The organism is Streptomyces sp. NPDC031445 (assembly GCF_055581365.1).
Map to the genome: position 1 here is coordinate 266,159 of NZ_JBVIJO010000004.1, position 56,204 is coordinate 322,362.

Genomic DNA, 56,204 nt, shown 5'->3' on the forward strand with positions numbered 1-56,204 from the left:
CGGCGGGCCCGGCGGCCGGACCCGCCTCGGCCCGCGCCCGTCCGCTCCCGGCACGTCCGCGCCGGTCCGCGAGCCACTGCCCGGCCCACTCCGGCGGCCGCGCGGCGGCCGGCACCGCGCCGTCGTCACCCGCCCACAGCAGGAGCAGCCCGAGCGCGTGCTTGCACGGGAACTTACGGCTCGGACAACTGCACTTGTACGCCGGCCCGGCCGCGCCGGCCAGGTCCACCACCGTCTGGTACGGCCTGCTGCCGCTGCCCTTGCACAGCCCCCACACCGTCCCCTCTCCGCTCCCCGTCCCGGACCACGGCCCGGCCACGGTGAGTTTGCTCCCGGCCTTGCGTGACGCGGCGTCAGGCGCCAGTGCCAGCACCTGGTCCGCGGTCCAGCGCACCCCCTGCTCAGTCATGTCACCGACGGTAGGTCCCGCCACTGACAATCGGTCCGGCAAGCGCGTATCCGCTGGTCAGAGCGATTGTCAGTGGCGTGGTGCACGGTTGATGCCAGATCCGAACCGGCCGAGCTGGAGGGGGCCTCAGCCATGTCTGTGTCCGTGGAACCGACGACCGCCGCACCCGACCGCGACGAGACCGCACAGGCGTTGCGACCGCACGCCGAGCACGCCTTCGCGGCCGAACTCGCCGCGCTCGCCGCCCAGGACGACCGCCCGCGCCCGGCCCGCTGGAAGCTGTCGCCGTGGGCGGTGGCGACGTACCTGCTCGGCGGCACGCTGCCGGACGGCACGGTGATCACCCCCAAGTACGTGGGCCCGCGCCGCATCGTCGAGGTCGCCGTCACCACGCTCGCCACCGACCGCGCCCTGCTCCTGCTCGGCGTGCCCGGCACCGCGAAGACCTGGGTGTCGGAACACCTGGCAGCCGCCGTGAGCGGTGACTCCACGCTGCTGGTGCAGGGCACGGCCGGCACCCCGGAGGAGGCGATCCGGTACGGCTGGAACTACGCGCAGCTCCTCGCGCACGGCCCGAGCCGCGACGCGCTCGTGCCCAGCCCCGTCATGCGCGCCATGGCCGAGGGCATGACCGCCCGGGTGGAGGAGCTGACCCGCATCCCGGCCGACGTGCAGGACACGCTGATCACGATCCTGTCCGAGAAGACCCTGCCCATTCCCGAACTGGGCGAAGAGGTCCAGGCGGTCCGCGGCTTCAACCTCATCGCCACCGCCAACGACCGCGACCGCGGGGTCAACGACCTCTCCAGCGCCCTGCGCCGCCGGTTCAACACCGTGGTGCTGCCGCTGCCGGAGAGCGCCGACGCCGAGGTCGACATCGTCACCCGGCGGGTCGAGCAGCTCGGCCGCTCCCTCGACCTGCCGGCCGCGCCCGACGGCATCGAGGAGATCCGGCGGGTCGTCACCGTCTTCCGCGAGCTGCGCGACGGCGTCACCGCCGACGGCCGCACGAAGCTGAAGTCGCCCAGCGGCACGCTGTCCACGGCGGAGGCCATCTCCGTCGTCGCGAACGGCCTCGCGCTCGCCACCCACTTCGGCGACGGCGTGCTGCGGCCGGGAGACGTCGCCGCGGGCATCCTCGGCGCCGTCGTCCGGGACCCGGCGGCCGACCGGGTCGTGTGGCAGGAGTACCTGGAGACGGTCGTGCGCGAGCGCGAGGGCTGGACCGACTTCTACCGCGCCTGCCGGGAGGTGAGCGCGTGACCGGCACCGGCGGGAGCACGGCGTACGCCGCCGGGCCGCTGCTGCTCGGGGTGCGGCACCACGGGCCCGGGTCCGCGCGCGCGGTGCGGGCCGCGCTGGACGCCGCCCGGCCGGCCGCCGTGCTGATCGAGGGCCCGCCCGAGGCCGACGCGCTGGTCCCGCTGGCCGCCGACCCGGGCCTGCGGCCCCCGGTCGCCCTGCTCGCCCACGCCGTGGACGAGCCCGGATGCTCGGCGTTCTGGCCGTTCGCCGAGTTCAGCCCCGAGTGGGTGGCCCTGCGGTGGGCCCTCGACCAGGGCGTCCCGGCCCGCTTCATCGACCTGCCGGCCACGCACACGCTGGCGTGGCAGAAGGAAGCGGACGAGTCCGGCGACGGCGATGACGGCGTCGACGCCGAAGAGCCCGGGCCCGGGCTCGATCCGGTTCCCGATCCCCGTCCCGGTGACCAGGTCCGCGTCGACCCGCTCGCCGTGCTCGCCGAGGCGGCCGGGTACGACGATCCCGAGCGCTGGTGGGAGGACGTCGTCGAGCACCGGGGGCCGGGCGCCCGTGACCCCTTCGCGCCGTTCGCGGCCGTGGCCGAGGCCATGGAAGCGCTGCGCGAGCGGTACGGCGCCGGCGGGCGTCCCCGGGACCTCGTCCGCGAGGCGCACATGCGGCTCAGGCTGCGGGACGCGCGCAAGGAGTTCGGGGACGCGGTGGCCGTGGTCTGCGGGGCCTGGCACGTGCCCGCGCTGCGCGAGAGGACCACCGTCACCGCCGACCGGGCGCTGCTCAAGGGGCTGCCCAGGACCAGGGCCGACCTGACCTGGGTGCCGTGGACGCACCGCAGGCTGGCCCGGTCCGGCGGCTACGGCGCCGGCATCGACTCGCCCGGCTGGTACGGGCACCTGTTCCACGCCCCCGACCGGCCGGTCGAGCGGTGGCTGACGAAGGTGGCCCGGCTGCTGCGCGAGGAGGACCGGATCGTGTCCTCCGCGCACGTCATCGAGGCCGTACGGCTCGCGGAGACCCTGGCCGCGCTGCGCGGCCGTCCGCTGCCCGGGCTGGGCGAGACCACGGACGCGGTGCGGGCGGTGCTGTGCGACGGCTCGGACGTGCCGCTGGCGCTGGTGCACGACCGGCTGGTGGTCGGGGACGTCCTGGGCGAGGTCCCGGAGTCGGCGCCCGCGGTGCCGTTGCAGCGTGACCTGGCCCGCCGGCAGCGGTCGCTGCGGCTGAAGCCCGAGGCGCTGGAGCGCGAGCTGGAGCTGGATCTGCGCGGGGACACCGACGCCGGCCGCAGCAGGCTGCTGCACCGGCTGCGGCTGCTCGGCGTGGGCTGGGGCGAGCCGGTGCGGTCCCGGGGGAGCACGGGCACGTTCCGGGAGACCTGGCGGCTGCGGTGGGAGCCCGAGCTGTCGGTACGGGTGGCCGAGGCGGGCGTGTGGGGGACGACCGTCCACGCGGCGGCACGGGCCAAGGCGGAGGCGGACGCGACGGGGGCGCGAGCACTCGCCGACGTGACCGCGCTCGCCGAGCAGTGCCTGCTGGCGGGACTGACGGACGCGCTGCCCGTGGTCATGCGGGTGCTCGCCGACCGGGCGGCCCTGGACACCGACGTCGGCCACCTCGCCCAGGCCCTGCCCGCCCTGGTCCGCTCGCTGCGCTACGGCGACGTGCGCGGCACCGACACCGGCGCGCTGGCCGAGGTCGCGGCGGGCCTCGCCGAACGCGTCTTCGTCGGCCTGCCCCCGGCCTGCGTCGCACTCGACACGGACGCGGCGGAGGAAATGCGCGGCCACGTCGACGCCGTGCACACGGCGGTGGGACTGCTGACGGAGAGCCTGGCCGGGGCGGCGGGCGGGGGCGCCGATGTGCGTGCCGGTGCGGGCGGGAACGGTGCCGGTGCGGCTGCGGGGGCGGCTGGTGAGGGCGCTCGCGGCTCCGGGGAGGCCGTGGCCGTGGAGGGCGCCGATGGGGCCGCGGCGCGGGGTGAGGATGCCGCTGACCCCGCGGGAGACGGTGGGGGAGGGACCGGTGTGCCCGCGGGTGCGGTCGGTGGGGGCGCCGATGCGTCTGCCGGTGCGGCTGCGAGAGGGACAGGCGGGGGCACCGGTGTGCCTGCGGGGGCGGCCGGTGACGGCGCCCATGCGCCTGCGGGCGTGGGCGGTGATGACGCCGGTACGGGTGCCGGTGCGGGTGCGGGTGCGGGTGCGGCGGTCGGCGGAGCCGGGGGCGGGCTGCGGGGGCGTTGGCGGGCCGTGTTGCGGGTGCTGGCCCTGCGGGACACCGTGCCCGGGGTCATCCGGGGCCGCGCCGTGCGGCTGTTGCTGGACGACGGGGCGCTGGCGTCCGGGGAGGCGGCCCGGCTGATGGGGCTCGCGCTGTCGCCGGGCACCCCTCCCGCCGTGGCCGCCGCCTGGGTGGAGGGCTTCGCCGGTGGTGGGGGCGGCCTGCTGCTCGTGCACGACGAGCGGCTGCTCGCCCTGCTGGACACCTGGCTGACGGGGGTTCCGGCGGACGCCTTCACGGACGTACTGCCGCTGCTGCGGCGCACCTTCGCGGCGTACGAGCCGGGCGTGCGCCGAACCCTCGGCGAACTGGTCCGGCGCGGTCCCGCGGGCAGACCCGGCGGGACCCCGGCCCAGGGCGCCGGCATCCCCGGCTTCGCCGTCGAACCGGACACCGGGCGTGCCGACGCCGTCCTCCCGGTACTGCGGCTGCTCCTCGGCCTGGACGCGCACCTCGACACGGTGCCCGTCCCCGCGCACACCCCTCCACCCGGCGCGCACCGCGAGGCGATACGCACCGCGGCACCCGATTCCACGTACGACGACTGCCTCACGGGGGTGGGCACATGACGGACAGGACAGACGGGACGGACAGGACGGACAGGGCCGTGGCATCCGCGGACGTGGGCGACCCCTCGCGGGAGCGGCTGCGGCGGTGGCGGCTCGTGCTCGGCGGGGAGCAGGCCGACGGCACCGGGTACGCGCTGTCCGGGCGGGACGCGGCGATGGACGGCACGCTGGCCGCCCTCTACGGCAGGGGCGACAAGCCGCAGACGGGCCGGGACCGGTCGGCGGGGCTCGGTGCCTCGGCGCCGTCCGTGGCGCGCTGGCTCGGGGACATCCGCCGCTACTTCCCGTCCTCCGTCGTCCAGGTCATGCAGCGCGACGCCATCGACCGCCTCGGCCTCGCCTCCCTGCTGCTGGAGCCGGAGATGCTGGAGGCGGTGGAGGCGGACGTGCACCTGGTCGGCACGCTGCTCTCGCTGCACAAGGCGATGCCGGAGACGACCCGGGAGACGGCCCGCGCGGTCGTGCGCAAGGTGGTGGAGGACCTGGAGAAGCGGCTCGCCACCCGTACCCGGGCCACCCTCACCGGCGCCCTGGACCGCAGTGCCCGCGTCACCCGCCCGCGCCACCACGACATCGACTGGAACCGCACCGTCGCGGCCAACCTGAAGCACTATCTGCCCGAGTACCGCACGGTCGTGCCGCAGCGGCTCGTCGGCTACGGGCGGGCAGCGCGGTCGGTGAAGAAGGAGGTCGTGCTCTGCATCGACCAGTCCGGGTCGATGGCGTCGTCCGTGGTGTACGCGTCGGTGTTCGGCGCGGTCCTCGCCTCGACGCGGTCGATCAGCACCCGGCTGGTCGTCTTCGACACGGCGGTCGTCGATCTCACCGACCAGCTGGACGACCCCGTCGACGTGCTGTTCGGCACGCAGCTCGGCGGCGGTACCGACATCAACCGGGCGCTCGCCTACTGCCAGGCGCGGATCACCCGGCCGGCCGAGACCGTCGTCGTGCTGATCAGCGATCTCTTCGAGGGCGGTATCCGCCAGGAGATGCTGAAGCGGGTCGCGGCGATGAAGGCGTCGGGGACGCAGTTCGTGGCGCTGCTCGCGCTGTCGGACGAGGGGGCGCCCGCCTACGACCGCGAGCACGCGGCGGCGCTCGCCGCACTCGGCGCACCGGCCTTCGCCTGTACGCCCGACCTGTTCCCCGAGGTGATGGCCGCCGCGCTGGAGAAGCGGCCCCTGCCGATACCGGAGACGGCGTGACACCGGGCGGGAAGGGGCACCCGGTAAGCGGAGTGGGTGGCGCGCACAGCTCCGCGGGGTGTCCCGCCCGGGTGGTCGAAAGCCGTCGGCTCGTCCGGGCGGAGCCCCGCGGACCGGGTGCGTGGTCCCCATTGGGGTGGGGATCAAGCGCCCCGGCCCCGGGTCGCCCCCGGGGCCGCCAGGGGGTCTCACCGGGTCAACCCCAGCCCGGTGAGGCCTCGCGGAACGCCCGTACCGCACCCGGAGGCGGCACGCCGTGCCAGGTAAACCGGCATCATGTGACAGGTATCACCGCTCAGGTGTGACCCGCGATTTAGAGGGCCCCCGCAAGCAGCGATAACCTGCGAGACGGACATGCCGCGCGCTCGGACACCGTGTGCGCTTCCCTAGTGACAGCGGACGTCACGTTGCCCTTCGCGGCACGCCCACGCATCCAACGAACCGCGAGATCACTGATAGGGACGGAAGCGCGTGGACCTGTTCGAGTACCAGGCGAGGGACCTCTTCGCCAAGCACGATGTACCGGTGCTGGCCGGTGAAGTCATCGACACGCCTGAGGCGGCGCGCGAGATCACCGAGCGGCTCGGCGGCAAGTCCGTCGTCAAGGCGCAGGTGAAGGTCGGTGGTCGCGGCAAGGCCGGCGGCGTCAAGCTGGCCGCCTCCCCGGACGAGGCCGTCGCCCGTGCGACGGACATCCTCGGCATGGACATCAAGGGCCACACGGTCCACAAGGTCATGATCGCCGAGACCGCTCCGGAGATCGTCGAGGAGTACTACGTCTCCTTCCTCCTCGACCGTGCCAACCGCACCTTCCTGTCCATCGCCTCCGTCGAGGGCGGCATGGAGATCGAGGAGGTGGCGGCCACCCGCCCGGAGGCCGTCGCCAAGACCCCGATCGACCCGATCGACGGTGTGGACGAGGCCAAGGCCCGCGAGATCGTGGAGGCCGCCAAGTTCCCGGCCGAGGTCGCGGACAAGGTCGTCAACGTCCTGGTCAAGCTGTGGGACACCTTCATCAAGTCGGACGCCCTCCTCGTCGAGGTCAACCCGCTCGCGAAGGTCGCCTCCGGTGAGGTCCTCGCGCTCGACGGCAAGGTGTCGCTCGACGACAACGCCGAGTTCCGTCACCCCGAGTACGAGGCGCTCCACGACAAGGCCGCGGCCAACCCGCTCGAGGCCGCCGCCAAGGAGAAGAACCTCAACTACGTCAAGCTCGACGGCGAGGTCGGCATCATCGGCAACGGCGCCGGTCTCGTCATGAGCACCCTGGACGTCGTCGCGTACGCCGGTGAGAAGCACGGTGGCGTCAAGCCCGCCAACTTCCTGGACATCGGCGGTGGCGCCTCCGCCCAGGTGATGGCGAACGGCCTGGAGATCATCCTGGGCGACCCGGACGTCAAGTCCGTCTTCGTGAACGTCTTCGGTGGCATCACCGCCTGCGACGAGGTCGCCAACGGCATCGTGCAGGCCCTGAAGCTCCTGGAGGACCGCGGCGAGAAGGTCGAGAAGCCGCTCGTCGTCCGCCTCGACGGCAACAACGCCGAGCTGGGCCGGAAGATCCTCACGGACGCCAACCACCCGCTGGTGCAGCGCGTCGACACCATGGACGGCGCGGCCGACAAGGCCGCCGAGCTGGCCGCCGCCAAGTAAGCACGAGGACGAGGACTCAAACCACCATGGCTATCTGGCTCAACAAGGACAGCAAGGTCATCGTCCAGGGCATGACCGGCGCCACCGGCATGAAGCACACCAAGCTCATGCTCGGTGACGGCACGAACGTCGTGGGCGGCGTGAACCCGCGCAAGGCGGGTCAGACCGTGGACTTCGACGGCACCGAGGTACCCGTCTTCGGCACCGTCAAGGAGGCCGTCGAGAAGACCGGCGCCAACGTCTCCGTCATCTTCGTGCCGGAGAAGTTCACCAAGGACGCGGTCGTCGAGGCCATCGACGCCGAGATCCCGCTGGCCGTCGTGATCACCGAGGGCATCGCCGTGCACGACACGGCCGCCTTCTGGGCGTACGCCGGCAAGAAGGGCAACAAGACCCGCATCATCGGCCCGAACTGCCCCGGCATCATCACCCCGGGCCAGTCGAACGTCGGCATCATCCCGGGCGACATCACGAAGCCGGGCCGCATCGGCCTGGTGTCGAAGTCCGGCACGCTGACGTACCAGATGATGTACGAGCTGCGGGACATCGGCTTCTCCACCGCCGTCGGCATCGGTGGCGACCCGATCATCGGCACCACGCACATCGACGCCCTGGCCGCGTTCCAGGACGACCCCGACACCGACCTGATCGTGATGATCGGTGAGATCGGCGGCGACGCCGAGGAGCGCGCGGCCGCGTTCATCAAGGAGAACGTGACCAAGCCGGTCGTCGGCTACGTCGCGGGCTTCACCGCGCCCGAGGGCAAGACCATGGGCCACGCCGGCGCCATCGTCTCCGGTTCGTCCGGCACCGCCCAGGCGAAGAAGGAGGCCCTGGAGGCCGCGGGCGTCAAGGTCGGCAAGACCCCGACCGAGACGGCGAAGCTGGCCCGGGAGATCCTGAGCGCCTGAGCTTCCCCTTCGCGCAGACCGGCAGGCCCGTTCCCCCGCCCGGGGCGGGCCTGCCGGCGTTTGCCGGAGCGTCACCGCTCACTTCGGCTCCGGTGCCAGTCTCTCCGGCCCGCTCGCCTGCGACCGGCGGAGCTTCGTGCGCAGTTGCTGCTCCTGCCGGGAGAGCGGGCCCAGCCCGGCCGGTGGGGGCACGCCCTGCACCGCCTGGGCGGGTGCGACCGGGGCCTCGTAGCGCGTCGGTGCGGTGCGCAGCGTGAGCGTGGTCGCGCCGATGATCGTCACGGTGAAGGCGATGGCCGCGCGGGTCCAGAAGACGTTCCGCCGTTCGGAGCCGGTGCGTACCGTCGTCGGCCTCTCCGCGCGCAGCCGCTCCCTGGAGGCCAGTTCGAGCATGCGGCGGTGCAGCTTCTCCGGATCGGCCAGTTCCGGCAGCAGTGCGGCCACCGCCTCCCGGGCGTGGAGCAGCCGGTTGGCGGCGGCCGGTGTGCTGGCCTCCGTCTCCGCCGCCGTCTCGGGAAGGTCGAGGCCCACACCGTCGTACAGCACGAGCGTGCGCCGGTACGACGCCGGCAGCCGGAGCAGGGCGTTCAGCAGTGCTTGGTCGGCCGGGTCGGCGGGCGGGGGTTCCGGTGAGCGGTAGCGGGGGCGGAAGCGGTGCCAGGGGGAGAGCGCGCAGTCGTACGCGACCGCCCGTACCCAGCCGGCCGGGTCGCGGTCCCGGGCCACCTCGGGCCAGCGCTGCCAGGCCAGCTGGAAGGCCCGTTCCACGGCTTCGCGGGCCAGCTCCCGGCGCCCGGTGAGCAGATAGGTCTGGCGCACGAGGGCGGGGGCGCAGAAGGCGTACAGCGCGTCGAAGGCCTGAGCGGGAGTCAGCGAGGGCGCCTGTCCGGCCGTCAGACGCGTGTCAGCCGCCCGGTTCTGAGGGTCTGTCGGCTCGGGACTCTGTGTCGTCACGATGCACCCTTCTGTACGAAAAAGAACATAAACGTATATTGAGCGACACTTCGGAGGTTCGCCTGTTACGACGGGAAAGCGCGTGTCGTTGGGAGCATGGCGAGCGTGATCCCGATGACCGTTCGCCGCACCTCGACGTCGCCCCTGGCCAACCGGATGCGCGACCGCTCACCCGGACTCGGCGCGAGCCTGCTGGGCGGTGCCGTCGCGGCCGGGCTGGGCCTCGCCTCGTTCGCCGTGCTCGTGATGATGCTGTGGGTCAGCTCGCCCTATCCGGACGACGGACCGGACGGCGCGCTGCGCATCGCCGCCGCCCTGTGGCTGCTGGCGCACGGAGTGGAACTGACCCGCACCGGCACCCTCTCCGGCGCGCCCATGCCCGTCGGCGTCACCCCGCTGCTGCTGCTCGCCCTGCCGCTGTGGCTGCTGTTCCGGGCGGCGCGGGACGCCACCGACGCGTCCGCCGAACCCGACGGCCCGCCGCCGGTGCGGGCGCGTACGGCGTGGACGGGCGTGGTCCTCGGCTATCTGGGTGTCGGCACCGCCGCGGCCTTGTACAGCTGTCGGGGTGAACTGCGCCCGGAGTGGATCTGGGTGACGGTGTGTCTGCCGCTGGTCGCGGCGGGCGCGGCCGGTGCCGGGGTGTGGTCGGCGTACGGCCGCCCGCACGAGCCGGTGCTGCGCGCCCTGGTGGTGGTGCCGGGACCGGTGCGGCGGCTGGTGTTCGGCACGGACGAGTGGGCGCGGCTGAGCGCGGCCGTGCGCGCCGCCGGTGCCGCGACGACGGTGCTGTTCGGGGGTGGCGCGCTGCTGGTCGGGGTGTCACTGGTGTGGCACGGCGAGCTCGCGCGGGCCTCCTTCGTCCAGCTGACGGGGGGCTGGACGGGACGGTTCGCCGTGCTGCTGCTCGGTATGGCGCTGATCCCCAACGCGGCCGTCTGGGCCGCCTCCTACGCGCTCGGCCCCGGCTTCCTCCTCGGCGCCGGACACCTGGTCCACCCCCTCGCCTCCGACCCGGCCCCGCTCCTGCCGCCGTTCCCGCTGCTGGCAGCGGTCCCGGACCCGGGCGCCGGTACGCCGGGGAACTGGGCGGCGGGGATGGTGCCGGCGGTGGCCGGGATGACGGCGGGGTGGTTCGTGGCGCGGGCGGCCGTGCGCCGGCCGGAGGCCGGGGGACCGGCGCGGGCCCGCTGGTCGGCCGGCCGTACCGCCGGGGTGGTGCTGCTGACGGCACTGGTCTGCGCGGCGGCCCTCGCCCTGCTCGCCGCGCTGGCGGGCGGTTCCCTGGGCGTCGCCGCGCTGTCCCGCCTCGGCCCGCCGTGGTGGCGGACCGGGGGAGCGGCCGGGGCCTGGACGCTGGTGTTCGCGCTGCCGGTGGCCCTGACCGCCCGGGCCTGGCGGCTGCGCACCTGGCCGCGGCGCCACGACGGCGCCCCGGGCCCGGAGGCGGGGGCCGCGGCCCCGAAGGGGGCGCAGGGCGGCAAGGGTGCGGTGGCGCCGGCGGTCGCGGCGAAGGGCGGCGTGGGAGCCGTGGTGCCGACGGGGGAGGGGGCGGAGACGCGGGCCGCGGGAGACGCCGGGGTGGCGGCGACCACGGGCCGGGGCGCGGGCGGGGCGGCCGGTGGAGCCGGGCACGGCGAGGTTCGGCCCGCCCCGGCCGACGGCGGTGCCGGGAGCGGGGACACGGCGGGCTTGCTCAAGGCGCGGGGCCGGGGCGAGGACGGCAGGGCGGGTACGGCGGCTCGGGCGGGGGCGGTGACCGCTGCGGCCGGGGCGGAGGAGGACCGGTACGAGGTGCTTCCCGCCGCCGACGCGTTCCCGACCTCGTACCCGGCTCCGGCTCCCGCGCCGGCCCGGAGTCCGCTTCCGGGCCCCGCGCCGGTCCCGCATCCGGTCGCCGAGCCGTTCGCCGGGGGCCGGTACGACGACGGTGCCCGTGCCTCCCGCCGGGCGGCCCCGGAGCAGGCGGCGGGAACCCCGGAGAAAGCGCGCGAGACCGCGCGCGAGGCGATGCGTGAGAACGCCCCCGGGGGCGCCGTCCCCGACGCCGCGCCCCGGCCGCGCACGGAGTCACACGCCGGGGCGCGCCCCGGGACACACCCTGGCGCGCACGCCGGGCCCCGGCCGGAACCGGACGCCGGCCGGCGCCCCGGGCCCCGACCCGAAGCGAGCCCCGGCCCCGGCCCGGACCCAGGCCCCACCCCTCGGCCGGGCTCCTCCGGGTGAGCGGCTCAGCTGTTCTGCGTGCCCAGCACGCCCCGCAGCTCACGGGGCAGCAGGGTGTCGCAGGACTGCTTGGCCTCGTGGGTGAGGGCGTCGCTGACGCAGGTGTAGTAGTCGCGGTAGACGAGCTGGACGGTGAAGGTGGAGGCCACCAGGACCAGCGCCAGGCCCGCCGTGACCAGGCCGCTGACGGCCGCCGTCGTCTGCGGCCGGCCGGCCGGGGCGGCGGGCCCGCCGGGGGCCGCCGGGGCGTCCGGGGACGGCCGGCGCGGCTTGGCGCGCAGGGCGCTGATGCCCCAGTACAGGGCGAGCGCACCCAGCAGCAGGGCTACGTAGGGCCAGCTGAACAGGGCGAAGAAGACCGCCCACATGCCGGAGAGCAGGGCGTACCGCGCGCGGCGCTGGGCCGGGTCCGTCGGGTCCCAGCGCATGCCGGGGCCGGCCGGTCCGCCGGGGCCCTGGGGACCGCCGCCCGGGCGTTCGCCGAAGTTGCCGGGCGAGCGGCCGGGCTGCCGGTCACTCCACTGACTGCCCCAGGGAGCGTGGCCACCGGGCCCCTGGCCGCCACCGGGTCCCTGTCCGGGAGCCTGCCCCGGACCCGGGCCGTACCCCGGACCCTGACCGGCACCCTGACCCTGACCATGTCCGTGCCCGGCGCCGGACGGGTCCCCGTGATGACGGGGCCGCCACGGCTGGTCGGGAACGCCCTCCGGCGGCGGCGCGAACGGATTGTCGTCCTGCCGCTCACCGCCCGGCCCGGAGCCGCCCGAACCGGAATCACCGTGCCCGGAGCCGCCCGAACCGGAACCACCGTGCCCGGAGCCGCCCGAGCCACCGTGTCCCGGGCCTGCCTGACCGGCGCCCCCTTGGCCGGAACCACCCCGTGGCGACTCCGTGGGCGGCGAGGTCGGGCGCTCCCGCAGCAGTGCGGCGCCACGCTCGCCCCCCTGGGCCGGGCGCGGCGGGAACGTGAGGAGTCGCAGGCTGCGATCGGGCATCAAAAGAGCGTCTTCCCCTAGGTGACTACGGCTGTCCGGCATGAGCTTCCACCCCGTGAACGCACCGCACGACGACCCGGTTCCCGAGGCTGCTCCTTCGTGACTCGTTGCGAACGCTACCGTCCGGCCGCCCACCCGTCCCGAGGGCCCCTTCCCCGGTGCCGGTATCGTTGCTGGCGGTCGGCCGCTTCGTAGACTTCCCCGTATCGGGGGGCGTGAAGCATTCGTACGACTGTACAAACCCGCCGTACGGATCCGGCCGTACACGGACCGCAACCCCAGAAAGGGCCCCATCGTGGCCGCCACCACCGCCGGCCCGGCAGTCAAGCGCCTCGTCGTGCTGGTCTCCGGCTCCGGCACCAATCTCCAGGCGCTGCTGGACGAGATCGCCGCCGTCGGCGCCGAGGCGTACGGCGCCCGGGTCGTGGCCGTCGGCGCGGACCGCACCGGCATCGAGGGGCTGGCCCGCGCCGAACGCGCCGGCATCCCCACCTTCGTGTGCAGGGTCAAGGACCACGGCTCCCGCGAGGAGTGGGACGCCGCCCTCGCCGAGGCGGTGGCCGCCCACCGGCCCGACCTCGTCGTCTCCGCCGGGTTCATGAAGATCGTCGGCAAGGAGTTCCTCGCGCGGTTCGGCGGGCGGTTCGTGAACACCCACCCGGCCCTGCTGCCCAGTTTTCCCGGGGCCCACGGAGTCCGTGACGCCCTCGCGTACGGCGCCCGGGTCACCGGCTGCACCGTCCACTTCGTCGACGACGGCGTCGACACCGGCCCGATCATCGCCCAGGGCGTGGTCGAGATCCGGGACGAGGACGACGAGAGCGCGCTGCACGAGCGCATCAAGGAAGTCGAGCGAAGGCTGCTCGTCGAGGTCGTGGGGCGGCTCGCCCGCAACGGCTATCGCATCGAGGGACGAAAGGTAGTTATCCAGTGACCGCCGAGAGCAACAAGCGGGCCATCCGTCGCGCGCTCGTCAGCGTCTATGACAAGTCCGGCCTGGAGGAGCTGGCCCGCGGGCTGCACGAGGCCGGTGTGGAGCTGGTCTCCACCGGGTCGACGGCCGGGCGGATCGCCGCCGCCGGTGTCCCCGTCATCAAGGTCGAGGAGCTGACCGGCTTCCCCGAGTGCCTGGACGGCCGGGTGAAGACCCTGCACCCGAAGGTGCACGCCGGCATCCTCGCCGACCTGCGGCTGGACAGCCACCGCGAGCAGCTCGCCGAGCTGGGCGTGGAGCCGTTCGACCTGGTCGTCGTCAACCTCTACCCGTTCCGCGAGACGGTCGCCTCCGGTGCCTCGGACGACGAGTGCGTGGAGCAGATCGACATCGGCGGCCCGTCCATGGTCCGCGCCGCGGCCAAGAACCATCCGTCGGTGGCCGTGGTCACCAGCCCGGAGCGGTACGCCGACGTCCTCGCCGCGGTGAAGGACGGCGGCTTCGACCTCGCCGCCCGCAAGCGGCTGGCCGCCGAGGCGTTCCGGCACACCGCCGAGTACGACATCGCCGTCTCCTCCTGGTTCGCCTCCTCCTACGCGCCCGCTGACGACTCGCGGTTCCCGGACTTCATCGCCTCCAGCCTGGAGCGCGCGCACACCCTGCGTTACGGCGAGAACCCGCACCAGCCCGCCGCCCTCTACACCTCCGGCGAGGGCGGCCTCGCGGCGGCCGAGCAGCTGCACGGCAAGGAGATGTCGTACAACAACTACACGGACACGGACGCCGCCCGCCGTGCCGCGTACGACCACGCCGAGCCCTGTGTCGCGATCATCAAGCACGCCAACCCGTGCGGCATCGCCATCGGCGCGGACGTCGCCGAGGCGCACCGCAAGGCGCACGCCTGCGACCCGCTGTCCGCGTTCGGCGGGGTCATCGCCGTGAACCGTCCGGTCAGCAGGGAGATGGCCGAGCAGGTCGCGGAGATCTTCACCGAGGTCATCGTGGCGCCGGACTACGAGGAGGGCGCGCTGGAGGCCCTCACCAAGAAGAAGAACATCCGCGTGCTGCGCTGCGCCGACGGCCCGGCCCAGCCGGTCGAGGTCAAGCCGATCGACGGCGGCGCCCTCCTCCAGGTCGCCGACCGGCTGCAGGCCGAGGGCGACGACCCGGCCCACTGGACGCTGGCCTCCGGCGAGGCCCTGGACGCGGACGAGCTGGCCCAGCTCGCGTTCGCGTGGAAGGCGTGCCGTGCGGTGAAGTCCAACGCGATCCTGCTGGCCAAGGACGGCGCCTCGGTCGGCGTCGGCATGGGCCAGGTCAACCGCGTCGACTCCTGCAAGCTGGCCGTCGAGCGGGCCGGCGAGGAGCGGGCCCGGGGTGCGTACGCTGCCTCCGACGCCTTCTTCCCCTTCCCGGACGGCCCGCAGATCCTCATCGACGCCGGTGTCCGGGCGATCGTCCAGCCGGGCGGTTCGATCCGTGACGAGCAGGTCGTGGAGGCCGCCAAGAAGGCGGGCGTGACCATGTACTTCACCGGGACGCGCCACTTCTTCCACTAGCCGCACCCGCGCCTTGGCCGGGTCCCGCCCGTCCCTGACAGGCGGGACCCGGCCGTACCGAGACGCGGCTGCTGCTGCGCGCCGTGGCCGGACTTGCGGAGCTGCGCGGGCAGGAGGAGCGGATCAGGCACGTGCTCCAGGCGCGCACCCTGCCCGCCCCGCGTCGGCCGCCGGGAACGACACCGGGCCGCACCCCGTCCGGGCGGACGGAACGCGGCCCTGGTGTGTGTCGGACGCGGCGCGGCTCAGTACTGCGGACGGTTGAACCAGGAGCCGCCGGCCTTGTTGGCGCAGAACACGATGATGAGGATGCTCAGCACCAGGCTGATCAGCGCGAGGAAGTTGCCGCCCAGCAGGTTCACCAGGCTGATCAGGGTGACCACCGAGCCGTAGACGATCGCCGAGACGCGGGCGCCGCCGCGTCCGCCCGCGAACTTGACGGCGGTGAAGATCGCCCAGAAGGCGAAGGCCAGGACGATGACGCCCAGGACGATCATCACGCCCACCCCGATGCTGGCGGCCTTGTCGGCGTCCGTCGACGAGACGCTGCCGTCCGATGAGATGGCGTCGCGGATCCGGTCGGCGAACAGGGCGCTGCCCAGGACCAGCAGCAGACCGCCGAGCGCCTGGCAGACGCCCAGGATCCAGAGGAACACGCGCGCGGCCTTCACCCCGCCCGGCATCTGGGCGGGCCCCGCCGGGTAGCCGTAGCCGGGCTGCTGGAACCCGGGGGCCGCCGGGTAGCCGTAGCCGGGCTGCTGCTGCGGGTAGCCGTAGTTGCCCTGCTGGCCCTGCTGGCCCTGCGGCGGGCCGTAGGGGTTGTTGGGGTCGCCAAAGCTCATGGCGGTCTTCCTCCGTCTGCTCACGTGCGGGGACGACGCGCGGCACGGTTCGGAGGAAGTTCTACAGATGCGGTCCGTCCCCCCGGTACTGCCCGCGGCACTGTCCGGTCATCGTTCTTTAACAGCCTCTTACTTGTCCAGCCGGGGGCGTCAGGCGTTGTGCAAGTGCAACATCGCTGATCATGCCGTGACACCCGGATTGGAACCGGGGCCGGGTCATCCGCGAGGATGGGACCATGACCGCCCAGATTCTCGATGGCAAGGCCACCGCAGCCGAGATCAAGTCCGATCTGACCGCCCGCGTGGCGGCGCTGAAGGAGAAGGGCGTCACGCCCGGCCTCGGCACGATCCTGGTCGGGGACGACCCCGGCAGCCAGAAGTACGTCGCCGGCAAGCACCGCGACTGCGCCCAGGTGGGCATCGCCTCCATCCAGCGCGAACTGCCCGCCACCGCCTCCCAGGAGGAGATCGAGGCGGTCGTCAGCGAGCTGAACGAGGACCCGGCCTGCACCGGCTACATCGTCCAGCTGCCGCTGCCCAAGGGCATCGACGAGAACCGCGTGCTGGAGCTGATGGACCCGGCCAAGGACGCCGACGGCCTGCACCCGATGAACCTCGGCCGCCTCGTGCTGAACGAGCCGGCCCCGCTGCCCTGCACCCCCAACGGCATCCTCACCCTGCTCCGCCGCCACGGCGTGGAGATCAAGGGCGCCGAGGTCGTCGTCGTCGGCCGCGGCGTCACCATCGGCCGCCCGATGCCGCTGCTGCTCACCCGGCGCAGCGAGAACGCCACCGTCACCCAGTGCCACACCGGCACCCGCGACCTCTCCGCGCACCTGAAGCGCGCCGACATCATCATCGCCGCGGCCGGCTCCCCGCACCTGATCCGCGCCGAGGACGTCAAGCCGGGCGCGGCCGTCCTGGACGTCGGCGTCTCCCGCAACGCCGAGGGCAGGATCGTCGGCGACGTCCACCCGGACGTGACCGAGGTGGCCGGCTGGATCTCCCCGAACCCCGGCGGTGTCGGCCCGATGACCCGGGCCCTGCTGCTGGTCAACGTGGTCGAGGCGGCGGAGCGCAGTGCCGGCTGAGGACACCCGCGGGCCCGCGGAACCGACCGTGCGCGACGCGATCAGCGCCCCCGACGCCGAAGGGCGCCCGCGCCGCGTCACCCGCCGCTTCCCGCTGTTCACCAGGGACACCGCCCGCCCCGAGGGCGGCGGCCGGGCCGCGCCCGGCGACGCCCCGGCGCCCGCCCGGCAGTGGCCCCTGCTCGTCGTGCTGTCGGCGGTGGCGCTCGGCCTGCTGGTGACCGCGCTCGACGTGTTCCGCTACGGCACCCTGCTCATCGGCGCCGGCCTGCTGGCCGGGGCCGTCATGCGCTGGATGCTGCCCGGCGTCGGCATGCTCGCCGTCCGCTCCCGCTTCACGGACATCGTCACCTACGGCGTCCTCGGCCTGGCCATCGTGCTGCTCGCGATGATGGCCCAGCCCCACCCGTTGCTCCAGATCCCGTTCCTCAAGGACATCCTGCACTTCACGCTCGACAAGTAGCGCGCACGGTACGGCAGGTGGCCCGCGTCTCCCCCGGGGACGCGGGCCACCGCCGTCCCCCGGCCCCGACACTACGGCCGTCCGCCGCGCACCGCCTCCGCCCCTGGGCCGAACCGCCCTGCCGCCCCGGGGGTACGGCGACCGGGAGCTGCAACTTCCGCGGTACCGCGTGCGATTGACTCCCGCGCCCGGCCGCAGGGGTTACCCTGCGGCGATGCGACCGAGGACCCCCCGCCCGCTCGTCGTCGACACGCTGATCGCGGTGGCCATGGCCGTGGTGGCCGTCCTGGTCGGGCAGGAGTCGCAGTCGCAGGGATGGCTGGAACTCGACGCCCGCGCCTACGCCCTCGTCGCCCTCGCCCACCTCCCGGTCGCCCTGCGCGGCCGCCACCCCCTCGCCGTCTTCGCGGTCGTCGAGACCGCCGCCACCTGCTACATCAGCCTCGGCTACTGGCCGGTCGTGTGCACCTTCGGCGCCATGCTCGCCCTGTACACCGTGGCCTCCGTCCGCCCGCCGCGCACGGCCCTGGCCTGCGCCGCCTGCGCCTCGGCGATCTGGGTGTACGCCGGCCTGGTCAGCCACAGCCCCTCCATGCCGTCCGTGGTCGGCCAGGCCCTGCTCTACAGCTCGGTGCTCGTCTGGTTCGGGTACCTGGCCCGCCGCAGCGCCGAACTCACCCTGCGGCTGCGCGCCGAACACGCCGAGCGGGCCCGGCGCGCGGTCGCCGAGGAACGCGGCCGGATCGCCCGCGAACTGCACGACGTCGTCGCCCACCACATGTCGGTCGTCTCGGTGCAGGCCGGCCTCGCCCGGTTCGTCTTCGACACCGACCCCGCCAAGGCGCGCGGCGCGCTCGGCACCATAGCCGACACCAGCCGCGAGGCCCTGGACGAACTGCGCCGCATGCTCCAGGTGCTGCGCGAGGAGGACCCCGAGGCCCCGCAGCGGGCCCCCATGCCCACCCTGGCCCGGCTCGGCGAACTCGTCGACCGGGTCAGGACCGGCGGCCTGCCCGTGGACCTCCGGGTCGAGGGCACCGCCCGCCCGCTGCCGCCCGGTGTCGAACTGTGCGCCTACCGCGTCGTCCAGGAAGCCCTCACCAACGTCCTCAAACACGCCGGGCCCGCACACGCGCGCGTGGAACTGCGGTACGGAGCCCACGAGCTGACCGTCCGCGTCACCGACGACGGCGAGGGGGCGGATCCGGACAGAATGCCCACAGGGGGCGGTCACGGCTTGATTGGCATGCGGGAGCGGGCCACGCTCTACGGCGGGACGATCAGTGTCGGCCCACGCACCGAGGGCGGCTACGAGGTCCGGCTGACCCTGCCGACCTCGGCCGCCGAACGCGACCGCGGGGGTGCGCGGGAGGCGGAGCGGTAGGGACGGGACACGGCCGGGGGGACGACCGTACGGAATGATCAGAGTGCTCGTCGTGGACGACCAGTTCCTCATCCGCGCCGGACTCGTCGGCCTGCTCGACGCCGCGCCCGGCTTGGAGGTCGTGGGCGAGGCGGGGGACGGCGAGCAGGCCGTACGGCTCGCCGCCGAGACCCGGCCCGACGTCGTCCTCATGGACATCAGGATGCCCGGCGTCAACGGGATCGAGGCCACCGAACGGATCCTCGCCGAGGCCGCCGAACGGCCGCCCCGGGTCCTGGTGCTGACCACCTTCGACCTCGACGAGTACGTGTACGGCGCGCTGCGCGCCGGTGCCTCCGGTTTCCTGCTGAAGGACTCCGGTCCCGAGCGGCTGCTGGCGGCGGTCACGGCGGTCGACGGCGGGGACGCCCTGTTCGCCCCCAGCGTCACCCGGCGCCTGGTGGAGGCCTTCGCCCGCCAGCAGGCGCCCGCCGACACCGCGCCACCGCCCGACCTGGGCGTGCTCACCTCCCGCGAGGTGGAGGTCCTCAGGCTCACCGCCCGGGGCCTGTCCAACCTGGAGATCGCCGACCGCCTCTTCATCAGCGAGGCCACCGTCAAGACCCACCTCAACCGCACCATGACCAAGCTCGGCCTCGGCAGCCGGGCGCAGGCGGTGGTGCTGGCGTACGAGACGGGACTGGTCACCCCTGGCGGTTGACCGCCGCCCTGGCATCCTTTGGGTCAGCGCGTACCGCGCGACCTGCAAGGAAGACGGGGGAAGAGGGGAAGAGGGGGTAGGCGATGCCTCGGTGGAAAGCCCTGCCGGAGGATCTGGACCCGCAGATGAGGGAGCTCACCGTCCGGTTGCGGCAACTGGCCGACCGCGGTGGCCTGAACACGGCGGCCCTGGCCGACCGCACGGGCTACGGCAAGACGTCCTGGGAGCGCTATCTGGGCGGCCGGCTCCTCGCCCCGAAGGGCGCGGTCATCGCCCTCGCCGAGGCCACGGGCGCCGACCCCGGCCCGCTGACCACCCTGTGGGAACGGGCCGAACGCTCCTGGACCCGGGCGGAGTCGAACGACGACCACACGCTCCAGGCCATCGACATCACCGGCTCCCGGGCGGCCCTGGGCGACCTGGCCCACCCGACGAAGAAGACGGCACCCGTACCCGCACCGAAGCCGACGGCCCCGACTGCCGGCACCGGGACGCGCGGCGGTGTGGCCGGGAGCCGGGCCGGGGGGCCGGCTGACGGTGCGGCCGGGGGTGTGTCCGCGGGAGCGGCCGGTGTGGCCGGGAGCCGGGCCGCGGGGGCCGCCGGGGGCACGTCCGTCGGTGTGGCCGGGAGCGTGTCCGGGGGGTCGGGCGGCCGGAAGGGCGCCGGTGCGGGTGAGGGCGGTGGCCTCGCGGCCGCGCTGGGGATCACCGGTTCCGCCGCTGTCCCGCCGAAGATCCCGGCCCAGCCGACCGCCTCGGAGGCCCCCGGAAACCGCACCGGCGCGCCGGACCGCACGGGCACCGGCGGCGACGGCGGCTCGGCCACGGCGGGGGAGAGCGGCCGGGGTACGGCGCCGGACGCCGGCCCGGACGCCGGTGACGGCGCCGGCACCGCGTCCCCCGCTGACGTGAGCGCGACGTCCCCCGCTGATTCCCCTACCGCGTCCGGCGATGACGATCCGCCCGTCAAGAACTCCTGGGGAGTGGCCGGTTACCGGGGTCCGTCGAAGGCGAGCGTCCGCCCGGGCCCCCGGCCGGGCCCGGCGCGGACTCCGCCCTCCTCGCCCCCGAGTCCGGACACGCCCGCCCGGACCCCGGGCCCGACTGCCGGAGCACCGGGCGCGCCCGCCCGGTTCCCGGACGCCGCCGGCGGAGGCCCGAACACCTCCGTCTGGCCCCCGGGCCTCACCGTCAGAACCCCGGCCGTGCCTCCCCGCACCCCGGGCCCCGCCACGGGCGCCCCGACCACCGCCCTCCGCACCCCGGCCACCCCCGCCCGCACCCCGGGTATCCCCGGCGGAGCCGCCGGAGGCCGGCGGTGGTCCGTGCACCGGCAGCAGGTGGTGATGTTCTTCGCGGGGCTCGTCGGGGTCGGCGTGCTCATCACCGGGGTCCTCTTCCTCACCCATCGGGACGGGAACCCGGACGCGGGCGCCCGTACGTCACCCTCCCCGTCCGCCCCCGCACGGCCGAGCCCGCCCCCCGGCGTGAAGTGCGTCGGCGCCTCCTGCACCGGCAAGGACGCGGAGACCATGGGGTGCAGCGGCGACCTGGTGAGCACCGTGAAGACCGCCACCGTCGGCACCACCACCCTGGAGGTCCGCTACAGCAAGGTGTGCGGCACGGCCTGGGGCCGGATCACCAGCGGCGTGCCGGGCGACGCCGTACGGGTGACCGTGGGCAAGGTCCGCCAGACGGGTGACATCACCGCCGTGGGGGACACCATCGGCTACACCCCGATGGTCGCCGTGCACGACCCGGCACAGGCCACGGCCTGCGCCACGCTCGCCTCGGGCGAGACCGGCTGCACCGACTGAACGCGGCGGCCGGGGGGCGGCGGGGCGGAAGAAGCGGAAGGGGAATTTCCAAAGACGGCGCATACCCGGCCGGATCCTGGGCACGCGACCGGTGTTCCCCCCACGGGAGTCCGGCACGCCGGCACCCCCACCGGCGGCCGTCTCCGTCCCCTCCTCTCCCGGACGGACGGCCGCCTTTTCGCACCCCTCCGCACCGCGCCCGGCAGGTGATACGTCCCCTGATCCCCTTGTGGGGTGAGCCACACAGCCCCGGACGTCTCACCTGCCGGATGCGCGATAGCCTGACCGCTGGATCTCTCTTGACGCCAAGAGATCGATCATCCGCCCGGGGCAGGGACGCCCCACCGCCAGCTGTCATACGGAGAACGCCATGACCCGCACTCCCGTGAACGTCACCGTCACCGGCGCGGCCGGCCAGATCGGTTACGCCCTGCTCTTCCGCATCGCCTCGGGCCAGCTGCTCGGCGCGGACGTGCCGGTCCGCCTGCGCCTCCTTGAGATCACCCCGGCCCTCAAGGCCGCCGAGGGCACGGCGATGGAGCTGGACGACTGCGCCTTCCCGCTGCTCCAGGGCATCGACATCACCGACGACCCGAACGTCGCGTTCGACGGCGCCAACGTGGCCCTGCTGGTGGGCGCCCGTCCGCGCACCAAGGGCATGGAGCGCGGTGACCTGCTGGAGGCCAACGGCGGCATCTTCAAGCCGCAGGGCAAGGCCATCAACGACCACGCGGCGGACGACATCAGGGTCCTCGTCGTCGGCAACCCGGCCAACACCAACGCGCTCATCGCGCAGGCCGCCGCCCCGGACGTCCCGGCCGAGCGCTTCACCGCGATGACCCGTCTGGACCACAACCGCGCCCTGACCCAGCTGGCGAAGAAGACGGGCAGCAGCGTCTCCGACATCAAGCGGCTCACCATCTGGGGCAACCACTCCGCCACCCAGTACCCGGACGTCTTCCACGCCACGGTCGCCGGCAAGAACGCCGCCGAGGTCGTGAACGACGAGAAGTGGCTGGCCGAGGAGTTCATCCCGACCGTCGCCAAGCGCGGTGCGGCGATCATCGAGGCCCGTGGCGCGTCCTCCGCCGCCTCCGCCGCCAACGCCGCGATCGACCACGTCCACACCTGGGTCAACGGCACCGCCGAGGGCGACTGGACCTCCATGGGCATCCCGTCGGACGGCTCCTACGGCGTCCCGGAGGGCCTGATCTCCTCCTTCCCGGTCACCTGCAAGGACGGCAAGTACGAGATCGTCCAGGGCCTGGACGTCAACGAGTTCTCCCGCGCCCGCATCGACGCCTCCGTCAAGGAGCTCGAGGAGGAGCGCGAGGCGGTCCGCGGCCTCGGCCTCATCTGATCCGACGTGGTGCGATCCGGCGCCGGTGCGCTATAGTTGATCACGCACCGGCCGCCGGAAAACCCGGCACCAGGTGATGCGTTGGTGGTCCAAGGAAAGACGCCCCGCTTCCTGCGGGGAGATGCAGGTGCAAGGCCTGCCCGGCGCTCCATGTACGAGGTCCCCTTCCGCGACGGCGGAGGGGGACCTCGTTCGTTGTCCCCCTCGCTGCCCTCCCGTGCGGCCACGCACGGGAACTGACGCCCCGTCGGTCAGGTCTGTCCCAGTGCGCGCTGGAGTTCGGAGAAGTCCACGGACTGCGCCGGGGCCGGAGTGGCGGACGGGACCGGCTCGTCGTAGCCCGTGAAGGTCAGGTCCTGGTCGGTGCCGGCGCCCTGGTGCGTGGCCCGGACCAGGCGGTGCGGGCCGGCCGCGGTGACGTAGAGGGTGATCCTCCTCCCGCCGTGCTCGGTGCCGGTCAGCGGGATCACCTTCGTGCCGCCGATCCTCGTCTCCTTGCCCTCGGTCAGCGCGGTGTCCGGGGACGACTCGGCGGCGGCCTCCTTCTGGAAGGCGGCCAGGTCGCAGGTGCCGGACAAGCCCCGCAGCACGCCCTGCTTCGTGGAGCCGTGCAGATAGCGGTTCTTCAGACGCGCGACCACGGCATCGCCTTGGTGGTCCGGCAGCTGCGTCTTCCAGAAGGCGGTGTCCGGCTTCATCCACACCTGGTCGCCCCGCTTGACCAGGGCGACGCTGCCGCCGCCGTCGCCCATGACCAGCCTGCCCACGCAGTTGCCGCCGCGGTCGAGCGCCAGCTCCAGCGAGGCCGGGGCGCTCCGGTCGTCGCGGGCACGGTGATCCGTGAACCTGACGCGCACCGAGCGTGCCCTGAGCAGATGGCCGCGGGCCTCGTCCGCCAGGGCGCGGGCGCTCGGGCCGTCGCGGGCGGGGGTCCGCGGGCCGCCGGAACCGGAACGTGCCGCGGCCGGCGCAGCGGGTGCCGTGGCGGCCGGAGCGGAAGCCGCGGCGGGCGCTGCGGGGGCCGTATCCGGCAGCGCGAGCGGGGTCAGCAGGGCCGCGGTGATGCTTGCCCCCGCACAGAGTCGCGATCCGTGAGCCATCGCGCCACCTTCCGACGCCCCTTCTCACCCTACGTTTGTCGCTTTTCAGCCGCATTTTCAGTGACGCAGCACACTTTCGGCCACCGATTGCGCATGCGACGCACGGGCTCCGGGCAGGCGGCGACGGTCCCCAGCCGAGACGGCTCCGTCACGCAGGGGAACGGATCAAAAACGGAAGGCAGCACCGATCATGGCGGACAGAACGGAACGACACGCCCGCGCGACCATCCACGCGGGCGGCGAGTGGCTGGCGGCGATCTCCGGCGCGACCCGGGAGATCCTCGACCCCGCGGACGCCCGGCCGTTCGCCGTGGTCGCCGAGGGCGACGAGAAGGACGCCGAACGCGCGGTGGCCGCCGCCCGGCACGCCTTCGACGAGGGGCCCTGGCCGCGCACCCCGGTCGCCGAGCGCGCCGCCCTGCTGCGCCGGGTCGCCGACCTGCTGGTGCGCGACCGCGAGGAACTCGGCCTGCTGGAGAGCCGGGACGCGGGCAAGACCGCCGAGGAGGGCCGCGTCGACATCGACTGTGTCGCCGACGCCTTCCGCTACTTCGCCGACCTGGTCGCCACCGAGGCCCCGGGCCGGGTCGTCGACGCGGGCTCGCCCGACATCCACAGCGTGGTCGTCCACGAGCCGGTCGGCGTCTGCGCGCTGATCACCCCCTGGAACTACCCGCTCCTCCAGGCCAGCTGGAAGGTCGCCCCCGCGCTCGCCGCCGGCAACACCTTCGTCATCAAGCCCAGCGAGATCACCCCGATGACCACCATCGCGCTGATCGAGCTGCTGGCCGAGGCCGGCCTGCCCGCGGGCGTGGCCAACCTCGTCACCGGCCCCGGCCACACGGTCGGCGCCCGGCTCGCCGAGCACCCCGACGTCGACCTGGTCTCCTTCACCGGCGGCCTGGTCAGCGGCACCAAGGTCGCCCAGGCCGCCGCGCCCACCGTCAAGAAGGTCGCCCTGGAACTCGGCGGCAAGAACCCCAACGTGGTCTTCGCCGACGCCTGCGCCACCGAGGAGGGCTTCGACACCGCCGTCGACCAGGCCCTCAACGCGGCCTTCATCCACAGCGGCCAGGTCTGCTCGGCCGGCGCCCGCCTCATCGTCGAGGAGCCGGTCAGCGAGCGCTTCGTCGCCGAACTCGCCCGCCGCGCCGCGAAGATCCGCCTGGGCCGCGGCACCGAGGAGGGCGTCGAGTGCGGCCCGCTCGTCTCCGAGCAGCAGCGCGCCAAGGTCGAGGCGTACGTCGCCTCCGCGCTCGAGGAGGGCGCCGTGCTGCGCTGCGGCGGCAAGCGGCCGGAGCCGTCGCCGCAGCGCCCCGAGGGCGGTTACTTCTACGAGCCGACCGTCCTCGACGCCTGCCACCGCGAGATGCGGGTCGTCCGCGAGGAGGTCTTCGGCCCGGTCCTCACCGTCGAGACCTTCCGCACCGAGGAAGAGGCCGTCCGCCTCGCCAACGACACCGAGTACGGCCTCGCGGGCGCCGTCTGGACGCGTGACGCCGGCCGGGCCCGCAGGGTCGCCGCCCGGCTGCGCCACGGCACCGTCTGGATCAACGACTTCCACCCCTACCTGCCGCAGGCGGAGTGGGGCGGCTTCGGCAGGAGCGGCACCGGCCGCGAGCTGGGCCCCGCCGGCCTCGCCGAGTACCGCGAGACCAAGCACGTCTACCAGAACCTCGCGCCCGAGCCGGTGCGCTGGTTCGCCGGCTGAGCCCCGTCCCGCAAGCAGTACGTCCCCACCTGGAGCAGCACCCCCATGTCCCACACCACCCACGTCTACGACTACGTCGTCATCGGCGGCGGCACGGCGGGCTCCGTCATCGCCTCCCGCCTCACCGAGAACCCCGACGTCACCGTCGCCGTCATCGAGGGCGGCCCGAGCGACGTCGGCCGCGACGACGTCCTCACCCTGCGCCGCTGGATGGGCCTGCTCGGCGGCGAACTGGACTACGACTACCCGACCGTGGAACAGCCCCGCGGCAACTCCCACATCCGGCACAGCCGCGCCCGCGTCCTCGGCGGCTGCTCCTCGCACAACACCCTCATCTCGTTCAAGCCCCTGCCCTCCGACTGGGACGAGTGGGAGGAGGCCGGCGCCAAGGGCTGGGGCGCCGTCCCCATGGAGGCCTACTTCGCCCGCCTCAAGAACAACATCGTCTCCGTCGACGAGAAGGACCGGAACGCCATCGCCCGCGACTTCGTCGACGCGGCCCGGTCGGCGCTCGGGGTACCCCGCGTCGAGGGCTTCAACCGCGAGCCGTTCACCGAAGGCGTCGGCTTCTTCGACCTCGCCTACCACCCCGAGACCAACAAGCGCTCCTCGGCGTCCGTGGCGTACCTGCACCCGGTGATGGACGAACGCCCCAACCTCCGCATCTTCCTGGAGACCTGGGCGTACCGGCTGGAGCTGGACGGCACCCGCGCCGAGGGCGTCCGCGTGCGCACCAAGGACGGCGAGGAACTGCTGGTCCGCGCCCGCGAGGAGGTCGTCCTGTGCGCGGGCGCCGTCGACTCCCCGCGCCTGCTGCTCCACTCGGGCATCGGCCCCGCCGGGGACCTCGAGGCGCTCGGCATCCCCGTCGTCCACGACCTGCCGGGCGTCGGCGAGAACCTGCTCGACCACCCCGAGTCGGTCATCGTCTGGGAGACCCACGGCCCGATCCCGGAGAACTCCGCGATGGACTCCGACGCGGGCCTGTTCGTCCGCCGCGACCCCGCGCACGCGGGCCCGGACCTGATGTTCCACTTCTACCAGATCCCGTTCACCGACAACCCGGAGCGCCTCGGCTACGAACGCCCGCGCCACGGCGTCTCGATGACCCCGAACATCCCCAAGCCGAAGAGCCGCGGCCGTCTCTACCTGACCAGCGCCGACCCCGCCGTCAAGCCGGCGCTCGACTTCCGCTACTTCACCGACGAGGACGACTACGACGCGCGGACCCTCGTCGACGGCATCCGCATCGCCCGTGAGATCGCCAGGACCGAGCCGCTGGCCGGCTGGCTCAAGCGCGAGGTCTGCCCCGGCCCCGAGATCCTCGGCGACGCCGAGCTGAGCGAGTACGCCCGCAAGGTCGCGCACACCGTCTACCACCCGGCCGGCACCTGCAGGATGGGCGCCGCCGACGACGAACTCGCCGTAGTCGACCCCGAGCTGAGGATCCGGGGCCTCGAAGGCATTCGCATCGCCGACGCGTCCGTCTTCCCGACCATGACCGCCGTGAACCCGATGATCGGGGTGCTCATGGTCGGGGAGAAGGCCGTCGACCTGATCGGAGGTGACCGATGAGTCTCACCGTCCCCACCCGCAAACCGCCCACCACGACCGAGTCCGTCTTCTCGGTGTCCGGACTGTGGAAGGTGTTCGGCCCCCGGCCCGAGCGCGTCCCCGAGGACCCCGCACTCGCCGCGCTGTCCCCCGGCGAACTCCGCTCGCGCACCGGCTGCACGGCCGCCGTCCGGGACGTCTCCTTCGACGTCCGCAAGGGCGAGGTCTTCGTCGTGATGGGCCTGTCCGGCTCCGGCAAGTCCACCCTCGTCCGCTGCCTGACCCGCCTGATCGAGCCGACGGCGGGCACGATCGCCATCGACGGCGAGGACGTCCGCGCGATGGACAAGGCCCGTCTGCGCGAACTGCGCCGGCACCGGGCCGCGATGGTCTTCCAGCACTTCGGCCTCCTCCCGCACCGCACGGTCCTCGACAACGTCGCCTACGGCCTGGAGATCCAGGGCGTCGGCAAGTCCGAACGCCGCGATCGCGCCGCCGAGTTCGTCGCCAAGGTCGGCCTGGGCGGCATGGAGAAGCGCCGCCCCGGCCAGCTCTCCGGCGGCCAGCGCCAGCGGGTGGGCCTCGCCCGGGCGCTGGCCGTGGACCCCGAAGTGCTGCTCTTCGACGAGCCGTTCAGCGCGCTGGACCCCCTCATCCGGCGCGACATGCAGGACGAGGTGACCCGCCTGCACCGCGAGGAGGGCCGCACGATGGTCTTCATCACCCACGACCTCACCGAGGCCCTCAAACTCGGCGACCGCATCGCCCTGATGCGCGACGGCCAGGTGGTCCAGCTGGGCACCCCCGAGGAGATCGTCGGCGACCCGGCCGACGACTACGTCCGCGAGTTCGTCCGGGACGTACCGCGCGAACAGGTGATGACGGCACGCACCGCCATGCGGCCGCTCTGCCCGGACGACACGGAGACCGGCCCGGCGATCCGCCCGGAGGCCACGGTCGCGGAGGCCATCGAGGCGGTGGCCCGGGCCGGCGAACCGGCCCGCGTGATGGACAAGGGCCGCTGCCTCGGCGTCGTGGACCACGAGCGGCTGCTCGGCGTGGTGGCGGGCGTGGGCGCCGCGGCGGCAGGCGGCGCCCCCGACGCGGCCGCGGGCGGTCGTGCCGCCAGGACGGCGCCCGTCCCGCAGAAGCCGGCACCCCGCCGGCGCGGGCGAGCGCCCCAGTCCCCGGCGAGCACCGCCCCGGAGGCCGTCTGATGGCAACGCTCACCGTCCCGACCTCCGGCACGGGCAAACCCCGCGTCCTCAGAAGCCGGGCCGCGGGCAAGCTCCTCCTGCTCGCCCTCCTCACCGCGGTCCTCCTGCCGCTCCTCGACCGCTGGGGAAACGGCTCCTGGCCGCACGCGCTGACCGTCCACCTCGACAAGCCCCTCACCGCCGCGAGCGACTGGGTCATCGACAACCGGGACAGCCACCCCCTGTTCCTGTACTTCTTCGGCTACGTCAGCAACGCCGTCATCTGGGCCGTACGAGCCGTCTACCTCACCCTCCTCGCCGCCGGCTGGGCAGGCGTGACGGCCTTCGCCGCGCTGCTCGCCTGGCGCGTGGCCGGTGTCCGCCTGGCCGCCGGCACGGCCGTCGCCTTCCTCGCCTGCGGCGCCCTCGGCATGTGGGTGCCGACCATGCAGACCCTCGCGCTGATGGTCGTGGCGGTCCTCGCCTCCGTCGCCGTCGGCGCGCTCCTCGGTCTCGGCGCCGGTCTCTCCGACCGCCTGGACCGCGCCCTGCGCCCGGTCCTGGACACCATGCAGGTGCTCCCGGCCTTCGCCTACCTCCTCCCCGTCGTCCTGGTCTTCGGCATCGGCGTCCCCGCGGCCGTCCTCGCCACCGTCGTCTACGCCGCCCCGCCGATGGCCCGCCTCACCGCGCTCGGCCTGCGCGGCGCCGACCCCGAGGTCCTGGAGGCCGTGGAGTCGCTCGGCGCGACCCGTCGCCAGCGGCTGCTGACGGCCCGCATCCCGCTGGCCCGCAAGGAACTCCTCCTCGGCCTCAACCAGACGATCATGATGGCGCTGTCCATGGCCGTGATCGCCGCCGTCATCGGCGCCGGCGGCCTCGGCGACCGCGTCTACCAGGCCCTCGCCTCGGTCGACGTCGGCGCCGCCCTCGCGGCCGGCATCCCGATCGTGCTGCTCGCGGTCGTCCTGGACCGCGTGACCGCCGCCGCCGGGGACGGCACGACCCGGCCCCGCACGATCGGCTGGCCGTACGCCCTCGCCGTCACCGTGGCCGTCGCCCTCGCCACCCGTCTCCTCGGCGCGCCGGACTGGCCCGGCGGCTGGACCCTGGGCATCGCCGAGCCGGTCAACCGGGCCGTCGACTGGATGACCGCCCACCTGTACTCCGGCGTCCCGGTCGTCGGCGGCACCGCCGACTGGGCGGGCCACTTCACCACCTGGGTCCTGGACCCCGTACGCGACGGCCTGCAGTGGCTGCCCTGGTGGTCGGTGCTGCTCGTCGTCGCCGCCCTTGCCTGGCTGATCGGCACCTGGCGCACCGCGCTGACCGCCGTCCTCGCCATGGCCGCGATCGGTGTCCTCGGCGTCTGGGAGCCGTCGCTCGACACCCTCTCCCAGGTGCTGGCCGCCGTCGCCGTCACCCTCGTCCTGGGCTTCGCGACCGGCATCGCCGCCGCCCGCAGCGACCGCGTCGAACGCGTCCTGCGCCCGGTCCTGGACGTCTTCCAGACGATGCCGCAGTTCGTGTACCTGATCCCGGTCGTCGCCCTGTTCGGCGTGGGCCGCGCCCCCGCCGTCGCCGCGGCCGTCGTCTACGCCCTGCCGGCCGTCGTCCGGATCACCGCGCAGGGCCTGCGCCAGGTCGACCAGGCCGCGCTGGAGTCGGCGCGCTCGCTGGGCGCCACCGGCCGCCAGCAGCTGTGGCAGGTCCAGCTCCCGCTGGCCCGGCGCGCGCTGCTGCTCGCCGTCAACCAGGGCGTGGTGCTGGTCCTCGCCGTCGTCATCATCGGCGGCCTGGTCGGCGGCGGCGCCCTCGGCTACGACGTCGCCTTCGGTCTCGCCCAGGGCGACCTGGCGACCGGCCTGGTCGCCGGTGCCGCCATCGTCTGCCTGGGCCTGATGCTGGACCGGGTGACCCAGCCGACCGAGCGGCGCCCGAAGAAGGGAGCCTGACATGCGACGCCGTACGACCGCCCTGGTGGGCTCGCTGGTGCTGCTGACCGCGACCGGCTGCGGTGCCGCCGACATGACCAAGCAGGCCTCGCCCTTCGCGAACGCCGGGGGCACGAAGTCGGTCACCCTGTCGGTGCAGTCCTGGGTGGGCGCGCAGTCCGACGCGGCCGTCGCCCAGTACATCCTCCAGCACAAGCTCGGCTACCGCGTGGACACCGTCCAGATCGACGAGGTGCCCGCCTGGGACGCGCTCAGCCAGGGCAGGGTCGACGCCCTCCTGGAGGACTGGGGCCACCCGGACCAGGAGAAGCGGTACGTCCAGGACAAGAAGACGATCGTGCGCGGCGGCGGGCTCGGGGTGACCGGGCACATCGGCTGGTTCGTGCCGACGTACCTCGCCAAGGAGCACCCGGACATCACCGACTGGCGGAACCTGAACAAGTACGCCTCGCTCTTCCGCACCGCGGAGAGCGGCGGCAAGGGCCAGCTGATGGACGGCTCGCCGTCCTACGTCACCAACGACAAGGCGCTGGTGAAGAACCTGAAGCTGGACTACCAGGTGGTCTTCGCCGGTTCCGAGGCGGCCCAGATCACCCAGATGAAGCAGTTCGCCAAGGACAAGAAGCCCTTCCTGACCTACTGGTACTCGCCCCAGTGGCTGTTCGAGAAGGTGCCGATGACGGAGGTGAAGCTGCCGCCGTACAAGGAGGGCTGCGACGCGGACGCGGCCGAGGTGGCCTGCTCCTACCCGCACACCCCGCTCCAGAAGTACCTCAACGCCGGCTTCGCGAAGTCCGGCGGGAAGGCCGCGGCCTTCCTGAAGAAGTTCCGGTGGACCACCGAGGACCAGAACGAGGTCTCCCTGATGATCGCCGAACAGAAGCTGGACCCGCAGGAGGCGGCCCAGAAGTGGGTGGACAGCCACCCCGCCGTGTGGAAGAAGTGGCTGTCCTGACCTGCGCCGGGCCGGCGGGCCGCCGGCGGTCTCCCGCGGCGCGCCCCCGGCCCGCAGCCGCCGGCACCGGCACGTCCCCGGCCCGCGCCGGGCCACGGCTCAGCCGTGCTGGCCGGGCTGGTAGTGGCCCGGGGTCATCCGGAAGGTCACGCCGAACCGGTTCCAGGCGTTGATCACCGTGATCGCGGCGACGAGCTGGGCCAGCTCGGCCCCCTCGAAGTGCCCGGCGGCCCGCTCGTACACCTCCTCCGGCACGAAGCCGTCCGTGAGCACGGTGACGGCCTCGGTCAGCTCGATCGCGGCCAGTTCCTTCTCGGTGTAGAAGTGCCGGGACTCCTGCCAGGCGCTGAGCTGCACGATCCGCTCGACGCTCTCACCGGCGGCGAGGGCGTCCTTGGTGTGCATGTCCAGGCAGAACGCGCAGTGGTTGAGCTGCGAGGCGCGGATCTTCACCAGCTCGTACAGCTTGGGGTCCAGTCCCCGCCTCGCGACGCTGTCCAGGCGGACCATGGCCTTGTAGACGTCGGGGGCGTGCTCGGTCCAGGGCAGGCGCGGGGCTTCTTCGGCGGCGTACGCGACGGTTTCCTGTGCAGTGGTCATGCCTCGACCCTAGGAGCGAGGCAGCCCAGGAGTATGGTCCATTTCCATGGCGGAATCATGGGCCACTCTGGGCGTCGACCTGCACCTCGAACCGGGCTCGGGCGGCCTGCGCCGGGGTCTGACCGACGCCCTGCGCGACGCGGTCCGCTCCGGCCGGCTCGCGCCCGGCACCCGGCTGCCGTCCTCCCGCTCCCTGGCCGCCGACCTCGGCATCGCCCGCAACACCGTCGCCGAGGCCTACGCCGACCTGGTCGCGGAGGGCTGGCTCACGGCCCGCCAGGGCTCCGGCACCCGAGTGGCACCCGGCACGCCCCCCGGCACCCGCACCCCCTCCGCCCCCGCACGGCCCCCCGGCACCGCCCCGGCGACCTCCCACCGCGCCCCCACCCGTCCGCTCCACGACCTCGTCCCCGGCATCCCCGACCTCGCCGCCTTCCCGCGCACCGAGTGGCTGAAGGCCACCCGCCGGGCCCTGGCCACGGCCCCCTTCCACGCCCTCGGCTACGGCGACCCGCGCGGCCGCCCCGAACTGCGCACCGCCCTCGTCGGCTACCTCGCCCGCGCCCGCGGGGTGCGCACCGACCCCGACGCGATCCTGGTCACCGCGGGTTTCTCGCACGCCCTAGCCCTCCTCGGCACGGTGCTGCGGGCCCGCGGGGTGCGGACGGTGGCCGTGGAGTCGTACGGCCTCGACGTCCACTGGGGGCTGCTGCGCCGCGCGGGCATGGCCACGCCCGCGCTGCCGTACGACGCGCTGGGCACCGATCCCGTCGTGCCGCGGACCGCCGGCGCGGTGCTGCTGACCCCGGCGCACCAGTTCCCCATGGGCACCGCCCTGCATCCCGACCGGCGGGCCGCCGTGGTCGCCTGGGCCCGGCGCACCGGCGGGCTGGTCCTGGAGGACGACTACGACGGCGAGTTCCGCTACGACCGCCAGCCCGTCGGCGCCCTCCAGGGGCTCGCCCCCGACCGGGTCGTCTACCTCGGCACGGCCAGCAAGTCCCTCGCGCCCGGGCTGCGGCTGGGCTGGATGGTGCTCCCGCCGGCCCTCGCCGCGGAGGCGGCGCGGGCCAAGGGCCAGGCCGACACCGTCGGAGTCCTGGAACAGCTCACCCTCGCGGAGTTCCTCACCTCCGGCGCGTACGACCGCCACGTCCGCTCCTCCCGCCTGCGCTACCGGCGCCGCCGCGACGCCCTCGCCACCGCCGTCGCCGAGCGGGCACCGGAGGTGGAGGTCACGGGGATCGCGGCCGGCCTGCACGCGGTGCTGCGGCTCCCGCCCGGCACGGAGGAGTCGGTGGTCCAGGCCGCGGCATGGCAGGGTCTGGCCCTGCACGGCCTCACCCACCACCGCCACCCCGAGGCCGTCACCGAGCCCCTGGACGCCCTGGTCGTGGGCTACGGCACCCCACCGGACAGCGCGTGGTCGGGAGCACTGGAGGCGCTGTGCCGGGTACTGCCTTGAGAAGGGGCAGGCGGAACAGGGGCGCGGGGAACTGCGCGCTCAGCCACCCGCAGGCCGTGCCCGCCGGACGGACCGGACCCCCGCCCCCGTGAGGCGCACGGCGCCTACCCCTCCGGGGCCTCCCCGAGGCGCGCGGGCGTCAGCGTCCCCGCCCTGTGAGGCGCACGGCACCTACTCCGCCGGGGCCTTTCCGAGCCGCGCGGGCGTCAGCGTCCCCGCTCCGTGAGGCGTACGGCACCTACTCCGCCGGGGTCTTTCCGAGGCGCGCGGGCGTCAGCGCTTCCGCTCCGTGAGGCGCACGGCACCTACTCCGCCGGGGTCTTTCCGAGCCGCGCGGGCGTCAGCGTCCCCGCCCTGTGAGGTGCACGGCACCTACTCCGCCGGGGCCTCCCCGAGCAGCGCCGGCGTCAGCGTTCCCCGCCTCCGCCCCGCGAGGCGCGCCGCGCCTATTCCGCCGGGGCCTCCCCGAACCGTGCCAGCGCCAGCGCTCCCGCGACGGCCACCGCGAAGCCCAGCGCCGCGAGCCACCCCAGCCCCTCCCGCGTACGGTCCCCGAGCCAGACCACCCCCACCGCGGCCGGCCCGATCGTCTCGCCGAGCACCATCCCGGCCGTCGCGGTCGTCACCGAGCCCCGCTGGAGTGCCGAGGTGAGCAGCAGGAACGCGGCGCCGCCACCGAGCAGCAGCGCGTAGGCGGCGGGGTTGCCCAGCAGATGCCCCGGCCGCAGCGAGTCGATCAGCCGTACCGCGACCTCCACCACCCCGAACCCGAACCCGGCGCCGAGCCCCAGCAGCAGCGCCCGGGTCCGGCCGGACAGGCGCCCGCCGACCCCGCCGAGCAGCAGCACGCCCACCGCCGCCGCGACCATGGCGTACCGCAGCCAGTCCGGCCCGCCCCGGTCGCCCTCGGTGCCCGAGGCCAGCCCCAGCATCGCGAGCCCCGCGCACACCACGCCCACGGCGGCCCACTCCACCCCGCTCAGCCGGACCCGCAGCAGCCGCGCCGCCACCACAGCCGTCACCGCGAGGCTGGCCGCCAGCGCGGCGCCCACCGCGTAGATCGGCACCGAGCGCAGGGCCGCGATCTGGAGCAGGAACCCCAGCCCGTCCAGCGCGAGACCGGCGAGGTACCGCCACTGCCGCAGCGCCCGCAGCAGCAGCGCCGCGTCCCCGCCACCCCCCTCGGCGCCCGCCGCCCGCGCGGCCACCGCCTGCAACACCGTCGCCGTACCGAAGCAGACCGCCGCACCAAGGGCGCACACCATTCCAAACAGCACGAAGTGACTCTAGGGGAGGGGCAGATGAAAGACCCACCGGGGGGAACACTCACACCGATCTCTAGGCTGGCCGCCGAACACGGCATTCGCATCCGACGGGGGAGACACACGATGGACCGCACACGTCGACCACTGCGCTCCGGCACGGTCGTCCTCGGCGGCGTGGGCCTGCTGGCCGCCGCGCTCACCGCCTGCTCGTCCGAACCGGACAAGCGCTGCGTCGACCGGGACAGCTACAACCTCGCCAAGGGGTACAAGGTCGTCCCGGACAAGAACTGCAAGACCACCGGCTCCTCCGGGAAGACGGCGGGCAGGAAGACGGGCGGGAAGACGACCGTCAGGAAGAAGACCGACGCCGCCTGGTACTACGAGGGCGAGGAGAAGAACGGCTGGGTCGACGGCGGCTCCTTCACCAAGCCCGGCAAGGGCTCGGGCGGCGGCTCGTCCGACGATGACGACGACCACCACAGCGGAAGCGGCGGAGTCCACCGCGGCGGTTTCGGCGGTGGCAAGGGCGGCTCCGGCGGCTGACCGGAACACGCGCATGGAACGCCGTACCACCACCCCCCGCCCCGGCTGGCAGCAGACCGTGGAGGCGCAGGGCCTGGTCTACCCGCTCACCCGCCACCCCGACGGCTCGCTGCGCCCCTACTGGGACGAGAGCGCCTACTACGTCTTCACCCTGGAGGAGGTGGAGGCGCTGGAGGAGACCGTCGAGGAGCTGCACCGCATGTGCCTGGCCGCCGCCGGGCACATCGTGTCCGAGAACCGCTTCGCGGACCTCGGCATCACGGACCCGCGGGTGGCCGCCGCGGTCGCCGAGGCCTGGCACCGCCGTGCCGAACTCCCCTCCGTCTACGGCCGTTTCGACCTGCGCTACGACGGCACGGGACCGGCCAAGCTGCTGGAGTACAACGCCGACACCCCGACCTCGCTGGTGGAGGCCGCCTCCCCGCAGTGGTTCTGGATGGAGGACCGTTTCCCCGGCGCGGACCAGTGGAACTCCCTGCACGAACGCCTGGTCGACGCCTGGCGCGCCCAGTCCGCGCTGCTGCCCCCGGGCAGCCCGCTGCACTTCGCGCACTCCTCGGCCGACGAACTCGGCGAGGACCTGATGACGGTCGCCTACCTGAAGGAGACCGCCGAGCAGGCCGGCCTCGCCACCGACTGGCTGGCCATGGAGGAGATCGGCTGGGACAGCCTCTCCGGCCGCTTCGTCGACAACCGGCTCCGCTTCATCCGCGGCATCTTCAAGCTCTACCCCTGGGAGTGGCTCACCACCGACGCCTTCGGCGGACACGTCCTGGACACCCTGGACAACGGCGGCGGCACCGGCAGCACCCTGTGGATCGAACCGGCCTGGAAGATGCTCCTGAGCAACAAGGCGCTCCTGGCGGTCCTGTGGGAGCTGTACCCCGGCCACCCGAACCTCCTGCCCGCCTACCTGGACGGCCCCCGCGAGCTGATCCGCACGGCCGGCTACGTGGCCAAGCCCCTCCTCGGCCGCGAGGGCGAGGGCGTCACCGTCCACGCGCCGGGATCGCCGGGCGTCGTGCGTGACGAGGCCTGCTGCTACCAGCAGCTGGCCCCCCTGCCCGCCTTCGACGGCAACCACGTGGTCCTGGGCGCCTGGGTGGTCCGGGACGAACCCGCGGGCCTCGGCATCCGCGAGTCCGCCGGCCTGGTCACCGACGGGTACGCCCGCTTCCTGCCCCATGTGATCCTCTAGGGCCTGTATGTGGTTCCGATCATTCTGTGCGGTCGCCCGTGTCCTGCGACGGACTTGTCGCTGGTCAGCGTGGACTCCACCACCGCCCGTGCCCACCACGACGCCGCCTGCGAAGCCGACGCCGGCTCCGGCTGAAGGCCGCCCTGCTCGGGCGCTCGCGTGGCGGACAGACCAGTGAGTCAGTCACAGGACCGGTCGGGGGGTCAGGCGGTCAGCGCCGCGAGCTCCGCGTTGGCGCGCTCGGTGACCAGGGCGAGGACGCGGCCGGCGGCGGTCAGGTCGGCAGCGGGTATTCCGCCCCAGATGCGGGCGCTGACAGGGGCGGTCTCCGCGCCGACGGCGGCGAACAGCTCGCGCCCTGTGTCCGTGGGACGAAGGTGCGGGCCGTCCGTGTCGAGCAGTTGCTTGGCGAGCAGTTCGTCGAGAGCGGCACGGATGCCGGCCGGATCGGTCTTGAGGGAGGCCTGGATCCGGGCGACGAGATCGTCCGGTGTCTGCGGAGTGTCGGCGGTGAGGGCGGTGCGCAGGGCGATCTGCTGCTGGAACGTGATGCCGTGCCGGGCCAGGACGTGCTCCAGGACGCCGCGGGCGGCGTAGTGGGCCAGCGCGAGGTCGCGGGCGTTGGCGACGGGTTCGGTGGTGGATGCGGTGGTGGTCATGACGGTGCCCCCTGAGTGCTCTGGTCGTTCGGTACGGATGGAGCGAGAGGTGCGTCGAGCAGGGTCGTCAGCTGGTCGGTGAACGCGTGCGTCGCCGGGGCGTCGAGGCCGCCGAGCGGCTCCAGCAACTGCTGAAGCAGTTCCTGGACCACCACGATGGCTTGCCGCACGACGGCCTGGCCCTGCTCGGTGAGGGCGAGCTGCACGGCGCGCGGGTCGCGGGGATCACGGGCGCGCTCTATCAGACCGGCCGACTCCAGGGCGCGAGCCAGCTTCGAGACGTACAGCGCCTCCAGGCCGGTGTGGTCGGCGAGTCGGCGCTGACTGGGCCGCTCGCCGGCGCGCTGCATGCCGTGCAGTGACGCGAGCAGTGAGTACTGCGCGTGGGTGAGGCCCAGCGGAGCCATCGCGCGATCGACCGCGACGCGCCACTTGTTGGCGAGCCGCCATACCAGGAAACCGGGCGTGGGGCCCGGCGAACCCTTGCTCATGGAAATAGATTACATGGCTACTATGTCCATGGCTACTATTTTCGGGTGGCCGTGGCGATGGCCGGGCTCGCGGGGGCGTCCCCGAGCAGCCTCTCCACCGCCGCCCGTGCGTGCCGCGCCGGTGCCGGGTCGCCGGTGACGGCCGCGGTGACGATGGCTCCCTCGGCGAGCAGGAAGACCGGTTCGGCGACCGGGGCGCCGGTGGCGCGGACCCAGGCCGCCAGCTGGTCGTGGAAGGCCCGCTTGTGGGCGCGGACCTCCGCCAGGACCGGCTCGGACGACGAGCCGAGTTCGCCGTGGGCGTTGATCCAGGCGCAGCCGCGGAAGCCGGGTTCGGCGAACCACGCGGCGAGCCAGTCGAAGACCGCGAGCACCCGTGCGCGGGGGTCCGGGACGCTCTCCACGTGGGCGGCGAGGTCCGCTCGCCAGCGCCGGTCGCGATGCCTGAGCACGGCGACGACCAGGTCCTCCTTGGTCGCGAAGAGCCGGTAGATCCGCTTCAGGGGCAGTCCGCAGGCCTCGCGGACCCGGTCCATGCCGACCGCCTGGATGCCGTGCGCGTAGAACAGCGTCTCCGCCGCGTCCAGGAGCGCCGCGCGGTCCAGGCGGTTCTGTTCCTCGGTGACGGCGGCGGGCATCGTGGCTCCTTGACGTTGAGAACGGGCGTTCTCTATCGTAGCCGCATCGATCGAGAACGGTCGTTCTCGATATCCCCCGGCATGGCCCGGCACCCCCCCGGCGCTGTTCTCCCCCGCGCACCGACCCCAGGAGGTCACCGTGTCCGAAGACCGCCCGCCCTACCCGCCGTTCACCCTGGAGACCGCCCGCCGGAAGGTGCAGGCGGCCGAGGACGCCTGGAACACCCGCGACCCCCACCGGGTGGCCCTCGCCTACACCCCCGACTCCGTCTGGCGGAACCGGGACCGGTTCGTCACCGGCCGCGACGAGATCGTCGCCTTCCTCACCGAGAAGTGGGAGCGCGAGCGGGACTACGCGCTGCGCAAGGGCCTGTGGAGCTTCCACGACAACCGCATCGCCGTCCGCTTCCAGTACGAGTGCCGCGACGCCGGCGGCCAGTGGTGGCGCTCCTACGGCAACGAGCTGTGGGAGTTCGACGAGCACGGCCTGATGCTCCGCCGCGAGGCCAGCATCAACGACGTGGCCATCGAGGAATCCGACCGGCGCATCTTCGGACCCCGGCCCGCCGACGAGCACGGCGCCGACTTCCCGCTCCACTGAGAGACCGCGTCCCCGACCGGACCCGTCCCTGATCAGCCCCCGGCCAGCACCGCCCGGAACTGTTCCACCGCCCAGTCCAGGTCCTCCTCGCCGATCACCAGCGGCGGCGCGATCCGGACGGTCGGCCCGTGGGTGTCCTTGACCAGGACCCCACGGGCCAGCAGCCGCTCGCAGACTTCCCGCCCGGTGCCCACCGCCGGGGACACGTCCACCCCGGCCCACAGCCCCCGCCCCCGCACCGCCGTCGCCCCGCCCGCGCCGGGCAGCCCGCCCAGCAGGCCGTGCAGCCGCTCGCCCAGCCGCGCCGCCCGCTCCTGGTACTCACCGGTCCGCAGCATCGCGATCACCTCCAGCGCCACCGCGCAGGCCAGCGGGTTCCCGCCGAACGTCGACCCGTGCTCGCCCGGCCGGTACACCCCGAGCACCGCCGCGCTCGACACCACGGCCGACACCGGCACGATCCCGCCGCCCAGCGCCTTGCCCAGCAGGTACACGTCCGGCACCACCCCCTCGTGCTCGCACGCGAAGGTCCGCCCGGTGCGCCCCAGGCCCGACTGGATCTCGTCGGCGACGAAGAGGACGTTCCGCTCGCGGGTCAGCTCCCGCACCCCGGCCAGATAACCGGCCGGCGGCACGATCACCCCCGACTCGCCCTGGACCGGCTCCAGCAGCACCGCGACCGTGTTCTCCGTCAGCGCCGACCGCATCGCGGCCAGGTCCCCGTACGGCACGATCTCGAAGCCCGGGGTGTACGGCCCGAAGTCCGCACGGGCCTCCGGATCAGTGGAGAAGCTGATGACCGTCGTCGTACGGCCGTGGAAGTTGCCGCCCGCCACGACGATCTCCGCCGTCTCCGCGGGCACCCCCTTCACCCGGTACCCCCACTTCCGGGCCGTCTTCACCGCGCTCTCCACCGCCTCCGCCCCCGTGTTCATGGGCAGCACCATCTCCATCCCGCACAGCTCGGCGAGCTGTGCGCAGAACGCGGCGAACCGGTCGTGGTGGAAGGCGCGGGAGGTCAGCGTCACCCGGTCCAGCTGGCGCCGTGCCGCCTCGGCCAGCCGCCGGTTGCCGTGCCCGAAGTTCAGCGCCGAGTAGCCGGCCAGCAGATCCAGATAGCGCCGTCCCGCCACGTCCGTCAGCCACGCGCCCTCGCCCTTGGCGATCACCACCGGCAGCGGGTCGTAGGTGGGCGCGCAGTGCGCTCCGGCGGCGGCGATGAGGTCCTTCGCAGCGGTCACGGCCTCTCCCGGGGACGGCTCGGACTCGACGGTGACCTCCTTCTTATCCTCGCTCGCATGGTGGACGCGGGACCTGCCCCGCGCGGCGCGCCCGGTAGGCTGACGAGCGGGCCGTGACTGGCGCGCTGGGATGGGACGGACCATCAGGGAGCGGCCCGAGCGGGAAGAGTGCCGTGCGCCTGGGCCGAACGTGAACGCTGTACGTACACCGTCCGGAGGTCCCCGATGCCCGAGAATTCCGTCTCCCCCTCCACCGAGTCGACCGCCTTCCGTGCCGCCCTCGACGTGATCCGCGCCGTCGAGCCGCGCGTCGCCGACGCCATCGGCCAGGAGGTCACCGACCAGCGCGAGATGCTCAAGCTGATCGCCTCGGAGAACTACGCCTCCCCGGCGACCCTGCTCGCGATGGGCAACTGGTTCAGCGACAAGTACGCCGAGGGCACCGTCGGGCGCCGCTTCTACGCCGGCTGCCGCAACGTCGACACCGTCGAGTCCCTCGCCGCCGAACACGCCCGCGAACTCTTCGGCGCCCGCCACGCCTACGTCCAGCCGCACTCCGGCATCGACGCCAACCTGGTCGCCTTCTGGGCCGTCCTCGCCGACCGCGTCGAGGCGCCCTTCCTGGAGAAGACCGGCGCCCGCCAGGTCAACGACCTGACCGAGGCCGACTGGGCCGAGCTCCGCCAGGCCTTCGGCAACCAGCGCATGCTGGGCATGTCCCTGGACGCCGGCGGCCACCTCACCCACGGCTTCCGCCCGAACATCTCCGGCAAGATGTTCGACCAGCGCTCCTACGGCACCGACCCGGCCACCGGCCTGATCGACTACGAGGCCCTGCGCGCCCAGGCCCGCGAGTTCAAGCCGCTGATCATCGTCGCCGGCTACTCCGCCTACCCCCGCCTGGTGAACTTCCGGATCATGCGGGAGATCGCCGACGAGGTCGGCGCCACCCTCATGGTCGACATGGCGCACTTCGCCGGCCTGGTCGCGGGCAAGGTCCTCACCGGCGACTTCGACCCGGTTCCGCACGCCCAGATCGTCACCACGACCACCCACAAGTCGCTGCGCGGCCCGCGCGGCGGCATGGTCCTGTGCGACGACTCCCTCAAGGACCAGGTGGACCGCGGCTGCCCGATGGTCCTCGGCGGCCCGCTCCCGCACGTCATGGCCGCCAAGGCCGTCGCCCTGGCCGAGGCCCGGCAGCCCGCCTTCCAGGACTACGCCCAGCGCATCGTGGACAACTCCCGCGCCCTCGCCGAGGGCCTGACGCGCCGCGGCGCCACCCTCGTCACCGGCGGCACCGACAACCACCTGTGCCTGATCGACGTCGCCACCTCCTACGGCCTCACCGGCCGCCAGGCCGAGGCCGCCCTGCTCGACTCCGGCATCGTCACCAACCGCAACGCCATCCCGGCCGACCCGAACGGCGCCTGGTACACCTCCGGCATCCGCATCGGCACCCCGGCGCTCACCACCCGCGGCCTCGGCACGGCGGAGATGGACGAGGTGGCGGGCCTGATCGACCGCGTCCTGACCACCACCGAGCCGGGCACCACCAAGTCCGGCGCCCCCTCCAAGGCGGCCCACGTCCTGGACGAGAAGGTGGCCCAGGAGATCTCCCAGCGGGCGACGGACCTGGTCGCGGGCTTCCCCCTCTACCCGGAGGTCGACCTCGGCTGAAGCGCCCCGAAAGGGGCGCGGGGAACTGCGCGACCGGCCGGGACCGGTCCGCAGTGCCCCGCGCACCGCACCACCCCCACCTCTCGGGCCGACGACACCCCGGCCGATGAGAGAATGGGCAGCATGGCTTCCGCTGACCGTCCCCGCGTGCTGTCCGGCATCCAGCCCACCGCCGGCTCGTTCCACCTCGGCAACTACCTCGGCGCCGTCCGCCAGTGGGTGGCCCTCCAGGAGTCCCACGACGCGTTCTACATGGTCGTCGACCTGCACGCGATCACGGTCCCGCAGGACCCGAGGGAGCTGCGCGCCAACACCCGGCTCGCCGCCGCCCAGCTGCTGGCCGCCGGACTGGACCCGGACCGCTGCACGCTCTTCGTGCAGAGCCACGTCCCCGAGCACGCCCAGCTCGCCTGGATCATGAACTGCCTCACCGGCTTCGGCGAGGCCAGCCGCATGACCCAGTTCAAGGACAAGTCCGCCAAGCAGGGCGCCGACCGCGCCTCCGTCGGCCTCTTCACGTACCCGATCCTCCAGGTCGCGGACATCCTGCTGTACCAGGCGAACGAGGTGCCCGTCGGCGAGGACCAGCGCCAGCACATCGAGCTGACCCGCGACCTCGCCGAGCGCTTCAACGGCCGCTTCGGCGACACCTTCACGATCCCGAAGCCGTACATCCTCAAGGAGACGGCGAAGATCTACGACCTCCAGGACCCGACGGTCAAGATGAGCAAGTCGGCGTCCACGCCGAAGGGCCTCATCAACCTCCTCGACGAGCCCAGGGCCACGGCCAAGAAGGTCAAGAGCGCCGTCACCGACACGGACACGGTGATCCGCTACGACACCGAGCACAAGCCGGGCGTCTCCAACCTCCTCACCATCTACTCCACGCTCACCGGCAGGACGGTCGCGGAGCTGGAGCAGGCGTACGAGGGCAAGATGTACGGCGCGCTCAAGACGGACCTCGCCGAGATCATGGTCGAGTTCGTCACGCCGTTCCGCGAGCGCACCCAGCAGTACCTGGACGACTCCGAGACGCTCGACGCGGTCCTCGCCAAGGGCGCGGAGAAGGCCCGTGCCGTCGCCGCCGAGACCCTCGCGCAGGCGTACGACCGCGTGGGCTTCCTCCCCGCCAAGCACTGAGGCGTACGACCGCACGGGGCCCGCGCGGGCAGAGCGCTGCACATCACTTCCGCCGCGCCTGCCCGAAGGACATCCGTGGCCGTACAGTCGATAGCCGACGGCCGGGACGAGACGGCCGAGAAGACGACAGACGCGACGACAGGAGACGACGTGGGGACCGTAACGATCGGCGTGTCGATCGCGGTCCCGGAGCCTCACGGCAGCCTGCTCCAGGAGCGGCGCGCGGGCTTCGGCGACGCCGCGGCTCACGGCATCCCCACGCACGTCACGCTGCTGCCGCCGACCGAGGTGGACGAGGCCGACCTGCCGGCGGTCGACGCGCACCTCGCCGAGGTCGCCACCTCGGGCCGGCCGTTCCCGATGCGGCTGTCCGGCACCGGCACCTTCCGGCCGCTGTCGCCGGTGGTCTACGTGCGCGTCGTCCAGGGCGCCGACGCGTGCGCCTGGCTCCAGCAGCGCATCCGGGACGCCTCCGGGCCGGTGGCGCGCGAGCTGCAGTTCCCGTACCACCCGCACGTCACCGTCGCGCACGGCATCGACGAGGCGGCCATGGACCGCGCCTTCGAGGACCTGGCGGAGTTCGAGGCCGAGTGGCCGTGCACCGGCTTCGCGCTGTACGAGCAGGGCCCCGACGGCGTCTGGCGCAAGCTGCGCGAGTACACCTTCGGGGGTCCGGTGGTCCCGCCCCAGCCGGACCACACGGAAGTGGAACGCGGCACGATCGCCAGCCGCTAGGCCATCAGCCGGCGGTGCACCGCTCGGGGTGCGTGCCGCAGGGCCGCCATCAGCAGGCGGAGCGCGCCCGGCACCCACACCGTCTCCGAGCGGCGGCGCAGCCCCAGTTCGATGGCCGTGGCGACCGCCTCCGGGGTGCTGGCGAACGGTGCCGGCACCCCGTCGGCCGGCCTTCCCGTCCGGACCGGGCCGGGGCGTACGACCATGACGTGGACGCCGGTGCCGTACAGGGCGTCGCCGAGGCCCTGGGCGAAGACGTCGAGGCCGGCCTTGCTGGAGCCGTAGATGAAGTCGTCGCGGCGGGCGCGTTCGGCGGCGGCGGCGGACAGCACGACGAGGGAGCCGTGGCCCTGGTTCTGCAGGGCACGCCCGACGACCAGGCCGGCCGAGACGGCCCCGGTGTAGTTGGTCTGGGCGACCCGCACGGCCCGTACCGGATCGCGCTCGTCGTGCGCCTGGTCGCCGAGGACGCCGAAGGCGAGCAGCACCATGTCGACGGGCCCGCCGGTGAACACCTTGCCGAGGGCGTCCTCGTGGGACTCGGGATCGAGCGCGTCGAAGGCGACGGTGTGCACGTCCGCGCCGAGCGCGCGCAGACTCCCGGCCGCGTTCTCCAGGGCCGGGGAGGGGCGGCCCGCCAGCCACACCGTGCGGGTGCGGCGGGCGATCAGCCGGCGCGCGGTGGCCAGCGCGATCTCGGACGTGCCGCCGAGGACGAGCAGGGACTGGGGCAGAGCGGTGGCGTCCTTCATGACAACTGACCGTATCGCCCGCATATGACCGTTCTGGTGAAGAAACGCGGTGTTCACGCCCCCGGACAACGGGCACAGTCGCACCATGGACTGGCTGAAGAGGCTCCCCGGCATCGGGCCGATCGTCACCCGGCTGATGCTCACGCACGCGTGGCGCTGCTACGAGCGGCTGGACCGGGTGAAGTGGGCCCGGCTCGCCGCCGCCATGACGTTCGTCAGCTTCGTGGCGCTGTTCCCGCTGCTGACCGTGGCCGCCGCCATCACCGCCGCCACGCTCAGCCCGGCCCGCCAGAAGACCGTGGAGCACCGGATCGCCGACCAGTTCCCGGGCCTCGCCGACCAGTTGGACCTCACCTCCCTGGTGCAGAACGCGGGCACGGTCGGCGTCATCGCGGGCGCCGTCCTGCTGTTCACGGGCATCGGCTGGGTCGGCCAGGTCCGGGACTGCCTGCGCGCGGTGTGGGAGCTGCCGGACCGCGAGGAGAACCCGGTCGTCACCAAGGCCAAGGACGCCGTCATCCTGCTCGGCTTCGGCGGCGCCCTGCTGGTCACCCTCGCCGCGTCCACCCTCGCCTCGGCCGCCGTCGGCCTGCTCTCCCGGCAGATCGGCCTGGACGAACACAGCTGGGGCAGCGTCCTGTTGCAGATCGCCGCGTTCGCCGTCGCCGTGCTCGCCGACTTCCTCGTCCTGCTCTACGTCCTGACCCTGCTGCCCGGGGCCGAGCCGCCGCGCCGCCGCCTGCTGGTCGCCGCGCTGCTCGGCGCGGTCGGCTTCGAACTGCTGAAGCTGCTCCTCAGCGGCTACATCCAGGGGGTCGCCGCGAAGAGCATGTACGGCGCGTTCGGCGTCCCCGTGGCACTGCTGCTGTGGATCAACTTCACGGCCAAACTGGTCCTGTTCTGCGCCTCCTGGACGGCGACGCCGAGCAAGGAGGCGGCGGGGCTCAGGGACGCGCGCGACGGCGCATCAGGTCCGGCAACGGCCATCGGCGGTTGACCAGGAACGCGCCGCCCCCGAGCAGCACCAGCAGCCCGCCCGCGACGGCCAGGGCGATCCCGGCCCCGCCGGAGCCCGACCCGGCCGCCGCGCTCGCCACGGGCTTCGACCCCGTGCCGCCGCTCCCGGCCGCCTGCCCCGACCCCTGCGCCGGATCCTGGGCGGCGGCCGTGCCGGTGCCGGGCCGCGGGGTCGCCGAGGAGGCGCTCCTCGGCGGCACCAGCTCGCCCACCGCGTTGACCTTGCCGACGGCCTGGAAACCCCAGTCGAACAGCTTCGCGGTCTCCTTGTACACCTCGTTGTGCTCGCGCTTGGCCGGGTTCATCACCGTGACCAGCAGCACCTTGCCGTTCCGCTCGGCGACCCCGGTGAAGGTGGCGCCCGCGTGCGTGGTGTTGCCGTTCTTCACGCCCGCGATGCCCTGGTAGACGGGGACGTCGGTGTCGCCGCTCAGCAGCCGGTTGGTGTTGCGGATCTCTGCGGAGCCGAACGTCGCGCTCACCGTCGAGCAGTAGTCGCGGAAGTCCTTCTTCTGCAGCCCGGAACGGGCGAACAACGACAGGTCGTACGCCGACGACACCTGCCCCGGCGCGTCGTAGCCGTCCGGCGAGACCACGTTCGTGTCCAGCGCCTGGAGCTCCCCGGCGTGGTCCTGCATGTCCCGCACGGTCTGCTCGATGCCGCCGTTCATCTGGGACAGCACGTGCACGGCGTCGTTGCCCGAGCGCAGGAAGACCCCGAGCCACAGGTCGTGGACGGAGTAGGTGGCGCCCTCCTTTATCCCGACCACGCTGGAGCCGACGCCCACGCCCCTGAGGTCCGACGCCGCCACCTTGTGCTCGGTGCTCTGCGGGAACCGGGGCAGCACGGTGTCCGCGAACAGCATCTTCAGCGTGCTCGCCGGGGGCAGCCGCCAGTGCGCGTTGTGCGCGGCGAGGACCTCCCCGGACTCGGCGTCGGAGACGATCCAGGAACGGGCGGTGAGGTCCTTGGGCAGCACCGGCACGCCGGGGGCGAGGTTGACCTGCGTGCCCGGCATGCCGAGCCGGGCGCCGCCCACGGTGGACATCTGCGCCGGGGGCGTGGCCGTGGGGCTCGTCGAGGGGGTCGGCGCGGCGAGGGCGGCGGGCGCGGTGACGGACAGGGACAGCAGGGTTGCGGAGGTGACCAGCAGGGATCGCCTGACGGTCGTGTTCGGTGCGGGCACGACCGAGAACGTACCCGTACCCGACGGCGAAGTCCCGCGCCGCCTCCCACCCCCGGCACGGAACCGGACACGGGACGGCGATACTGGACCCATGAAGCTCAGCCGCCCGGTGTCCTGGTTCCTGCTCGCCTTCGGGGTGTGGTCCTGGGTCATCTGGGTCACTTTCGTCAAGAACCTGGTCAAGGACAGCAGCGGGCTCGCCTTCGACGACGGTCACCCGACCGCGTACTTCTGGGTGCACCTGCTGCTGGCGGTCGTCTCCTTCGTATTGGGGACGGTCATCGGGGTCCTCGGGTTGCGCGGTCTGCGCGCACTGCGCCGGAATTCATAGCGGGGGACCGGTCGGGGTGGTCATCGTCCTCGCGCTCGTCGCCCTGGCCGGCCTGTCCGCCGTGGCGGGCCTGCACTGGTACGTGTGGCGGCGCCTGGTCCGCGACACCACGCGGGGTCCGGGCCCGGCCCGCCGCGCCGGCACCGCGCTGTTCGTCACCGGCCCGGTCCTCACGGTCGCAGCCCTGGTCGCCGAACGCTCGGGCGCCCCCTTCTGGCTCCAGCGCACCCTGGCCTGGCCGGGCTTCCTGTGGATGGCCCTGGCGCTGTACCTGCTCCTGGCAGTCCTGGCGACCGAGGCCCTACGCCCCCTCCTCACCCGCCGCACCCCACCCACGACGCCGTCACCACCGGGCTGGTCTTCCGGCCAGCAGGGCGGGGACCCTGTGGGCCCGTCTTCCGACCGGCCGAGGGTGGACTCTGGGGGCTCGTCTTCTGGTGGGCCGGGCGTGGATTCCGTGGGCTCGTCTTCCGACCACCCGAGCGGGAACCCCGCGGACTCGTCTTCCGACCGGCCGGGCGTGGATTCCGTGGCTTCGTGTGCCGACCTCCAGAGCCCGGACCCCGTGTCTTCGCCTCCCGGCCGCCCGAGCCCGGACCCCGTGTCTTCGCCTCCCGGCCGCCCGAGCCCGGACCCCGTGTCTTCGCCTCCCGGCCACGCGAGCCCCGACCCCGTGGGCTCGCCCCTCGACCTCCCGAGCCCCGACCCCGTGGGCTCGCCTCTCGGCCGACAGGGTCGGGTGGTGGGGGGTCAGGGGGCGGAGTCCCCTGGGGCGGTCACCGGGGTGCCGGGTGCCCAGGGGCCGACCCGGCGCCTCGTCGTCGCCCGCCTCCTCGCCGGCGCGGCCACCACCACCGCCGTGGCGACAGTCGGCCACGGCACCTACGGAGTCCTGAAGGGCCCCCGGGTCAGACACGTCACCGTAGCGCTCACCAAGCTCCCGCGAGCAGCCCACGGCTTCCGCATAGCCGTCGTCAGCGACATCCACCTCGGCCCCGTCCTCGGCCGGGGCTTCGCGCAGCGGGTCGTCGACACGGTCAACGCCACCCAGCCGGACCTGATCGCGGTCGTCGGCGACCTGGTCGACGGCAGCGTCAAGGACCTGGGCCCGGCCGCCGCCCCCCTCGCCCGGCTCAGCGCCCGCCACGGCGCGTACTTCGTCACGGGCAACCACGAGTACTTCTCCGGCGCCGAGCAGTGGATCGAAGAGGTCCGCGACCTCGGCCTGCACCCGCTCCAGAACGCCCGCACCGAGCTGCCGTACTTCGACCTGGCCGGCGTCAACGACGTCCAGGGCGAGAGCGAGGGCCAGGGCCCGGACTTCGCCAGGGCGCTCGACGACCGGGACCCGGCACGCGCGTGCGTGCTGCTCGCCCACCAGCCGGTGCAGATCCACGAGGCCGTGCGCCACGGCGTCGACCTCCAGCTCTCCGGCCACACCCACGGCGGCCAGCTCTGGCCCGGCAGCCTCGTCGCCGCCGTGGCCAACCCGACGGTCGCCGGTCTGGACCGCTACGGCGACACGCAGTTGTACGTCAGCAGGGGCGCGGGCGCCTGGGGACCGCCCACGCGCGTGGGGGCGCCGTCGGACGTGACGGTGATCGAACTGGCCGCCACCCGCGCGTGAGCCGCGACCCACTTGCGCGGAACCGCTCCCACGCCTGTGGAAGAGCTGTGAATCCGGGCGGAAACCACGCCTCGGTAAGTTCTTGCACAACTGGTCAGAAAGCCCTTCCCCACGGTGAAACCGGTGTGGTTAGGTGAGCCGCGCCACTTAGGGGAGTGGCCGATTCATGCCGGCCAGGGGTAGGGCCCCGACGGGCCTGGGGAGGGCACCACCATGCGATCTGTTCGCATGCGGATTCTCGTGACGCTGCTCGTGCTGTCCGTCGTGGGGATCGGCGGTTGGCGGCTGTTGCAGTCGCAGGAGGACAAGGACAAGACCATCACCGTCGGTACGACGGACGCGGTCACCGCACTCGACCCGGCCGGCGCCTACGACGCCGGTTCCTGGGCGCTGTTCAGCAACGTGTTCCAGTCGTTGCTGACGTTCGAGCCCGGCGGGGTCACGCCGGTCCCGGACGCGGCGCGGAGCTGCGCGTTCGAGGGCAGCGGCCTCAGGGCGTACCGGTGCACCCTGCGTTCCGGGATCACCTTCCCGAGCGGGCGCGCCATGACGGCGCAGGACGTGAAGTACTCCTTCGACCGGGTCAAGAAGATCAACTCCGATGTCGGCCCGGCGTCCCTGTTCGACACGCTCGCCTCGGTGACCGCCGACGACGAGCACACCGTCACCTTCCACCTGTCGTCCGCCGACGCCACCTTCCCGCAGAAGGTCGCCACCGGCGCCGGCTCGATCGTGGACAAGGACAAGTACCCGGCCGGCGCCCTGCGCACGGGCACCGCCGTCGACGGCACCGGCCCGTACACGCTGACGGGGTACGCCAAGGACCAGAAGGCCGACCTCGCACCGAACCGGCACTACAAGGGGTACCTGAGCGGCGTCGGCCGCCCGGTCGAGCTGCGCTACTACGCCGACTCCACGAAGCTGGACCGGGCCTGGAAGGGCCGGGAGGTCGACGTGGCCACCCGGACCCTGCCGCCGGGCGTGCTCTCCGGGCTGAACCCGAGCGACCCCGAGCAGCGGGTCACCGAGTCCGACAGCGCCGAGACCCGCAACCTGTACCTCAACACCCGCTCCGGCTCGCCGCTGCACGACGTACGGGTGCGCCGGGCGATGGCCTGGCTGGTCAACCGCGAGCAGCTCGCCACGACGGTGTACGAGGGCACGGTCGACCCGCTGTACTCGCTGATCCCGACGGGCATCACCGGGCACACCACCTCGTTCTTCGACACCTACCCGCGCCAGAGCACCGACAGCGCGCGCCGGCTCCTCACCGAGGCCGGGGTGAGCCTGCCGGTCCGCTTCACCCTCGGCTACGGCACCGGCCGGGGCGCGGGCGCGGAGGAGTCCGCTGAGCTGAAGAGGCAGCTGGAGGCGGGCGGCCTGTTCAAGGTGGACGTCAAGGGCTACGAGTGGACCGACTTCCAGAAGCGCTGGGCCGCCGGGAAGATGGACGCCTGGGCGGTGGGCTGGGTCGCCGACTACCCCGACCCGGACACCTTCGGCGGCCCGCTCGTCGGCACCGGCTCCACGATGAGCACCGGGTACAGCAACAAGCTGGTCGACCATCTCATCCTGGACAGCCGGCAGTACGCCGACCGCACCCGGGCCGCGAAGGACTTCAGGGACATCCAGACGGACGTGGCCGAGGACGTCCCGCTGATCCCGCTCTGGCAGCGCAAGGAGTACGTGGTCAGCACCGAGGACGTGGGCGGTGGCCAGTACCTGTCGGACGGCACGGGCGTGTTCCGCCTGTGGCGGCTGACCTGGATCTGATCAGTCGGTCTTCCTCTGCCCGGCCTTGATGATCTGCTCGACGTCGAGGGTGACCTTGGCGCCGATGGCGTCCGGGAGGGTGACGACCTCGCCGGGGGCGTGCGGACGATGGCTCTCGTACGTGTCCCCGGCGGGGTTCGTGAGAACGTGCACGCGCTCGTGCTTCCGGTCGACGATGACGTACACAGGAACCTTGGCCTCGGCGTAAGCGCCGACCTTGGTACGCAGGTCGGCCCGGTAGTTGCTGGACGTGACCTCCAGGACAAGGCGGAAGCAGACGGGGTCGTAGCAGTTGTTCTCGACGTGATGATCCTGGTAGTCGGCGTCGACCAGAGAGAGGTCGGGGATCGCGTAATCCTCGCCCCCCGTCGGCAGCCAGAGTCCGATTCCTTGGACCACGTTCGACTCGGCCCCGTGGAGACCCGCGGAGAGGAAGGGCAGCATCAGGTCGGTCAGGACCACGCTGTGGGGGCCGTCGGGGGGCGGGGACACGAGAAGCTGGCCTCCGATGATCTCGACGCGGTAGCCCGGGTTCCGCTCCATGAGCCGGTTGGCCTCCGCGATCAGCGGACGGTCCCCGTGAGGCCGCTCGACGGCTGCTGCGGACATCAGGTGCCTCCCGTGGGCCGGTGTCGAGAGCATCATCGTAGGCAGCCGGAACCCCGGACGTCCTGTTCCCGGGCCTTCACCCGAAAGTGATCACTCGCCCTCCCGGCCCCCCCGCCCCGGGTCCGGCAGGGCCTTCGTCATCCCCGGCAGGAAGTCCGTGAACAGCTCGTGGACCTCCAGGACCAGGGGCCGCAGCACCCGGAACCGGGCCAGCGAGACACCGCGGGCGGTCAGGCGGGCCCCCCGCCGCGCCAGCCGGTAACTGCGCTCCCGCCCCTCCGTGCGGTCGAAGATCCAGTACAGGACCAGACCCATCTGGGCCAGCCACATCAGCTCCGGGAGCACGTCCCGCAGCTCGGGGGCCACCTTGGACTTCGAACCGGCCAGCACCTCCCGGTGCACGCCGACGGCTTGCTCGCGCGCGTGCTCGCTCTCCGGCGAGAAGGGGCTGAGCGGGCTGTCGGGGTCGGCGGCGTTCTTGAAGAACTGCACCGCGAACTCGTGGTACGGCCGGGCGATGTCCAGCCACGCGGTCAGCACGCCCGCGAGCCGCGCCTCCAGGTCGGTCTCCCGGTCCAGGACCTCCCGGACCACCGCCTGGTGCTCGGCGGCGATCCGGTCGTAGAAGCCCTGGATCAGGTGCTCCTTGCCCTCGAAGTAGTAGTAGGCGTTGCCGACGGAGACCCCGGCCTCCTGGGCGATGGCCCGCATCGTCGTCTTGTCGTACCCGCGCTCCTGGAACAACCGCATCGCGGTCTCCAGGATCAGCGCACGGGTCTGCTCGGACTTGCTGCTCTGGGGGCCGGCCGCCTCGGGACCGTCGTTCTTCGCGGGCACGCGAGGAGCCTAACGAGTGACGGGGACCGCCCCCGGGCAGGACGGCGGCCACGCCGGGCACCGGCGGGACCGCCTCAGGGTCTGCGGCCCAGTGCCGGGCGCTTGGTGTAGTCGGTGAAGCCGAGGATGTTGCCCCAGGGGTCGGCGATCTCCACCGTCCAGCCGGTGGCCACCGGGAAGACCTCGTCGAGGAGGTCGATGCCGGCGGCGGCCAGCTCCCGCGCCGCCGCCCGCGCGTCCGGCACCTCCAGCCAGACGCGCGGCGAGGGCCAGGGCGGGGTCCGCCGCCGCAGCTCCTCCTCGGCGCGCAGCAGGATGCCGGGCGTCTCCCCGCCGACCTTCAGCTGTGCGATCCCGCCCTCGTCGAACCGGAAGCCCACGGCGAACCCGGCCCGCTCGTAGAAGGCGACGGCCTCGCCGAGGTCGCCGACGGGGAGCAGCACGTTGTCGAAACCGAGCAGTTCGTACGACTCTTCGTCTGACATGTCGTCACATTAGGAGCCTTGTCGCCGGGAAGCGAGGAGCCCCACCGGAGCGGACCCCGCGTCGTCGCCGTCCCGGTGCCCGACCGCAGACGCTGCCCGGAAGCGCCCTCACCCGACGGCGAGACGCGTCTTCCACCAGGTGGTGGGAGCGATGACCTCCGTTCCCGAGCCGGGGAGACTGGTGCGGTCGCCGGCGTAGAAGCGCACCGAGCCGTCGGAGCGGACGGCCCACAGATCGGGAATGCCGTCGCCGTTGGCATCGGGCGTGCCCAGGAGGTACGGGATGGACGCGTTGTGCCAGCCTTCGCCGGTCCAGTAGGTGTCGGCGCCTCCGGCCGAGTTGGCGGCCGCCGCCAGCGAGGTGAGGTCGACACCGCCACCGGAGGCGGCGATGCCCTTGCGCAGGAGCAGCCGTCCGGAGACGTCACTGCGGTAGACGAGGTCGGCGACCTTGTCCCCGGAGATGTCCTGGACGAGGACGATGTCCCGGTCCTTCCACGAGGAGCCGGACAGCCTGACGGCCTGGTCGACGGTGGCGCCGTGGTAGCCCGTGAACGCCCACAGTTCGTCGTCGGTGCCGTCACTCTTGCGGACGGTGGCGAAGAAGTCGGTCCGTCCGTCGCCGGTGATGTCGCCGGTGGCCAGGATCTGGGTGAAGGTCCCGGGGGCGGGGGAGCCGGCGGGCAGCAGTATCTCCCGGCGCTTGTCGGTGTTGACCGCGCCGTAGCCGTCGCCGGGGTAGACCCAGAGCTTGCCGCCGACCCGCACGACGAGGTCCTGCAAGCCGTCACCACCGTAGATGTCACCGTTGTGGCTGATCAGCGCGCCCTTGAAGTGGCCGCTGGGAGCGGCGACGTAGGGCGGTTGGGCGTCACCGCCGGGGTCCTTCGCGGGGTTGTCGTGGTAGGCGCCGGCCATGGAGTAGTCCAGGTCGCCGGTGCCCTTGAGGGCGTCCTTGTCGGCCTGAGAGGGATACAGGGCGAGGTTGCCGGCCTCGGTGACGGTCATCAGGTCGGGCAGGCCGTCCCCGGTGAAGTCGCCGGGCTTGTCGACCTGGTCACGCGGGCTGACGTAGAAGTAGTACTTCGTGGGCTCGGAGGGGTTGCCGGCGCTGTCGACGGCCCGGACGTACAGCACGTTGGGCCCGGCGGTCGGCGGCTTGGCGTTCGAGATGGTGGAGCTGATCACGGTGGCCCAGCCGGTGGTCCGGGCCAGGCTGCCGGTGTAGTTCGCCGAGTTGAACCCGTACTCGTAGCGCACGACGTCGCTGTTCAGGGCGCGCACGGTGAAGGAGCCGGGCGTGCCGAACTTCTTGGCGGACCAGGTGGCGTCCTCGGTGTCGCTGCCGAAGCCGTTCTCACTGCCGTCTGCATCGGGGAAGTCGGTGGACGACACCTTCGGCGGACGCGGCGCGGTGGTGTCCAGCACGAACCGGCACGGGGTCTTCGGCTGGAAGCCGGTCGTGGAACCGGCGTCGTCCCGGGCCTGCACCCGCCAGGAGTAGGTGGCGCCGCTCTTCAGACCACTGGTGGAGAACCTCGGCGTGGTCCGCAGCGCGGTGTCGGTGTCGGAGCCGGCGGAAACCTTGCCGGTCGACTTGAGCAGGTCGCCGGTGGTGTCCCAGTGGCCGGTCTCCCACAGGTCGAAGTCGAAGTAGTCGAGGTTGTGGTCCTTGTCGGTGGCCTTCGCGGTGAACGTCAGGTCACCGGAGCCCATCCGGACGTACGGCTTGGTGGTGGTGCACTTGCCGTCCGGACCGAGGTCGAGGGAGTTGGGCACGATGGTGGGTCTGCGGTTGTAGACCAGCTCCAGGACGGGGGCGTTGTCGCCGTCGGCCTGGAATTTCTTCCACGCGTACTGCGCGTCCTCGTCACGGGCGCGCAGGCCGAAGGTGATGGTGTCGTCGCCGTCGTCGGCGGCGTCCTGGGCGCCGCGCTTGACGTCGAAGGCCTCGTACGCGTCATGGCAGCTGGCCGCCTTCCAGCCGTGGGCGAAGCTCTTGGTGGCCAGCTTGTTGCCGTCGTGGAGCTTGGGCGCGTTTTTCCAGTTGGTGTGCGAGTCGATCTCTCCGGTCAGGTGCACGCTCATGGATCGGGCGCTACAGGACCACGAGTACGTCTCCAGCATGCGCAGTTTCGCGCTGGTGATCTTCGTGCCCTTGAGGTCCTTGTCGAAGGTCATGTTGAAGAAGGACCGGGAGGTGCCCCAGGTGTCGGACTCGAAGCCGACGCGCGCTTCGTGGGTGCCGCCCTTGTTGAAGCCCTTGCCGTCGTAGAACGTGGCCTTGGGGAAGCGGTCGTAGGCGGTGGTCCAGTGCTGGATGTGCTTCTTCACCGAGGGGTCGATGAAGACGGGGTAGGTGGTGTCCGGGGCGGCCAGGAACTCCGGGTCGGGGGCGAGCGTCCACCGGCCGTCCGTGAGATCGGCGTCGACCAGGGAGCCCCGCGAATCCGGGGAGGGGCCGTCGAGCAGGGGCAGGCTCAGGGTGGCGGCCGGACCGGTCCGGGAGGGTTCGGGGGCCGGTTCCGCGGGCGCGGAGGGCGGGGGCGAGTCGGAGCCCGTGGGCTCGGGACCGTCGCTCGCGGGCGGCAGCGTCTCGACGTCCGTGTCCTGCTGCTCGTCGGACTCGGCCGGGTCCTCCTGCGTGGGGCTGTCATCAGGCGTCGCGACGGCCGTGTCCGTCGCGTCGGGTGTCTCGGGGCCGGTGGGCTGGGCGCTCGCCCCCACCGTGCCGTCGGTGACGGCGGGCGTGCCGGTGCTGTCCCACATCAGCGGGGTCGGCGACATGGCGACCTCGTTGCGGCCCTCGTCCTCCGCGCTGACGATGTCGCTGAGCGGGTCGAGCCGGAACGTGAGATCGGCGGAGTGGAGCCCGTAGGCCAGCTGTTGGGCGTGCGGATCGGAGGCCGCCTGACGGTTCTTCAGCACGACGAGCTGCGCGAAGCCGTCGTCGTCGGCGGTCAGCACCAGGTCGCCGCCGGGGAAGATGTCCGGATACAGCGCGCGGTTGCCGTCGATGACCGGGCTGGGCACGGCGCCCGGCCAGGTGAGCTGGATGTCGTGGTCGCCCACGTGCAGCGTGACCAGCGGGGTGCCGGTGTCGGCGGTGGCGTCCCTCAGCAGGGAGACGCGGCGCGTGGCGGTCCGGTCCGCGTGCCGACCGACCGTGCCGCGCGAACCGGCGGAGAAGACGATGCGGGTGTTGGTCGCTTTCGGCTCCCAGCCGGCCTCGGTGCGGTGCAGGTCCGGGTCGATCTTCTTCCACTCACCGCCCACCTTGGCCCGGACGGGTGAGGAGTAGAGGCGCTTGCGCATGAGTCCGTCGGGCCGGGCCCAGGTGGTCGAGTGGCTGGTGCGGGCGGCGGTGACCTCGACCGTCCTGCCCGTGCGCGCGGCCTGGGCGAGGGCCGCGTCCTCGGTCACGGTCCGGGCCGGGCGTGGGTGCGGGCCGTCGGCGGGGGCCGTCCCGCCGTCCGGCCACAACCCGGCACAGACGGCGCCCCCGGCGACCAGCGTGCTCACGACCAGTGCGGCAGTGGCCCGACGGCCAGGTCTGCGGCGCCAGTTGGGTGTCATCGGCCGGGTTCCCCTTCCCCCTCGTTTCCCCGATGCCGGCGCGCGACAGGGCGCGGGCTGGGCCAGCCGATGATGACCTAAAAGCAATCCGTCGTCACCTGGTGACCGTGGGGCGCGCGTGCCCGGCCCGGCGTCACTCCGCTCCGGAGCGGGCGCGAGCAGACCGCGTCGTTACCGCACGTCCCCGGCCGTGAGCCGGTCAAAGCTCCCCGATCCGCCCGAAAACGGAGGCCGTTTTGGGGGAGCGGGTGACGCTGTGACCCATAACTCGCAAGGGTCCGTCCGCTCCCGGCCGGCGGCATTTTCTGGGATTGACCCCTGTTCGGTGCGTAGCGAGGTGTTACGCCTCGTGACCATGCTCACATCGCCTTTACATGACTGGTTTTCACTCACAGGGTGATCACAGAATCTGCGCTGTTTGATACGTCGTCACGCGTGGTCCGACTCCGGTCCCGCTTCCAGTGGTCCGGGGGGACTCTGCCGTGTTCGATCGATCCGTGATGGCGCGCCGGGGCCGCCACGCGCGCACCGCGGTGCCGCTCCTCGCCGCGGCACTCCTCGTCGGCCTGCTGCCCGCACGAGCGCTGGCGCTGCCGCCGGACCCCGCGAAGGCGGAGGCCGGGCGCGAGACGGTGGATCTTGAGGCGCTGGAGCAGGACCAGCCCCTGCTCGGGAAG

48 protein-coding genes, 1 pseudogene and 1 riboswitch (2 of these 50 running past the window's edge) are annotated in these 56,204 nt (G+C 73.1%); of the genes and pseudogenes, 32 read left to right on the forward strand and 17 right to left on the reverse strand.

Annotation, left to right across the window (positions count from 1 at the left end):
* Positions 1–409 carry the beginning of an SWIM zinc finger family protein gene (locus ACZ5DC_RS13950; protein WP_468652429.1) on the reverse strand. The gene continues 947 nt to the left of window position 1, outside the view, so the window shows 409 of its 1,356 coding nt (coding positions 1–409); its start codon is at positions 407–409; its stop codon lies beyond the left edge, outside the window.
* A gap of 132 nt (positions 410–541) precedes the next feature.
* Between ACZ5DC_RS13950 and ACZ5DC_RS13955 the strand changes: the two genes are divergently transcribed.
* The 5 genes from ACZ5DC_RS13955 (at position 542) to sucD (ending at position 8,281) form a co-directional block, all read left to right on the forward strand.
* Positions 542–1,672 (forward strand): ATP-binding protein, encoded by a 1,131-nt coding sequence (locus ACZ5DC_RS13955; protein ID WP_468652430.1) that lies wholly within the window; start codon positions 542–544, stop codon positions 1,670–1,672.
* Positions 1,669–4,515, forward strand: a complete 2,847-nt coding sequence (locus ACZ5DC_RS13960) for a DUF5682 family protein (protein WP_468652431.1) — start codon at positions 1,669–1,671, stop codon at positions 4,513–4,515. Before ACZ5DC_RS13955 ends, ACZ5DC_RS13960 begins: the two co-directional genes overlap by 4 nt.
* The gene (locus ACZ5DC_RS13965; protein WP_468652432.1) at positions 4,512–5,720 is read left to right on the forward strand and encodes a VWA domain-containing protein; all 1,209 of its coding nucleotides are present in this window, start codon (positions 4,512–4,514) and stop codon (positions 5,718–5,720) included. The genes ACZ5DC_RS13960 and ACZ5DC_RS13965 overlap by 4 nt, the downstream gene beginning before the upstream one ends.
* Positions 5,721–6,191: 471 nt before the next feature.
* Entirely contained in the window at positions 6,192–7,370 is a 1,179-nt protein-coding gene (gene sucC, locus ACZ5DC_RS13970; protein ID WP_171153557.1) for an ADP-forming succinate--CoA ligase subunit beta, read from the forward strand.
* A 26-nt stretch (positions 7,371–7,396) separates the two neighbouring features.
* Positions 7,397–8,281, forward strand: a complete 885-nt coding sequence (gene sucD, locus ACZ5DC_RS13975) for a succinate--CoA ligase subunit alpha (RefSeq protein WP_014674472.1) — start codon at positions 7,397–7,399, stop codon at positions 8,279–8,281.
* Positions 8,282–8,359: 78 nt separating this feature from the next.
* Here sucD and ACZ5DC_RS13980 read toward each other — a convergent pair whose 3' ends face one another.
* On the reverse strand, positions 8,360–9,235 hold the full coding sequence (locus ACZ5DC_RS13980; protein ID WP_468652435.1) for a SigE family RNA polymerase sigma factor: 876 nt from the start codon (positions 9,233–9,235) through the stop codon (positions 8,360–8,362).
* Between the two features lie 96 nt (positions 9,236–9,331).
* Here ACZ5DC_RS13980 and ACZ5DC_RS13985 point away from each other — a divergent pair, with 96 nt between their 5' ends.
* Positions 9,332–11,461 carry a cell division protein PerM gene (locus tag ACZ5DC_RS13985; protein ID WP_468652437.1) on the forward strand — a complete coding sequence of 710 codons (2,130 nt, stop codon included), beginning with the start codon at positions 9,332–9,334 and terminating at the stop codon, positions 11,459–11,461.
* Positions 11,462–11,466: 5 nt separating this feature from the next.
* Here the strand turns inward: ACZ5DC_RS13985 and ACZ5DC_RS13990 are convergent, their stop codons facing one another.
* Positions 11,467–12,456: a hypothetical protein gene (locus ACZ5DC_RS13990; protein WP_468652439.1), complete on the reverse strand. Its 990-nt coding sequence runs from the start codon at positions 12,454–12,456 to the stop codon at positions 11,467–11,469.
* A 295-nt stretch (positions 12,457–12,751) separates the two neighbouring features.
* Between ACZ5DC_RS13990 and purN the strand changes: the two genes are divergently transcribed.
* Positions 12,752–13,390, forward strand: a complete 639-nt coding sequence (gene purN, locus ACZ5DC_RS13995) for a phosphoribosylglycinamide formyltransferase (RefSeq protein ID WP_366748630.1) — start codon at positions 12,752–12,754, stop codon at positions 13,388–13,390.
* Complete coding sequence (gene purH, locus ACZ5DC_RS14000) at positions 13,387–14,949, forward strand: bifunctional phosphoribosylaminoimidazolecarboxamide formyltransferase/IMP cyclohydrolase (protein WP_468652441.1); 1,563 nt, start codon at positions 13,387–13,389, stop codon at positions 14,947–14,949. Before purN ends, purH begins: the two co-directional genes overlap by 4 nt.
* Positions 14,950–15,194: 245 nt before the next feature.
* On the opposite strand, the gene ACZ5DC_RS14005 is transcribed toward purH, so the two are convergent.
* Positions 15,195–15,791 (reverse strand): hypothetical protein, encoded by a 597-nt coding sequence (locus ACZ5DC_RS14005; protein WP_468652443.1) that lies wholly within the window; start codon positions 15,789–15,791, stop codon positions 15,195–15,197.
* 236 nt (positions 15,792–16,027) lie between these two features.
* Between ACZ5DC_RS14005 and ACZ5DC_RS14010 the strand changes: the two genes are divergently transcribed.
* The 6 genes from ACZ5DC_RS14010 to ACZ5DC_RS14035 all read left to right on the forward strand — a co-directional run bounded on the left by ACZ5DC_RS14010 (position 16,028) and on the right by ACZ5DC_RS14035 (position 22,606).
* Positions 16,028–16,882 (forward strand): bifunctional methylenetetrahydrofolate dehydrogenase/methenyltetrahydrofolate cyclohydrolase, encoded by an 855-nt coding sequence (locus tag ACZ5DC_RS14010; RefSeq protein WP_468652445.1) that lies wholly within the window; start codon positions 16,028–16,030, stop codon positions 16,880–16,882.
* The gene (locus ACZ5DC_RS14015; protein WP_468652447.1) at positions 16,872–17,345 is read left to right on the forward strand and encodes a DUF3017 domain-containing protein; all 474 of its coding nucleotides are present in this window, start codon (positions 16,872–16,874) and stop codon (positions 17,343–17,345) included. Before ACZ5DC_RS14010 ends, ACZ5DC_RS14015 begins: the two co-directional genes overlap by 11 nt.
* 214 nt (positions 17,346–17,559) lie before the next feature.
* Positions 17,560–18,729, forward strand: coding sequence for a sensor histidine kinase (locus ACZ5DC_RS14020; RefSeq protein WP_468652449.1), 1,170 nt, complete (start codon positions 17,560–17,562; stop codon positions 18,727–18,729).
* 34 nt (positions 18,730–18,763) lie between these two features.
* Positions 18,764–19,429, forward strand: a complete 666-nt coding sequence (locus ACZ5DC_RS14025; RefSeq protein ID WP_468652451.1) for a response regulator — start codon at positions 18,764–18,766, stop codon at positions 19,427–19,429.
* A gap of 83 nt (positions 19,430–19,512) precedes the next feature.
* Positions 19,513–21,246, forward strand: a complete 1,734-nt coding sequence (locus ACZ5DC_RS14030; protein ID WP_468652453.1) for a helix-turn-helix domain-containing protein — start codon at positions 19,513–19,515, stop codon at positions 21,244–21,246.
* 370 nt (positions 21,247–21,616) lie between these two features.
* Entirely contained in the window at positions 21,617–22,606 is a 990-nt protein-coding gene (locus ACZ5DC_RS14035) for a malate dehydrogenase (protein WP_468652455.1), read from the forward strand.
* 251 nt (positions 22,607–22,857) lie between these two features.
* Here the strand turns inward: ACZ5DC_RS14035 and ACZ5DC_RS14040 are convergent, their stop codons facing one another.
* Positions 22,858–23,706 carry a hypothetical protein gene (locus ACZ5DC_RS14040; protein ID WP_468652457.1) on the reverse strand — a complete coding sequence of 283 codons (849 nt, stop codon included), beginning with the start codon at positions 23,704–23,706 and terminating at the stop codon, positions 22,858–22,860.
* 190 nt (positions 23,707–23,896) lie between these two features.
* On the opposite strand from ACZ5DC_RS14040, the gene ACZ5DC_RS14045 reads away from it, so the two are divergent.
* From ACZ5DC_RS14045 to ACZ5DC_RS14065, 5 genes are read left to right on the forward strand one after another with little or no spacing between them, the layout of a single operon-like run.
* Positions 23,897–25,417, forward strand: coding sequence for an aldehyde dehydrogenase family protein (locus ACZ5DC_RS14045; RefSeq protein ID WP_468652459.1), 1,521 nt, complete (start codon positions 23,897–23,899; stop codon positions 25,415–25,417).
* A 45-nt stretch (positions 25,418–25,462) separates the two neighbouring features.
* Positions 25,463–26,992 carry a GMC family oxidoreductase gene (locus tag ACZ5DC_RS14050; RefSeq protein WP_468652461.1) on the forward strand — a complete coding sequence of 510 codons (1,530 nt, stop codon included), beginning with the start codon at positions 25,463–25,465 and terminating at the stop codon, positions 26,990–26,992.
* Positions 26,989–28,188 carry a quaternary amine ABC transporter ATP-binding protein gene (locus ACZ5DC_RS14055; RefSeq protein WP_468652462.1) on the forward strand — a complete coding sequence of 400 codons (1,200 nt, stop codon included), beginning with the start codon at positions 26,989–26,991 and terminating at the stop codon, positions 28,186–28,188. Before ACZ5DC_RS14050 ends, ACZ5DC_RS14055 begins: the two co-directional genes overlap by 4 nt.
* Positions 28,188–30,122, forward strand: a complete 1,935-nt coding sequence (locus ACZ5DC_RS14060; protein WP_468652464.1) for an ABC transporter permease — start codon at positions 28,188–28,190, stop codon at positions 30,120–30,122. The genes ACZ5DC_RS14055 and ACZ5DC_RS14060 overlap by 1 nt, the downstream gene beginning before the upstream one ends.
* Position 30,123: 1 nt before the next feature.
* On the forward strand, positions 30,124–31,077 hold the full coding sequence (locus ACZ5DC_RS14065; protein ID WP_366748644.1) for an ABC transporter substrate-binding protein: 954 nt from the start codon (positions 30,124–30,126) through the stop codon (positions 31,075–31,077).
* 99 nt (positions 31,078–31,176) lie between these two features.
* Here ACZ5DC_RS14065 and ACZ5DC_RS14070 read toward each other — a convergent pair whose 3' ends face one another.
* The gene (locus ACZ5DC_RS14070; RefSeq protein WP_468652466.1) at positions 31,177–31,677 is read right to left on the reverse strand and encodes a carboxymuconolactone decarboxylase family protein; all 501 of its coding nucleotides are present in this window, start codon (positions 31,675–31,677) and stop codon (positions 31,177–31,179) included.
* 46 nt (positions 31,678–31,723) lie between these two features.
* Here ACZ5DC_RS14070 and pdxR point away from each other — a divergent pair, with 46 nt between their 5' ends.
* The gene (gene pdxR / locus ACZ5DC_RS14075; RefSeq protein WP_468652468.1) at positions 31,724–33,142 is read left to right on the forward strand and encodes a MocR-like pyridoxine biosynthesis transcription factor PdxR; all 1,419 of its coding nucleotides are present in this window, start codon (positions 31,724–31,726) and stop codon (positions 33,140–33,142) included.
* Positions 33,143–33,588: 446 nt separating this feature from the next.
* Here the strand turns inward: pdxR and ACZ5DC_RS14080 are convergent, their stop codons facing one another.
* Positions 33,589–34,407: a hypothetical protein gene (locus ACZ5DC_RS14080; RefSeq protein WP_468652802.1), complete on the reverse strand. Its 819-nt coding sequence runs from the start codon at positions 34,405–34,407 to the stop codon at positions 33,589–33,591.
* Positions 34,408–34,530: 123 nt separating this feature from the next.
* Between ACZ5DC_RS14080 and ACZ5DC_RS14085 the strand changes: the two genes are divergently transcribed.
* The 3 genes and pseudogenes from ACZ5DC_RS14085 to ACZ5DC_RS14095 all read left to right on the forward strand — a co-directional run.
* Positions 34,531–34,950 (forward strand): hypothetical protein, encoded by a 420-nt coding sequence (locus ACZ5DC_RS14085; RefSeq protein ID WP_468652470.1) that lies wholly within the window; start codon positions 34,531–34,533, stop codon positions 34,948–34,950.
* 13 nt (positions 34,951–34,963) lie between these two features.
* On the forward strand, positions 34,964–36,148 hold the full coding sequence (locus ACZ5DC_RS14090; protein ID WP_468652472.1) for a glutathionylspermidine synthase family protein: 1,185 nt from the start codon (positions 34,964–34,966) through the stop codon (positions 36,146–36,148).
* A 48-nt stretch (positions 36,149–36,196) separates the two neighbouring features.
* Positions 36,197–36,327, forward strand: a pseudogene (locus tag ACZ5DC_RS14095) (IS5/IS1182 family transposase); the annotation flags it as partial.
* 24 nt (positions 36,328–36,351) lie between these two features.
* Here ACZ5DC_RS14095 and ACZ5DC_RS14100 read toward each other — a convergent pair.
* The 3 genes from ACZ5DC_RS14100 to ACZ5DC_RS14110 are packed head-to-tail and all read right to left on the reverse strand — an operon-like array spanning position 36,352 to position 37,936.
* Complete coding sequence (locus ACZ5DC_RS14100) at positions 36,352–36,807, reverse strand: MarR family transcriptional regulator (protein ID WP_468652474.1); 456 nt, start codon at positions 36,805–36,807, stop codon at positions 36,352–36,354.
* Positions 36,804–37,298 carry a MarR family winged helix-turn-helix transcriptional regulator gene (locus tag ACZ5DC_RS14105; protein WP_468652476.1) on the reverse strand — a complete coding sequence of 165 codons (495 nt, stop codon included), beginning with the start codon at positions 37,296–37,298 and terminating at the stop codon, positions 36,804–36,806. Before ACZ5DC_RS14105 ends, ACZ5DC_RS14100 begins: the two co-directional genes overlap by 4 nt.
* A 35-nt stretch (positions 37,299–37,333) precedes the next feature.
* The gene (locus ACZ5DC_RS14110) at positions 37,334–37,936 is read right to left on the reverse strand and encodes a TetR/AcrR family transcriptional regulator (protein ID WP_468652478.1); all 603 of its coding nucleotides are present in this window, start codon (positions 37,934–37,936) and stop codon (positions 37,334–37,336) included.
* A gap of 139 nt (positions 37,937–38,075) precedes the next feature.
* Here ACZ5DC_RS14110 and ACZ5DC_RS14115 point away from each other — a divergent pair, with 139 nt between their 5' ends.
* The gene (locus tag ACZ5DC_RS14115) at positions 38,076–38,537 is read left to right on the forward strand and encodes a nuclear transport factor 2 family protein (RefSeq protein ID WP_468652480.1); all 462 of its coding nucleotides are present in this window, start codon (positions 38,076–38,078) and stop codon (positions 38,535–38,537) included.
* A gap of 32 nt (positions 38,538–38,569) precedes the next feature.
* Here the strand turns inward: ACZ5DC_RS14115 and rocD are convergent, their stop codons facing one another.
* Positions 38,570–39,778, reverse strand: a complete 1,209-nt coding sequence (gene rocD, locus ACZ5DC_RS14120) for an ornithine--oxo-acid transaminase (RefSeq protein ID WP_468652482.1) — start codon at positions 39,776–39,778, stop codon at positions 38,570–38,572.
* A gap of 103 nt (positions 39,779–39,881) precedes the next feature.
* A riboswitch (ZMP/ZTP riboswitch) is annotated at positions 39,882–39,970 on the forward strand.
* A 33-nt stretch (positions 39,971–40,003) separates the two neighbouring features.
* On the opposite strand from rocD, the gene ACZ5DC_RS14125 reads away from it, so the two are divergent.
* The 3 genes from ACZ5DC_RS14125 to ACZ5DC_RS14135 all read left to right on the forward strand — a co-directional run bounded on the left by ACZ5DC_RS14125 (position 40,004) and on the right by ACZ5DC_RS14135 (position 43,333).
* Positions 40,004–41,458 (forward strand): glycine hydroxymethyltransferase, encoded by a 1,455-nt coding sequence (locus ACZ5DC_RS14125; RefSeq protein ID WP_468652484.1) that lies wholly within the window; start codon positions 40,004–40,006, stop codon positions 41,456–41,458.
* Positions 41,459–41,572: 114 nt separating this feature from the next.
* Positions 41,573–42,598 (forward strand): tryptophan--tRNA ligase, encoded by a 1,026-nt coding sequence (gene trpS / locus ACZ5DC_RS14130; protein ID WP_468652486.1) that lies wholly within the window; start codon positions 41,573–41,575, stop codon positions 42,596–42,598.
* Positions 42,599–42,748: 150 nt separating this feature from the next.
* Positions 42,749–43,333 (forward strand): 2'-5' RNA ligase family protein, encoded by a 585-nt coding sequence (locus ACZ5DC_RS14135; RefSeq protein ID WP_468652488.1) that lies wholly within the window; start codon positions 42,749–42,751, stop codon positions 43,331–43,333.
* Here the strand turns inward: ACZ5DC_RS14135 and ACZ5DC_RS14140 are convergent.
* The gene (locus ACZ5DC_RS14140) at positions 43,330–44,085 is read right to left on the reverse strand and encodes an SDR family NAD(P)-dependent oxidoreductase (RefSeq protein ID WP_468652490.1); all 756 of its coding nucleotides are present in this window, start codon (positions 44,083–44,085) and stop codon (positions 43,330–43,332) included. The genes ACZ5DC_RS14135 and ACZ5DC_RS14140 overlap by 4 nt on opposite strands.
* 85 nt (positions 44,086–44,170) lie before the next feature.
* Between ACZ5DC_RS14140 and ACZ5DC_RS14145 the strand changes: the two genes are divergently transcribed.
* Positions 44,171–45,082, forward strand: coding sequence for a YihY/virulence factor BrkB family protein (locus ACZ5DC_RS14145; protein ID WP_366748657.1), 912 nt, complete (start codon positions 44,171–44,173; stop codon positions 45,080–45,082).
* On the opposite strand, the gene ACZ5DC_RS14150 is transcribed toward ACZ5DC_RS14145, so the two are convergent.
* On the reverse strand, positions 45,030–46,289 hold the full coding sequence (locus ACZ5DC_RS14150; protein ID WP_468652492.1) for a D-alanyl-D-alanine carboxypeptidase family protein: 1,260 nt from the start codon (positions 46,287–46,289) through the stop codon (positions 45,030–45,032). The genes ACZ5DC_RS14145 and ACZ5DC_RS14150 overlap by 53 nt on opposite strands.
* Before the next feature lie 91 nt (positions 46,290–46,380).
* On the opposite strand from ACZ5DC_RS14150, the gene ACZ5DC_RS14155 reads away from it, so the two are divergent.
* From ACZ5DC_RS14155 to ACZ5DC_RS14165, 3 genes are all read left to right on the forward strand, one after another.
* Positions 46,381–46,620 carry an SCO4848 family membrane protein gene (locus ACZ5DC_RS14155; protein ID WP_468652494.1) on the forward strand — a complete coding sequence of 80 codons (240 nt, stop codon included), beginning with the start codon at positions 46,381–46,383 and terminating at the stop codon, positions 46,618–46,620.
* 16 nt (positions 46,621–46,636) lie between these two features.
* Positions 46,637–48,247 carry a metallophosphoesterase gene (locus ACZ5DC_RS14160; RefSeq protein WP_468652496.1) on the forward strand — a complete coding sequence of 537 codons (1,611 nt, stop codon included), beginning with the start codon at positions 46,637–46,639 and terminating at the stop codon, positions 48,245–48,247.
* Positions 48,248–48,475: 228 nt separating this feature from the next.
* On the forward strand, positions 48,476–50,020 hold the full coding sequence (locus ACZ5DC_RS14165; protein WP_468652498.1) for an ABC transporter substrate-binding protein: 1,545 nt from the start codon (positions 48,476–48,478) through the stop codon (positions 50,018–50,020).
* Here ACZ5DC_RS14165 and ACZ5DC_RS14170 read toward each other — a convergent pair whose 3' ends face one another.
* The 4 genes from ACZ5DC_RS14170 to ACZ5DC_RS14185 all read right to left on the reverse strand — a co-directional run bounded on the left by ACZ5DC_RS14170 (position 50,021) and on the right by ACZ5DC_RS14185 (position 55,527).
* Positions 50,021–50,629 (reverse strand): Uma2 family endonuclease, encoded by a 609-nt coding sequence (locus ACZ5DC_RS14170; protein ID WP_468652500.1) that lies wholly within the window; start codon positions 50,627–50,629, stop codon positions 50,021–50,023. It abuts the gene before it with no gap.
* 90 nt (positions 50,630–50,719) lie between these two features.
* Positions 50,720–51,466, reverse strand: coding sequence for a TetR/AcrR family transcriptional regulator (locus ACZ5DC_RS14175; RefSeq protein WP_468652502.1), 747 nt, complete (start codon positions 51,464–51,466; stop codon positions 50,720–50,722).
* A gap of 74 nt (positions 51,467–51,540) precedes the next feature.
* Positions 51,541–51,951, reverse strand: a complete 411-nt coding sequence (locus ACZ5DC_RS14180; protein ID WP_468652504.1) for a VOC family protein — start codon at positions 51,949–51,951, stop codon at positions 51,541–51,543.
* Positions 51,952–52,059: 108 nt separating this feature from the next.
* The gene (locus tag ACZ5DC_RS14185) at positions 52,060–55,527 is read right to left on the reverse strand and encodes a DNRLRE domain-containing protein (RefSeq protein WP_468652506.1); all 3,468 of its coding nucleotides are present in this window, start codon (positions 55,525–55,527) and stop codon (positions 52,060–52,062) included.
* A 482-nt stretch (positions 55,528–56,009) separates the two neighbouring features.
* On the opposite strand from ACZ5DC_RS14185, the gene ACZ5DC_RS14190 reads away from it, so the two are divergent.
* Positions 56,010–56,204: the 5' portion of an RHS repeat domain-containing protein gene (locus tag ACZ5DC_RS14190; protein ID WP_468652508.1), read on the forward strand. It continues 6,558 nt past the right edge of the window; only the first 195 of its 6,753 coding nucleotides appear in the window; it begins with the start codon at positions 56,010–56,012; its stop codon lies beyond the right edge, outside the window.

Bases quoted from the DNA above. Each gene is read 5' to 3' on its own strand.
- ACZ5DC_RS13955 (WP_468652430.1), top strand. From the start codon at position 542: ATGTCTGTGTCCGTGGAACCGACGACCGCCGCACCCGACCGCGACGAG.
- ACZ5DC_RS13965 (WP_468652432.1), top strand. From the start codon at position 4,512: ATGACGGACAGGACAGACGGGACGGACAGGACGGACAGGGCCGTGGCA.
- sucD (WP_014674472.1), top strand. From the start codon at position 7,397: ATGGCTATCTGGCTCAACAAGGACAGCAAGGTCATCGTCCAGGGCATG.
- ACZ5DC_RS13985 (WP_468652437.1), top strand. From the start codon at position 9,332: ATGGCGAGCGTGATCCCGATGACCGTTCGCCGCACCTCGACGTCGCCC.
- ACZ5DC_RS13990 (WP_468652439.1), bottom strand. From the start codon at position 12,456: ATGCCCGATCGCAGCCTGCGACTCCTCACGTTCCCGCCGCGCCCGGCC.
- ACZ5DC_RS14005 (WP_468652443.1), bottom strand. From the start codon at position 15,791: ATGAGCTTTGGCGACCCCAACAACCCCTACGGCCCGCCGCAGGGCCAG.
- ACZ5DC_RS14010 (WP_468652445.1), top strand. From the start codon at position 16,028: ATGACCGCCCAGATTCTCGATGGCAAGGCCACCGCAGCCGAGATCAAG.
- ACZ5DC_RS14020 (WP_468652449.1), top strand. From the start codon at position 17,560: ATGCGACCGAGGACCCCCCGCCCGCTCGTCGTCGACACGCTGATCGCG.
- ACZ5DC_RS14025 (WP_468652451.1), top strand. From the start codon at position 18,764: ATGATCAGAGTGCTCGTCGTGGACGACCAGTTCCTCATCCGCGCCGGA.
- ACZ5DC_RS14030 (WP_468652453.1), top strand. From the start codon at position 19,513: ATGCCTCGGTGGAAAGCCCTGCCGGAGGATCTGGACCCGCAGATGAGG.
- ACZ5DC_RS14035 (WP_468652455.1), top strand. From the start codon at position 21,617: ATGACCCGCACTCCCGTGAACGTCACCGTCACCGGCGCGGCCGGCCAG.
- ACZ5DC_RS14040 (WP_468652457.1), bottom strand. From the start codon at position 23,706: ATGGCTCACGGATCGCGACTCTGTGCGGGGGCAAGCATCACCGCGGCC.
- ACZ5DC_RS14045 (WP_468652459.1), top strand. From the start codon at position 23,897: ATGGCGGACAGAACGGAACGACACGCCCGCGCGACCATCCACGCGGGC.
- ACZ5DC_RS14050 (WP_468652461.1), top strand. From the start codon at position 25,463: ATGTCCCACACCACCCACGTCTACGACTACGTCGTCATCGGCGGCGGC.
- ACZ5DC_RS14055 (WP_468652462.1), top strand. From the start codon at position 26,989: ATGAGTCTCACCGTCCCCACCCGCAAACCGCCCACCACGACCGAGTCC.
- ACZ5DC_RS14060 (WP_468652464.1), top strand. From the start codon at position 28,188: ATGGCAACGCTCACCGTCCCGACCTCCGGCACGGGCAAACCCCGCGTC.
- ACZ5DC_RS14065 (WP_366748644.1), top strand. From the start codon at position 30,124: ATGCGACGCCGTACGACCGCCCTGGTGGGCTCGCTGGTGCTGCTGACC.
- ACZ5DC_RS14070 (WP_468652466.1), bottom strand. From the start codon at position 31,677: ATGACCACTGCACAGGAAACCGTCGCGTACGCCGCCGAAGAAGCCCCG.
- pdxR (WP_468652468.1), top strand. From the start codon at position 31,724: ATGGCGGAATCATGGGCCACTCTGGGCGTCGACCTGCACCTCGAACCG.
- ACZ5DC_RS14080 (WP_468652802.1), bottom strand. From the start codon at position 34,407: ATGGTGTGCGCCCTTGGTGCGGCGGTCTGCTTCGGTACGGCGACGGTG.
- ACZ5DC_RS14085 (WP_468652470.1), top strand. From the start codon at position 34,531: ATGGACCGCACACGTCGACCACTGCGCTCCGGCACGGTCGTCCTCGGC.
- ACZ5DC_RS14090 (WP_468652472.1), top strand. From the start codon at position 34,964: ATGGAACGCCGTACCACCACCCCCCGCCCCGGCTGGCAGCAGACCGTG.
- ACZ5DC_RS14100 (WP_468652474.1), bottom strand. From the start codon at position 36,807: ATGACCACCACCGCATCCACCACCGAACCCGTCGCCAACGCCCGCGAC.
- ACZ5DC_RS14105 (WP_468652476.1), bottom strand. From the start codon at position 37,298: ATGAGCAAGGGTTCGCCGGGCCCCACGCCCGGTTTCCTGGTATGGCGG.
- ACZ5DC_RS14110 (WP_468652478.1), bottom strand. From the start codon at position 37,936: ATGCCCGCCGCCGTCACCGAGGAACAGAACCGCCTGGACCGCGCGGCG.
- ACZ5DC_RS14125 (WP_468652484.1), top strand. From the start codon at position 40,004: ATGCCCGAGAATTCCGTCTCCCCCTCCACCGAGTCGACCGCCTTCCGT.
- trpS (WP_468652486.1), top strand. From the start codon at position 41,573: ATGGGCAGCATGGCTTCCGCTGACCGTCCCCGCGTGCTGTCCGGCATC.
- ACZ5DC_RS14140 (WP_468652490.1), bottom strand. From the start codon at position 44,085: ATGAAGGACGCCACCGCTCTGCCCCAGTCCCTGCTCGTCCTCGGCGGC.
- ACZ5DC_RS14145 (WP_366748657.1), top strand. From the start codon at position 44,171: ATGGACTGGCTGAAGAGGCTCCCCGGCATCGGGCCGATCGTCACCCGG.
- ACZ5DC_RS14155 (WP_468652494.1), top strand. From the start codon at position 46,381: ATGAAGCTCAGCCGCCCGGTGTCCTGGTTCCTGCTCGCCTTCGGGGTG.
- ACZ5DC_RS14165 (WP_468652498.1), top strand. From the start codon at position 48,476: ATGCGGATTCTCGTGACGCTGCTCGTGCTGTCCGTCGTGGGGATCGGC.
- ACZ5DC_RS14170 (WP_468652500.1), bottom strand. From the start codon at position 50,629: ATGTCCGCAGCAGCCGTCGAGCGGCCTCACGGGGACCGTCCGCTGATC.
- ACZ5DC_RS14180 (WP_468652504.1), bottom strand. From the start codon at position 51,951: ATGTCAGACGAAGAGTCGTACGAACTGCTCGGTTTCGACAACGTGCTG.
- ACZ5DC_RS14185 (WP_468652506.1), bottom strand. From the start codon at position 55,527: ATGACACCCAACTGGCGCCGCAGACCTGGCCGTCGGGCCACTGCCGCA.